Raw genomic sequence first — 42,135 nt, forward strand, 5'->3', positions numbered from 1 at the left:
CCCCCCCCCCCCCCCCCCCCCCCCCCCCCCCCCCCCCCCCCCCGACCCGCGTCATGCCGTGGCCATCGAACGCATGGGCGCGTTATGGGGCAGCCTCGATACGCTGCCGGCCAAACCTGCACGCATTGCCCTGAACCGCGCATTCGCTCCACGACGCCCACGAGGTGCGCAGGTGGTGGGCTTGCTTGGCATAGTCTTGTGCGGCTGGCTGGGCCTGCAACACCTGCCGGTCTGGATGGCCGACCAGCGCACCGGCGTTGGCGAGCGCCGGCAGATCGCCCTCGAAGACGGCAGCCAGTTGCAGCTCAACAGCAATTCCGCGGTGGACGTGAAGTTCGACGGCCATCAACGGGTCATCGAACTGCTGCAGGGCGAGCTCTGGGTGGACGTGGCCAAGGATGCGCAACGGCCTTTCGTGGTGCGTACCGACCAAGGGACGGCCACGGCATTGGGCACGCGTTATCTGGTCAAGCGTGCGGCGGATGGCACCACGGTGGTCACGGTGATCGAGTCCACCGTCGCGGTCAAAGGCGACACCCGCGACGGGGTCAAGGTCACGGCCGGCCAGCGTACGGTCCTCGACCACGGCCGTGCCCAACCGCCGCAAGCCATCGGCAACAGCGACCCGGACGCCTGGACCCGTGGCCTGCTCAAGGTCAATGACCAACCCTTGAGCGAGGTGCTGCAAACCCTCGCCAGCTACCGCGACGGCATGCTGCGCTTCGATCCCCAGGCCTTGCAGAACCTGCGGGTGTCCGGCGTGTTCAAGCTGGACGACACGGCGGCGGCGCTCTCGTCACTGGCTGACAACTTGCCGATCCAGGTGGAGTACTTCACCGACCTGCTGGTGGTGGTCAAGCCGCGCTAGCGTTCGTGCTGGCGTAGACGTTTGTACAGGGTATTGCGGCTCACCCCCAGCTCCCGCGCCAGGTGGGAGATGTTGCCGCCGGCTGCCTTCAAGCGCTGGTTCAGGTCAATGCTGTCATCCAGGTATTCACTGGCGGGCAGCGGCGGCTCCACCTTCAAGTCCACAAAGAAATCATCCGGCAGATGCTCTGCGCGGATCGGTTGTTCTTCGGCCATGGCCAGCGCCACCTGCAACACGCTGCTCACCTGACGCAGATTCCCCGGCCACGGATGCTGCTCGAATAGCGCCAGCACTTCGGCGCTGAGGCCCGCCCATTGAGTCGGCTCGCGGTGCTGCTGCCACAGTTGCTGGAACAGCGCCTGCTTGTCGGTCCGTTCGCGCAACGGCGGCAGTTCCAGGGTCAGGCCGCCGATGCGGTAGTACAAGTCTTCACGGAAACGTCCGGCCTGTACCAGCTCACGCAACGCGCGGTTAGTGGCCGAGATGATGCGCAAGTCCACCGGGAACAATTCGCTGCTGCCCACCGGCTGCACACAGCGTTCCTGCAACACCCGCAGCAAACGGGCCTGGGTCGGCAGGGGCATATCACCGATCTCATCGAGAAACAGCGTGCCTTTGTCGGCCTTGCGGATCAGGCCGATGCTGCCTTTCTGATTGGCGCCGGTAAAGGCGCCTTTTTCGTAGCCGAACAGTTCCGATTCCACCAGTTCGGCGGGAATCGCCGCACAGTTCACCGCGATAAACGCCTTCTGGCTGCGCGAACTGGCCTGGTGCAGAGCTTTGACAAACACTTCCTTGCCCACGCCGGTCTCGCCGTGGATCAGCAGCGGAATGTCCTTCTCCAGTAAACGTTCGGCCTGGCGCACGGCTTTTTCCACGCGCACATCGCCGAAGTGCAGGGTCTTGAGACCGATCGACGCAGGCTTCGGCGGCGTCGGCTCGGTGAACACGCGTGCCTGCACGGGCACCTGCTTGGGGCGTCTCAACAAACATTGGAAACGGTTGCGTCCCGCGGCTTGCAGGGAGAAGGGCAGCCCTTCCGGCTGGTTCAACAACTCCAGCAATGACACCTTGAACAAACTGTCGATCATCACCCGCGACAAGCTGATACCCAGCAGGTTGTCGGCACGCCGGTTGGCCGACAACACCTGGCCGCTCTCATCAAAAATCAACAAGCCCGCCCATTGACTGTCGAGGTTGCTCAGGCCGGTGTTGAACGTCAGTTGAAAGTGCTCGCCGCGAAACAGGTTGAGGATCAGCCGGTTTTCCACGGTCTGGCTCATCATCTTGACCATGCCCAGGGTGTGGGAGGGCGGCAGGTAGCTGTCGCTGGACACATCCAGCACTGCGATGATCTCGCGCTGGGCATCGAAGATCGGCGCCGCCGAGCCGGTCATGAAGCGGTTAGCCTTGAGGAAGTGTTCATCGTGTTCGATATGCACCGCCTGGGCACACGCCAGCGCGGTGCCGATGGCATTGGTGCCGCTGGAGCGCTCCATCCAACTGGCGCCAGGGTTGAAGCCGCGCGCCAGCTTGGGCTCGATAAAACGCTGGGTGCCCCAACTGGTCAGCACCTGGCCCTGGTTGTCGGCCAACATGATCAGGCAATTGGAATTGCTGAGGATGTTTTCGTAGTAGGGCAGCACTTCCTGATGGGTGGTCTGCACCAGCGAATGCTGGCTTTCCAGCAATTGGCTGATGCCCTCGGCGGGGAGTTGGTCGAAGCTGGGCGTGCTCTGGTGATCCAGGCCGAAGGCGCGGCAACGGCGCCAGGATTCCTGGATAAGGGTGTCGTGAGCCAGTGGTTCGGCCATGGGCGACCTTCTGCTTTTTATTGTTTTTATGGGGGCCCGCAGGCGCGGGGGCCTAACTAGTGTTGTTCAGTACTGTTCATTGTCAACCCCCTGAGTGTTCAGTTGTTCAGCCAGGGTTGTTCATTTCTGTTCACTCCTGAACATCGCTCTCTCGTCATTTCCTTGTGGATCAAGCACCTGCCAGTTCTGGCACGAAACTCGCTCTAGCGGATTGCCAGATTCATTCCAATAATAAAAAGGTCGTGTCATGTCATTGACCCTGGAAAATGTCTCCCGCGTTGTCGAAGGCCAAACCTGGATCGACGACGCCACCCTGCGATTCGAAGCTGGATCCTTCAACGTCCTGCTCGGCCGCACCCTGTCCGGCAAGACCAGCCTGATGCGCCTGATGGCCGGCCTGGACAAGCCAAACAGCGGCCGCATCCTGATGAACGGCGTGGATGTCACGCAAAAACCGGTGCGCCTGCGCAACGTGTCGATGGTGTACCAGCAGTTCATCAACTACCCGACCATGACCGTGTTCGAGAACATTGCCTCGCCGTTGCGCCAGGCCGGTGTGTCCAACGAGGTGATCCAGGGCAAGGTGCTGGAAACCGCGAAAATGCTGCGCATCGAAAAATTCCTCCAGCGCCACCCGTTGGAACTCTCCGGCGGCCAGCAGCAACGCACGGCCATGGCCCGTGCGCTGGTCAAGGACGCCGAGCTGATCCTGTTCGACGAGCCGCTGGTAAACCTGGACTACAAACTGCGCGAAGAGCTGCGTCAGGAAATGCGCGAGCTGTTCGCCGCGCGCCATACCATTGCCATCTATGCCACCACCGAGCCCAATGAAGCCCTTGCCCTCGGCGGCACCACCACCATCCTGCACGAAGGCCGGGTGATCCAGAGCGGCAAGGCCGCCGAGGTGTATCACCAGCCGCAGACGGTGCTGGCCGCCGAGCTGTTTTCCGAGCCGCCGATCAACCTGATGCCAGGTCGCATCAGTGGCAACGAAGTGAGCTTCGCCAATTTCGTGCACTTCCCGCTGAACGTCGACCTGCGCCCCATTGGCGAAGGCGAGTTCCGTTTCGGCGTACGCCCCAGCCATATCAGTCTGGTGCCGAGTAACGATGACGATCTGGAGCTGGCGGTCACCGTGGAAGTCGCGGAGATCAGCGGTTCGGAAACCTTTCTGCACGTGCGCAGCGAGCATTTCCTGCTGGTGCTGCACCTGCCGGGCGTGCACGAGTACGACGTCGATGCGCCGATCCGTGTGTACATCCCCACCCATAAACTGTTTGTGTTCGATGGTCAGGGCCGTTTGGTCCAGGCCCCCGGGCGCCGTGTCGCGAGGGTTGCCTGATGGCCGAGATCCATTTGCAGAACCTGGCACACAGCTACAGCCCTACGCCGAGTGGTCCTGAGGACTACGCCATCCGGGAAATGAACCATGTGTGGGAGCAGGGTGGAGCCTACGCTTTGCTTGGGCCGTCGGGCTGCGGCAAGTCGACCTTGCTCAATATTATCTCCGGCCTGCTCAGCCCATCCGAAGGTCAGGTGTTGTTCGACACCAAAGTGGTCAACGACCTCACCCCGGAAAAACGCAACATCGCCCAGGTGTTTCAGTTCCCGGTGGTGTACGACACCATGACGGTGTTCGACAACCTGGCGTTCCCGCTGCGTAACCAGGGCATGGCCGAGGCGAAAATTCACAGCAAGGTGCAGGAAATTGCCGAAGTCCTCGACCTGCAAAACCTCCTGACTAAAAAGGCCCGCAACCTCACCGCCGACGAAAAGCAGAAGGTCTCCATGGGCCGTGGGCTGGTGCGTGACGATGTGTCGGCGATCCTCTTTGACGAACCGCTGACCGTGATCGACCCGCACCTCAAGTGGAAACTGCGGCGCAAGCTCAAGCAGATCCACGAGCAGTTCAACATCACCATGGTCTATGTCACCCACGACCAGTTGGAGGCCTCGACCTTCGCCGACAAGATCGCGGTGATGTACGGCGGGCAGATCGTGCAATTCGGCACGCCGCGTGACCTGTTCGAACGGCCTAGCCACACTTTTGTCGGCTATTTCATCGGCAGTCCTGGGATGAATCTGATCGAGGTGCAGGCGGAGGCGGGCGGGGTGCGCTTTGCCGGCACCCATCTGCCGTTGTCCGAAGCCTTGCAGCAACGCATTGCCAACACCGATTACAAGAAGTTGCAGGTCGGCATCCGCCCGGAATTCATCCACGTGTGGGACGAGCACAACCCTGACGCAATGCAGGCCGATGTCACACACCTGGAAGACCTTGGCACCTACAAAATCATCACCCTCAACCTGGATGGCGCGTTGCTCAAGGTGCGCCTGGCCGAAGACAAACCGGTGCCCGAAGGCAAGGCCTCCATCAGCTTTCCCGCGCAGTGGCTGATGGTGTACGCCGACGATTACCTGCTGGAGGTGCAGCCATGAACAAGGTGCAGAACAACAAGGCCTGGTGGCTGGTGTTGCCGGTGTTCCTACTGGTGGCATTCAGTGCGGTGATCCCGATGATGACCGTGGTCAACTACTCGGTGCAGGACATCTTCGACCAGTCCAGCCGCTACTTCGTCGGCGCCGACTGGTACAAGCAGGTGCTGCTTGACCCGCGTCTGCACGACTCGCTGCTGCGCCAGTTCATCTACTCGGCCTGCGTGCTGCTGATCGAAATTCCGCTGGGCATCGCCATCGCCCTGACCATGCCGACCAAAGGTCGCTGGTCGTCGCTGGTGCTGATCATTCTCGCGATTCCGCTGCTGATCCCTTGGAACGTGGTGGGTACGATCTGGCAGATTTTTGGCCGCGCCGATATTGGTTTGCTGGGTTACAGCCTCAACGCCCTGGGCATCAGCTACAACTACGCGGCCAACACCATGGACGCCTGGGTCACGGTGCTGGTAATGGATGTATGGCACTGGACGTCGCTGGTGGCGCTGCTCTGCTACTCCGGGCTACGCGCGATTCCGGACGTGTACTACCAGGCTGCGCGGATTGATCGGGCATCGCCCTGGGCGGTGTTCCGACATATCCAGTTGCCGAAGATGAAAAGCGTGCTGCTGATCGCGGTGATGTTGCGCTTCATGGACAGTTTCATGATCTACACCGAGCCGTTCGTCCTCACCGGCGGCGGGCCGGGTAACGCCACCACGTTCCTGAGTCAGACGCTGACCCAGATGGCTGTAGGTCAATTCGACCTGGGCCCGGCGGCGGCTTTCTCGCTGGTGTATTTCCTGATCATCCTGTTGGTGTCCTGGCTGTTCTACACCGCCATGACCCACTCCGACGCCAACCGCTGAGGCCGCCAACATGAGCAAGCGCAAGGTTATTCCGCTGCTGATCTACATCCTGTTCCTGCTGGTGCCGATCTACTGGCTGCTGAACATGTCCTTCAAGAGCAACACCGAAATCCTCGGCGGGCTGACACTGTTTCCGCAGGATTTCACCTTGGCCAACTACAAGGTGATCTTCACCGACCCGAGCTGGTACACCGGTTACCTCAACTCGCTGTACTACGTAAGCCTGAACACGGTGATCTCCCTGAGCGTGGCGCTGCCGGCGGCCTATGCGTTTTCGCGCTACCGTTTCCTGGGCGACAAGCACCTGTTCTTCTGGCTGCTGACCAACCGCATGGCGCCGCCGGCGGTGTTTCTGCTGCCGTTCTTCCAGCTGTATTCGTCGATTGGTCTGTTTGACACCCATATCGCCGTGGCCCTGGCCCACTGCCTGTTCAACGTGCCGTTGGCGGTGTGGATCCTCGAAGGCTTCATGTCCGGGGTGCCCAAGGAAATCGACGAAACCGCCTACATCGACGGCTACTCGTTTCCCAAGTTCTTCGTGAAGATCTTCATCCCGTTGATTGGCTCCGGCATCGGGGTGACCGCGTTTTTCTGCTTCATGTTTTCCTGGGTCGAACTGCTGCTGGCGCGCACCCTGACCTCGGTCAACGCCAAGCCCATCGCGGCAGTAATGACGCGCACGGTCTCGGCGTCGGGTATCGATTGGGGCGTGCTGGCGGCGGCGGGGGTGTTGACTATCCTTCCCGGCATGCTGGTGATCTGGTTTGTTCGCAACCACGTGGCCAAGGGCTTTGCCCTGGGCCGGGTCTGAGGAGTCGATGATGGAATGGATGGCCTGGACCACCCCCACCGCGCTGTTCTTTAGTGCCATAGCCCTGATCCTCGCGGGCATGACCACCTGGGAATTGCGTTCGCCGAGCATTCCTCGGCGCGGTTTGTTACCGATCAGCACCACCCGTGGTGATCGTTTGTTTATCGGTCTTCTCGGCAGCGCCTACCTGCATTTACTGGTCATTGGCGCTACCGACTGGAGCATCTGGGTGGCGTCCGCGCTCTCCCTGGTATGGCTGTTGAGTGTGATGCGTTGGGGCTAGTGCCCTTGTGAATAAACAACCTGGAGGTCTCTATGTTGAATAAGAACAATAAGCTGCGACATAGCATTTCATTGGCCGCCGTACTGGCCCTCAGCGGTTTGAGCGCTTCGGCCTGGGCCGATGCGTACGAAGATGCCGCGAAAAAATGGATCGGCAGCGAATTCAAACCGTCCACCCTCACCGCTGAACAGCAGCTTGAGGAACTCAAGTGGTTTATCAAGGCGTCGGAACCGTTCCGTGGGATGAAGATCAACGTGGTGTCGGAAACACTCACCACCCACGAGTACGAGTCCAAGGTGCTGGCCAAGGCCTTCAGCGAAATCACGGGGATCAAGCTGACCCACGACCTGCTGCAGGAAGGCGACGTGGTGGAGAAGCTGCAAACCCAGATGCAGTCCGACAAGAACATTTATGACGGCTGGGTCAATGACTCGGACCTGATCGGTACGCACTTTCGCTACGGCAAGACCGAATCCATCACCGACCTGATGGCCAACGAAGGCAAGGACTTCACCTCGCCGACCCTGGATATCAAGGACTTTATCGGTATCTCCTTTACCACCGCGCCGGACGGCAAGATCTACCAGCTACCCGACCAGCAGTTCGCCAACCTGTACTGGTTCCGCGCCGATTGGTTTGAGCGAGCGGACCTGAAAGCCAAGTTCAAGGAAAAGTACGGTTATGAACTCGGCGTGCCGGTGAACTGGTCGGCCTATGAAGACATCGCCAAGTTCTTTAGCGAAGACGTCAAGGAAATCGACGGCAAGCGCGTGTACGGGCACATGGACTACGGCAAGAAAGACCCGTCCCTGGGCTGGCGCTTCACCGATGCCTGGTTCTCCATGGCCGGTGGTGGCGACAAGGGCCTGCCGAACGGCTTGCCGGTCGACGAGTGGGGTATTCGCGTGGAGGACTGCCACCCGGTCGGCTCCAGCGTCACCCGCGGCGGCGACACCAACGGCCCAGCCGCCGTGTACGCCACCCAGAAATACGTGGACTGGATGAAAGCCTACGCGCCACCGGAGGCGGCGGGCATGACCTTCTCCGAATCAGGCCCGGTGCCGTCCCAAGGCAACATCGCCCAGCAGATCTTCTGGTACACCGCGTTTACCGCCGACATGGTCAAGCCGGGCTTGCCGGTGGTGAATGCCGACGGCACGCCGAAGTGGCGCATGGCGCCGTCGCCGGTAGGACCGTACTGGGAAAAGGGCATGAAGAAGGGCTATCAGGACGTAGGATCCTGGACCTTCCTCAAGTCGACGCCTGAGAAGCAGAAACTCGCGGCCTGGCTCTACGCGCAGTTCGTGACCTCGAAAACCGTCTCGCTGAAGAAGACCATCGTCGGCCTGACGCCGATCCGTGAGTCCGACATCAACTCCCAGGCCATGACCGACATGGCGCCGAAACTGGGTGGCCTGGTGGAGTTCTATCGCAGCCCGGCGCGTACCGAATGGTCGCCGACCGGCACCAACGTGCCCGACTATCCACGCCTGGCACAACTGTGGTGGAGCAACATCGCGGCGGCCGCCAGCGGCGAGAAAACCCCGCAGCAGGCGCTGGACAACCTGGCCAAGGAACAGGACGCGATCATGACGCGCCTGGAACGCTCCAAGGTGCAACCGGTGTGCGGCCCGAAAATGAACCCAGAGCGTGACGCGCAATACTGGTTCGACCAGCCGGGCGCGCCGAAACCGAAACTGGCCAACGAAAAGCCGAAAGGCGAGACCGTGGCTTACGGCGACTTGCTTAAACAGTGGGAGGCGGCGCGCAAGTAACGCATTGAGTCATTGACGCTGAACCTGTGGTGAGGGAGCAAGCTCCCTCGCCACATCAGCTTCGCGCCGCCGCCAAGATTCGCGCCGTGTCCCGTGCCGGCGGCAACCCGAACACCCGCGCATAATCCCGGCTGAACTGGGTCGCGCTTTCATACCCCACCTCAAATGCCGCACTGGTCACGCTGCTGGCGCTGGCCACCATCAACGTGCGCGCCTGCAACAGCCGCACGCGTTTCTGGTACTGCAACGGGCTCAGGTTGGTCACCGCCTTGAAGTGCCGGTGAAATGCCGAAACGCTCATTGCAGCCTTCTGCGCCAACGCCTCCACACGAATCGGCTCGGCATAGTCGCGCCGGATCCACTGGATCGCCCGGCTGACCCGCGCCATGGCGGTGTCCGGTGCGGCAATCTCGCGCAACATCCAGCCGTGAGGGCCTTGCAGCACGTGGTAGAGGATTTCCCGTTCGTACGCGGGCGCCAAGGCGGCAATCGCCACCGGGTCGCCCATCAGGCGCAGCATGCGCACCCAGGCATCCATCAAGGCGGGCGTGACGGCCGCCACGGAGAAACCGGCTTCCTGTTCGCACCGTCCGTTGGGTGCCGGCAGGTCGTTGAGCAGGGTGGTCAGGACGGTCGGGTCAAGCGTCAGGCTCACCGCCAGGTAGGGCTCGCCCGTGATCGCCGGGTTCACCACGCCGACTGCGGGCAACTCGATGGACATCACAAAATAGGTCGCCGGGTCGTAATGCAGCGTGCGGTCGCCCACGGTCATGCACTTACTGCCCTGCAGGATCAGGTTGATCATCGGGTCATACACCGCCGCCAGCATATGCTCGGGAATCGCCCCCTGGACCATCGCCACGCGGGGAATGCCGGTCTCGGTGCGGCGGTTTTCGGCCTTGGCGGCCAAGGCGCGCAATTCGATCAATTGAGTATTCATGGCGGCCATGCTGTGCCTTCCGTTGAGCGTCGTGCAAGCAAAAAGCAGAAACAGGCAGGATTGGAGTAGGAACGGCTGCGTCGAAGAGTAGGGCGATGGCTACTGTGGTCACTCAACTTTTCAGCAGTGGAGCAGGCCATGGGCGTTATCGTGATTACCGGAGGCAGCCGTGGGATCGGTGCCAGTACCGCCGAGCTGTGTGCACGTCAGGGGCATGGGGTGATCCTGACATACAACCGCAACCCGGCCGCGGCACTGGCGGTGGTCCAGCGCATCGAGGCCAGCGGCGGTAAAGCCGTGGCGCTGGAATTGGATGTTGCCGCTGTCAGCACGTTCGCGGCATTTCGTGATGCCGTGACGCATGCCTTGCAGGCCACCTGGGGCGCGGGCACCTTGAGCGGCCTGGTGAACAACGCCGGCTATGGTTTGTTCAACCCCCTTGAGTCGGTGACCGAGGCGCAATTCGACGGCCTGTTCAACGTGCACCTCAAGGGCCCGTTTTTCCTGACCCAAACCCTGCTGCCGCTGCTGGAAGAACACGCCAGCATCGTCAACCTCACCAGCGCCACTACCCGTGTGGCGACGGCGGGCGTCGCGCCTTACGCGGCGTTCAAGGGCGGCCTGGATGTGCTCACGCGTTACATGGCCAAGGAATTCGGTGAACGACGTATCCGCGCCAATGCCGTATCCCCCGGAGCCATTCGCACCGAACTGGGCGGCGGCTTGAACGATGAATTCGAAGCGCTGCTGGCCGGGCAAACCGCCCTCGGCCGCGTAGGCGAACCGGAAGACGTGGCGCGGGTTATCGCCTTGTTGCTGTCGGAAGAAGGCCGCTGGATCAATGCTCAGACCGTCGAGGTCGCGGGCGGCTACATCATCTGAATCAGGAGGCTCCACCATGCTCGATCATCTGTTTATTTCGGTGAGCGATATACAACGCTCGATCTGCTTCTACGAAGCCACCCTGACGCCCCTCGGCATCACCGCGCGGCATGACTACGACGGCAAGGACGGCCCGCCCGGCCACCCGGACCTGAAGGGCTTTGGCGCCAATGGCCGGATGTTCTTCTGGCTGCGCGAAGGCGTGGTGGAAGGGCGAGCGGTGCATGTGGGCTTCGTCGCCAATAACCGCGCCGAGGTGGACAACGCCTACGCCGCCGCCCTGGCCAACGGCGCCACCGACAATGGCGCACCGGGCGCACGCCTGCACTATGACCCCAACTACTACGCGGCCAACGTGCTTGACCCGGACGGCTACAGCCTCGAATTCGTCTACAAGAACTGGCAGCACACCTCATGAAAACCCTGATGATCTACGGCGCCACCGGCTACACCGGACGTATGGCGGCGCACCACGCGAAAACTCTGGGTCTCAACCTGGTATTGGCCGGCCGCAACGCCGAGCGCCTGGCATCCCTGGCGGTTGAGTTGGACGCGCCGTACCGCGTATTCACGGCAGATACCGCCCAGTTGGAAGGCATCGACGTGCTGCTCAACTTTGCCGGGCCGTTCGCCCAGACCGCCGCAGCGCTGATGCGCGCTTGTATTGCCAATGGCACCGACTACTTGGACATCACCGCCGAAATCAACGTGTACCGCCTTGCCGAACAACTGGGCGCCGAAGCGGACGTGATGTTGCTGCCCGGCGTGGGCTGGGACGTGGTGCCCACCGACTGCCTGGCCATGCACGTCGCCAGCCGTGTGCAACAGCCGCAGTCGATAAAAATCGCCTTGCAGGTGCCTGGCGCTATGTCGCGTGGTTCGGCCATGAGTGTCAGCGAGATCCTCGGTGCAGGCGTGATGGCACGCATCGATGGCGAACTGGTCGCCGCACCGGACGCCCAGCCTCAGCACCTGGACTTTGGCGACGGACCGGCACTGTGCGCGCCGTTGTCGTTTGGTGACTTGGTGACCGCCTGGCACTCCAGTGCCATCCCGACGATCGCCATGTTTGTGCACATCACCGGCGAAGCCTTTCCTGAGGGCGACCTGTCGCTGTTGCCCGATGGTCCTACCCAGGCCCAACGTGACGCCCACCGCGCGCGCGCCGTGGCCGAAGTCACCGGCATCGACGGCTCGGTGGCGCGCTCGGTCATCGAGACCATCAACGGCTACAGCTACACCCCACTGGCCGCCGTGGAAGCTGCACGCCGTGTGCTCGGTGGCGAACGCCGGGCCGGTTTCGAAACCCCGGCCAAACTGTTCGGCGTGGGCTTTGCCCAGACGATTGCCGGTACGCAGATCATTGATTACTAACGCCACAGGAATTGCACCCATGACGTCTACTGAGTTTCAAACCACCGCCGACACGTGAACACCCCGTGCTGGAAGGCTGCGACACCATCGTCGCCGCGCTGTCGGGGGCGCTCAGCCAGCTCGATACCACGCACTCCGTGAACGCGCGAGTGACACTGGAAGGGGGCAGCGCCCGCCTGGACGCCTTGGTGGAGGCGCAGCATGTGCCGCAAAGCGACCCATCGCGGCACGATGAAGAGCCGTTATGACGTTGAGCTGGTCAGGGAGGCAAGCGTCTGGCTGAGTCGACGGGTGAGGTGGATAACGTCTGGCGCTCCGGTGATCCAAGGGTGCTGGCGGGCGTATAACAGTGTCTCGGATCACAAAGTGACTATTTGCAATAACTTGCAATAACGATGCCCGCGAATGCAAAGCTTACTTGGCGAGGGCCTAGGAGCATTGAACGTGTATTGATTTATGGTCCTGGTTTCTTCCATGCACCGAGCAGTTTGGCTATTGAGTCGGCTGCGTCGTAAATGCTGGGAGGTGGTGAGCTATCGTTGAGGACTTCGGAGAATATCATGTTTTCGAATTTCATGAGTGTTTCGCGCTCCAAGTCCTTGGACTTGGCAGCATAGTCGTGAACAAATGCGCACATTGAACTTCTGAGCTCGAGTTGTGAGATTTGATTTTTCAATACGGTCCAGCGAGAATGAATAAGTCTGAAGTAGTAAATTAATATGATTTCTACTGCAATTGAAAATGTGAGGGTTGTGAGTATCGGCGAGGTTTCTTTTGTTATTCCTGTTATAAGCTGGGCCACCGGCAAGCATAACGCAATGAAACCCACTAATTTCAGCGCGTTTGAGAGCCCTGTTGCCTCTTTGGTCTTGCTCTTAACTATCCTTTCGAATGCGTGGCTAAGTCCAAGATAGTTGTTACCCGAAACCACCTCTTGGTATCGGTTTTCTGCTGCTGTCGAGCGTTTTTCCCACTGATCGAGTTTCGAACCCCAGGCATCGACTTTTTTAGCCGTTGCATCAAGTTCTTTAAAAGGCCTTTCAATTTTTTCGAGATAAATTACATGCGCTATACCGAATATGATTTCATCACTTCTAGAGAGCGGGGTTTCATTGAATTTAGGTCGGGCGTAAAACTGGACGATCGGTGATGAATTAAAGTTAGGGTCGGATCCTAATGCGCTGACATATCGTAGCGTTTTTGCTATTTCAAAGTGGGTGAGTTCTATTGTTGTATCGCTTATGGGGGAGGTTAATAAGTTTTTTATAGTCAGTAGTCGGTCGTCGTAGTAAGTGGATTGCCGTGCGGGAAAGCGAAACTCACGACGATCCATAAGAGTGCTAATGACTTGTTTTGCCATGGTCTGTATGTAGGCGGATGTGTCGTTCTCGCGCAGGTCAAGGTAGTTATTAAGTGTGTTTTTGTATTGTTCAGCTTGCTCGTAAGTTGTGAGCATATATATCCCTATAGTTGTATTCTTCCATTCGCTGGTATGTCGCAATCAATTGATCGCCTGCAGCATTAGGTTTGGCTGCCCTTCCACATCCTTAGCCAACCCACTGGCCAAAAACAGCGGTGCCAGGCGTTTGTGCAGTTGCGGCTCGACAAACTCCTTCACCGTGTCCAGCGCCAGTACACCGCTCAATGGCAACTCCGCCTTGGTGTACGACAACCAGGCTTTCTTCAACGCTTGCAACACATCGCTGCCCGCCGTGGTGGCGAAGCGGCGGTGGGTGGGTTTGCCATCGAAGGTGAAGGTGTGCTGGAACTCGTAGCCGGTTTCATCACCTTGGCTGGCCGTGCAGCGGATGCAGCTGCACGGGCCGTCGCCGAAGGCGCTGCGCAGGTAGGCGTTGAAGTCCACCACGGGTTTGAGTGACAGGCGCTTATCCACCTCGAACAGGTCCCCGGTCATTTTTTCGTCAGTGTTCAACGTCCATTTCCTCGCAGTGTGCGGCAGGTTTTCAAAGCGCGGCACAATACCAGCCGAGCGCCTGTTTGTGGGTTATTTGCATAACAATAGATCCCGATATTCTTTTCCAGTCTTAAAAATCGCCGCTAGGCTCCATCACCTTATTAAAAGCGCGGCAGACTCCTATGACTTTCAAGCGTTCTTCCCTGACCCTGCTGGCTGCTGCGACAGCCTTGATCAGTATCGGCGCCCACGCCGAAGGCAAGATCAGCATCGCCCAGCAATTCGGCATCGGCTACCTGATCCTCGATGTGGTGCGTGACCAGAACCTGATCGAAAAGCACGGCAAGGAACAGGGCCTGGACATCAAGGTGGAGTGGAACAGCATTTCCGGTGCCACCGCGATGAATGAGTCGCTGTTGGCCGGTGCCTTGGACGTGGTCTCGGCCGGGGTGCCGCCGATGCTCACCCTGTGGGACCGCACGCAGGGCAAGCAGAACGTCAAGGCCATCGCCTCCCTCGGCTCGATGCCCAATTACCTGCTGACCAACAACCCCAACGTGAAAACCCTCAAGGACTTCACCGAGAAAGACCGCATCGCCGTGCCCGCCGCTGGCGTGGGCTTCCAGTCGCGCACCCTGCAGATCGAAACCGCCAAGCAGTTCGGCGACGCCAACTACAAGAAGTTCGACGACATCTCCATCAGCCTGGCACACCCTGATGCGACTGCCGCGCTGATTGCCGGTGGTTCGGAGATCAACGCGCATTTCTCCAGCCCGCCGTTCCAGTACCAGGAACTGTTGAATCCCAACGTGCACAAGGTGCTCAGTTCCTACGACATCCTGGGTGGTCAGGCGACGTTCAACGTGCTCTACACCACGCAGAAATTCCACGACGAAAACCCCAAGACTTACAAGGCGTTCTATGACGCGCTGGCCGAGGCCGAGAAAATTATCAAGGCCGACAAACCGGCTGCGGCCAAGGCCTATATTCGCGTAGAACAGTCGAAATTGCCGTTGGACCTGGTAGAAAAAATTGTCCAGGACCCGGAAATCGATTTCACCATCGTGCCGCAGCGTACCTACATCTACGCCGAAAAATTGCAGGCACTCGGCGTACTGAAAAACAAGGCCGCCAGTTGGAAGGACTACTTCTTCGAAGAAGCCCATGGCGGCAATGGCAGCTAATTGGCAATCAAGCTGCGCTTGATCCAGTCATACAAATCATTCCCCTCGCTCGACAATTCACTGTTGGCCCGCCGGCACAGGTAGTACTGGCGGCCATCGTTGACCTCCAGTTCAAACAACTTCACCAACTCGCCACTGGCCACCAGTGGTGCCACCAGCGGCTCGCGCAGCAAGGCGCAGCCGAGGCCGGTGAGGGTGGCGGTGAGCGCCAGTTGGCCGTCTTCCAGCAACAACCCATTCAGTGCCGTGGTGTCGACATCGGCCGCTTCGAACCACTGGCCCCAGGTGCCGCGTTCTTCGTCGTGCAGCAGTGGCAGTTGGCTCAGCGCCTCGGGTGAGTCGATAGGGCCGTGCTGCGCCAGGAAATCACGGCTGCAATAAGGCGTCACCGCGCCAGAGATCAGCGGCTCACTGTAATAACCCGGCCAATGCCCGGTGCCGAAGCGGATCGACAGGTCGGCTGCATCGCTGGGGTAGCTGCGGTGGTTGGCGTAGGTCACGTTGATGTCCAGCGCCGGGTGGTCCTTCAGAAAATCCGCCAGGCGCGGGATGAACAGGTTGATGCCAAACAGCGGGATCAGGCTGATGGTCACCTGGCGCGTGGCGCTTTTTTCGCGCACGTGCTCGGTGGCGCTGCGCAGTACGGCGAAGGCCGATCGAATTGCACGGTAATACTCACGGCCTTCATCGGTAAGTACCAGGTTACGGCCCTGGCGCAAGGTCAGTGACTGTTGCAGGAAATCTTCCAGCAAGTGCAGTTGATGGCTGATGGCCGAGGCGGACACGTCCAGCTCGCGCGCGGCGGCATTCACTCCGCCATGGCGCGCGAAAGCTTCGAACGTGCGCACGGCACGCAGGGGAGGATCGTTGGCAAACTGTTCTGATTTATTCATGTGTTGAATTAAATACTAACTTTTAACCTGAATAAAGAGCCATAAGTGCCGTATTTCTGGCATAAACAGCCTTTTATTCGTTTGGTATATGCATATGACTTTCTGATATTTGATAAAAACAGAATAGATGCTTAGTGTGCCGCCCTTGCACGCACTGAGGTTTCTGGTCCTGATGGATGGGTTTATCCAACAACTGCTCAACGGTCTGATGACGGGCAGTCTCTACGCGCTGGTGGCCCTGGGTTACACCATGGTCTATGGCATTTTGCGCATCATCAACTTTGCCCACGGCGATGTGCTGATGATCGGCGCGTTGGTGGGGTTGTCGGTGATCCGCTTGGTGCAGGCCACTTGGCCTGCGCTGCCGCCGGTGCTGGTGCTGCTCTGTGCAACCTTGGTTGCCATGGCGTTTTGCGCGGTACTCGCGGTGGTGATCGAACGCGTCGCCTATCGTCGCCTGCGCCATGCCCCGCGCCTGGCGCCCCTGATCAGCGGGATTGGCGTATCGCTGCTGCTGCAAACCATCGCCATGCTGGTGTGGACTCGCAACCCGCAGATGTTCCCGCAACTGCTGCCGCTGGCGCCGATTGAAGTGTTGGCCGGTGCCTCGGCGCACCCAGCGATTACCAACGTCACGGCGCTGACTACTATCGCTATCGCGCTCTCGGTGATGGTCGCGCTGCTGGTGCTGGTGGAGCGCACGCGCTTCGGCCGGGCCATGCGTGCGGTGGCGGAGAATCCCCAGGTCGCCAGTTTGATGGGCATCAGCCCCAATCGGATTATCGTCATCACCTTTGCCATCGGCGGCGCCCTGGCAGCACTCGCCGGGATCATGATGGCCAGCAACTACGGCAGCGCGCATTTCTACATGGGCTTCCTGCCCGGCATCAAAGCCTTCACCGCAGCGGTGCTGGGCGGCATCGGCAACCTCAAGGGCGCCATGCTGGGTGGCCTGCTGCTGGGGCTGATCGAAGCCCTGGGCACGGGTTACCTGGGCGCGGCCACGAATGGCGTGTTCGGCAGTAATTACCAGGATGTGTTCGCCTTTATCGTGTTGATCGCGGTGCTGGTGTTCCGTCCTTCGGGGTTGTTGGGCGAACGTTTGGCGACCCGCGCATGAACAAGTCTCTGTCTCCCAACAAGCGTGCGAGTCTCGGCTTGCTGCTGTTCGCCGTGGCCCTGGTATTGGCGCCTTGGATCGTCGGGCATGCCGGCGGCAACACCTGGGTGCGCACCCTGGACTTTGCCCTGCTGTACATCATGCTCGCCCTTGGCCTGAATATCGTGGTCGGTTACGCCGGTCTGCTGGACATGGGCTTCATCGCGTTTTACGCGGTGGGTGCCTATCTGGCAGCGTTGCTCTCGTCACCCCATCTGCTGCAACAGTTCCCGGCATTGGCCGCGCTGTTGCCGGCAGGGATGCACACCTCGATCTGGCTGATCCTGCCGTTGGGCGCGCTGCTTGCTGCCGGTTGCGGCGTAGTGCTGGGTGCACCGACCCTGCGCCTGCGCGGCGATTACCTGGCCATCGTCACCCTGGGCTTTGGCGAAATCATCCGGATCCTGCTGCGCAACCTCGATCGCCCGGTAAATATCACCAACGGGCCCAAAGGCATTGCCCAGGTCGATCCGGTCAGCCTGCTGGGCGTGAACCTCGCTCGCACCCAGGAACTATTCGGTCTGCGCCTGCCGTCGGTCTATCTCTACTACTACCTGTTCACCGCGTTGGTGGTGCTGATCCTGTTTGCCTGCATCCGCCTGGAGCGCTCGCGCATCGGTCGCGCCTGGGTGGCGATCCGTGAAGACGAAGAAGCGGCGCAGGCCATGGGCGTGAACACCGTACGCCTCAAGCTGTTGGCGTTTGCCATTGGCGCCGCGTTCGGCGGGGTGAGCGGGGCGCTGTTTGCATCGTTCCAGGGCTTTGTTTCGCCGGAGTCCTTCACCCTCAACGAGTCCATCGCCGTGTTGGCCATGGTGGTGCTGGGTGGCATGGGCCATATCCCTGGCGTAATCCTCGGCTGCGTGCTTTTGGCGGCCTTGCCCGAAGCCTTGCGCGCCAGCATGGGCCCGCTGCAGCAGGCGCTGTTCGGCCAGGTGCTGGTGGACCCGGAAATCATCCGCCAGTTGTTTTACGGCCTGGCGCTGATTCTGGCGATGCTCTATCGACCGGCCGGGCTGTGGCCCAAAGGAGTGGCACGATGAACGCACCGCTGTTGCAGATAGACCAGGTCAACAAGCACTTCGGCGGCGTCGCGGCGCTGACCGATGTGAGCCTGAGCATCCAGCCCGGTGAGATTTACGGGTTGATCGGCCCGAACGGAGCGGGCAAGACCACGTTCTTTAATGTGATGACCGGCTTGTATACCCCGGATTCCGGGCGTTTCCAGTTGGATGGCCGCGATTACCAGCCCACCAGCGTGCATCAGGTGGCCGAGGCGGGCATTGCCCGCACATTCCAGAACATCCGCCTGTTCAATGCGATGAGCGCCCTGGAAAACGTTATGGTCGGGCGCCATGTGCGCACCCGCAACGGCCTGTGGGCGGCCTTGAGTCGTCACCGCCGCGCACAGGAAGAAGAGGCACAGACCCGCGCCCATGCCCACCGTTTGTTGGCGTATGTAGGCCTGGCCGGCTTTGCCAATTACCGCGCCGACAGCCTCAGCTACGGCCATCAACGCCGCCTGGAAATCGCCCGCGCCTTGGCCACCGAGCCACGCTTGCTGGCCCTGGATGAACCGGCGGCCGGCATGAACGCCAGCGAGAAAGTACAACTGCGCGGCCTGCTGGAAAAGATCCGCGACGACGGCCACACGCTGTTGCTGATCGAACACGACGTCAAGCTGGTGATGGGCGTATGCGACCGCATCAGCGTGCTCGACTACGGCCAGGTCATCGCCGTCGGCCCACCAGCCGAAGTGCGTCAGCATCCGGCGGTGATCCAGGCCTATCTGGGAGCCAGCGCGCATGTCTGAAGCCTTGTTGAACGTCGAGGGCTTGCAGGTGCGCTACGGCGCCATCGAAGCCGTCAAATCCCTGGACCTGCATATTGCTGAAGGCGAGCGTGTCACGCTGATCGGCGCCAATGGCGCGGGCAAGTCCTCCAGCCTCAAGGCCTTGACCGGCTTGCTGCCGGCGGCCAGGGGCGAGATCCGTTTTGCTGGGCGATCGATTCTCGGCCAGGCGCCGGAAAAACTGCTGCGCCAGGGCATCGCCATGGTCCCGGAAGGCCGCGGGATTTTCGCGCGCATGAGCGTGCTGGAAAACCTGCAGGCTGGCGCCTTTCTGCGTCGCGATAACGAACAAGTGCAGCGTGAAATGCGCCAGTTGTTCGAACACTTCCCGCGCCTGGAAGAACGCCTGCATCAGTCCGCCGGCCTGTTGTCCGGTGGCGAGCAACAGATGCTCGCCCTGGCCCGTGCGCTGTTGTCACGCCCGCGCTTGTTGATCCTGGATGAGCCGTCCATGGGCCTGGCGCCGATCATGGTCGAGAAGATCTTCCAGGTGATCGACGATGTCTGTCGCCAGGGCATGACCCTGTTGCTGGTGGAACAGAATGCACGGCTGGCGCTGCAAGTCACCGACCGTGCCTACGTGATGGACACCGGGCGCATCACCTTGACCGGTCCCTCCCAGGCTTTGCTTGAACACCCCGAGGTGCGCAGTGCTTACCTCGGTGAATAAAACCATGACGCTACCGGACGCCCGGCGTGTTCCGACCCGCCCGACACTTAGCAGGAATAACCCATGAACACGTTGAAGAAAACCGCATTGATCGGCCTGGCCCTGAGCAGCCTGGCCAGCGCCGTGGCCCAGGCCGACCAGACTGTGTTGATCGGCCTCGCCGGTCCGCTCACCGGCCCGTCGGCACGGATCGGCAAGGACCTGGAAAACGGCGCGCAACTGGCCATCGACCAGGCCAACGCCAAGCACCCGAAAATCAACGGTGAAGCCGTGACCTTCAAGCTAGTGTCCGAAGACGACCAGTCCGACCCACGCACCGCCGTCACCGTGGCCCAGCGCCTGGTGGATGAAGGCGTGGTGGGCGTGGTCGGCCACTGGAACACCGGCACCAGCATCCCGGCGGCACGGGTTTACCACGACGCGGGCATCGCCCAGGTGGCGCCGGTGGCTACCGGTCACGCTTACACCCAGCAAGGGTTCGACACCAGTTTCCGAATCATGGGCCATGACGACGATGGCGGTCAGGTAGCAGGCGACTATGCCTTGAAGACCCTGAAAGCCCAGCGTATCGCCGTGATCGATGACCGCACCGCGTTCGGCCAGGGCCTGGCGGACCAGTTCGTCAAATCCATCGAAGCCGGAGGTGCCAAGGTGGTGTCCCGCGAATACGTGGACGACAAGACCATCGACTTCAGCGCCGTGCTGACCAATATCCGCAGCCAGAACCCGGACCTGATCTTCTTCGGCGGCGTCGATGCCCAGGCCGCGCCGCTGGCCCGTCGCATCAAGCAGTTGGGGATCAAGGCGCCATTGATGGGCGCCGGTGGTTTCGTCAGCCAGACCTTCCTGCAATTGGCGCAGAACGAAGGCGAGGGCGTAATCGCTCTGGAGCCGGGCCTGGCGATTGCGCAGATGCCGGGCGGCAAGGCATTCGAGCAGGCTTACAAGGAACGCTACAAAACCAGCATCGAGCTGCACGCGCCGTTCGCCTACGACGGTGTGGGGGTGTTGGTGGCAGCGATCGAAAAGGCCGATTCGGTGGACCCGCAGAAATACCTGTCGGTGCTGCGCGCCATTAGCTATGAGGGCGTGACCGGCACCATCACCTTTGACGGTGAAGGCAACTTGAAGAAACCGTCGTTCACCGTTTACCAGGTCAAGGCCAATCAATGGCAGCCGGTGAGCGTGGCAGGCGGTCAATAATCGCTGATCTGGGGTGAGCATACTTTAGTGTGGTGAGGAGGATTACTGTGGTGAGCGGGCTTGCCCCGCGCTGGGCTGCGAAGCGGCCCCAAACCAGGCGCTGAGGAGTTGTCTGACACACCGCGGCGTTCCCAATGGGGCTGCTACGCAGCCCAGCGCGGGGCAAGCCCGCTCACCACAACAAGCCCGTTCACCAGAGAGAGCCCCCCTTTGAGCTTGGGGGGAATTAATAGGTTTTGTGGAGCTGATGGAGGCACACAATGAGCAAACTGGAAGGTGAACTGGGCATCCTCGCCCGGCGGCGCATCGAGGCCGAAATCATCAAGCCGATCTACGAGATCCTCAAGCGCGAACAGGGCAAGGACTTTGCCGCTGCGGTGATCGGTGAAGCCGTGGGCAATGCCGCGATCCAGGCCGGCAAGCATTTTGCGTCGCTGGAAGAGCAGGGCGCTGACCTCAAGAGCTTCGTCGAGCTGCAAGTGCTGTGGGAAAAGGACGACGCGCTGAAGGTCGAGATCATCGCCAGTGACGCCGAGCACTACGACTACGACGTCAAGCGCTGCCGCTACGCCGAGATGTACCACGAGATGGGCCTGGGCGAGATCGGCCATCTGCTGTCGTGCAACCGTGACGAGCTGTTTATCGTCGGCTACAACCCGGACATCAAGTTGACCCGCACCCAGACCATCATGGGCGGCGATCACCGTTGTGACTTCCGCTATCGGGCCAAACCTCATGAGTAAGCTGGCGCGTGTGAACGGCGAACGCCTGTGGGCTTCGCTGGTGGAAATGGCGCAGATCGGCGCCACCGAAAAAGGCGGCGTCTCGCGCTTGGCGCTGACCGACGAAGACCGCCGTGGCCGCGACCTGTTCGTGCAGTGGTGCGAGGCGGCCGGTTGCAGCATTCGCGTGGACGCCATGGGTAATATCTTCGCCCGTCGTGCGGGGCGCTTCGATGATTTGGCCCCGGTCATGACCTGCTCCCACGGTGACTCCCAGCCCTTTGGCGGCAAGTACGATGGCATCTACGGCGTGCTTGCAGGGGTGGAAGTGCTGCGCACCCTGAACGACCTGGGCATTGAAACCGACCGGCCCATCGAAGTGGTCAACTGGACCAACGAAGAAGGTTCACGCTTTGCGCCGGCGATGATTTCGTCGGGCGTCTATGCGGGGGTGTTTGACCTGGAATACGGGCTGTCCCGGGAAGACAAAGCCGGCGTGACCATTGGCCAGGCGCTGCAGCAAATCGGCTACGCAGGCACCGAACCGGTGGGTGGCCAAGCGATCCACGCCGCGTTCGAACTGCATATCGAACAAGGCCCGATTCTGGAGGCACAAGGCATTACCATCGGCGTGGTCACTGGCGCCCAGGGCCAGCGCTGGTACGAAGTGGAACTGAGCGGCCGCAGCGCCCACGCCGGCACTACGCCCATGGATCATCGCCTGGATGCCTTGCTCGGTTTTGCCCGTGTGGTCGAGGCCGTCAACGGGTTGGGCCTGGAGCAGGGCGCCGAAGGGCGGGCCACGGTGGGCATGGCGAATATCTTCCCTAACTCGCGCAACGTGGTGCCGGGGCGGGTGTTCTTCAGTGTGGAATTCCGTCACCCGGACGAAGCGGTGCTGGCGCGCCAGGACCAGCAGTTGCGCGATGCCGTGGCGCAGATTGCCGACGGGATTGGCTTGCAGCACAGCGTGAAGCAGATTTTCCAGTACGCGCCGATTGCCTTTGACACGGGCTGTGTCGAGGTCGTGCGGGCGTCGGCTGAGGCATTGGGCTACAGCCATCGGCCGATGATTTCCGGTGCTGGGCACGATGCCTGCTACCTGAACCAGGTGGCGCCGACGGCGATGATTTTTGTGCCCTGCGTGGATGGGTTGAGCCATAACGAGGCGGAAGAAATTTCCCAGGAATGGTCGACGGCGGGGGCGGATGTGTTGCTCCAGGCGATGCTGGCGAAGGCCTCTGCCTAGCGAAAGAACTCACCCGGCGTCGCCTCGAACTGCTGGCGAAACGCATTGATAAACGCCGAGGTGGATTCGTATCCACACCCCAGCGCCACATCCGTCACCCGCTCGCCTTGCTCCAGGGCGGGCAGGGCAGTCAGTAACCGCAAACGCTGACGCCACGCCCGAAAGGTCAGCCCGGTGTCGCTCAGGAATAGGCGGCTGAGGGTTTTCTCACTCACCCCCAACTTCTGGCTCCACTGGCCCAAGGTCGTCTGCTGCTCCGGGTGTGAGTTCAGGCTGCGATAGATCTGGCGCAAACGCGGGTCCAGTGGCAGCGGCAGCATCAGGTCGACTTGCGGCGCCGCCGCCAGTTGGTCCAGCACCACCTGGGCCAAACGCCCATCCGGCCCATCCTCAGCATATTCCACCGGCAATTCGCTGAAGCTGCGGATCAACTCCCGCAGCAAGCTGCTCACCTCCAGCACATGACAGCGCTCATCTGCCCAGGTGGTGACGCTGCAATCCAGGTACAAACTGCGCATTTCCGTGTGGGGCGAGCTGAACACGCGGTGCGGCATGCCGGCCGGAATCCACACCGCCCGCTGAGGCGGGGCGACGAAGCGGCCGACGCTGGTCTGGATCTCCAGCACCCCGGAAATCGCGTAGGACAATTGCACCCACGGGTGGCTGTGGCGACGGGTCAGCGCACGATTGGGCAGGGATTCGGTGCGTCCGTACACCGGCCGTGGCAGGCTGGAAAGCCCGGGCACACTGCGGCGGACGGTCTTGTCATGTCCTTTAGGCGGCATTTACTGGCTCATTGGCGTTAGTCGGTAACAAGCCGTTACGTTAGAGTCGCGACGACGCTCTTGGCAACCCCCGGAAGATCCTGCTTATGACTCGCCCCCGTTTTCTGCCCGACAACTTCACCCTGACGCTGATCGCCACGGTGATCCTCGCTTCCCTGCTGCCCGCCAGCGGCCAGACTGCCGTGGCCTTCGGCTGGGTCACCAACCTGGCGATTGCGCTGCTGTTCTTCCTGCACGGCGCCAAGCTGTCGCGTCAGGCGATTGTTGCCGGTGCCGGCCACTGGCGCCTGCATCTGTTGGTGTTCAGCCTGACCTTCGTGCTGTTTCCGCTGCTGGGCCTGGCCCTCAAGCCGGTGCTGTCGCCGTTGATCGGCAAAGACCTGTACATGGGCATGCTGTACCTCTGCGCCTTGCCGGCCACGGTGCAATCGGCGATTGCCTTCACGTCCCTGGCGCGGGGCAATATCCCGGCGGCGATTTGCAGTGCGGCGGCGTCCAGCCTGTTCGGGATCTTTCTCACGCCGTTGTTGGTGACACTGTTGCTCAACGTGCACGGCGAGGGCGGCTCTACCGTCGACGCGATCCTGAAGATCAGCGTGCAATTGCTGTTGCCATTCATCGCCGGGCAGATCGCCCGGCGTTGGATCGGTGAGTGGGTCGGCCGCAATAAATCCTGGCTGAAGTTTGTCGACCAGGGCTCGATCCTGCTGGTGGTGTACGGCGCGTTCAGCGAAGCGGTCAACGAAGGCATCTGGCACCAGATCCCGCTGTGGGAACTGGGCGGTCTTGTAGTGGCGTGCTGCGTGCTGCTCGCCTTGGTGCTGGTGGCTTCGACCGTGCTGGGCAAAGCCTTCGGCTTCAACCAGGAAGACCGCATCACCATTCTGTTCTGCGGTTCGAAAAAGAGCCTGGCAACCGGCGTGCCGATGGCCCAGGTGTTATTTGCCGGAGCCTCCATGGGGGTGCTGATCCTGCCGCTGATGCTGTTCCACCAGATCCAGCTAATGGTCTGCGCGGCGCTGGCGCAGCGTTATGCCAAGCGGCCGGAAAGTATTCCGGAACTGATGGGCCAGGTGGATCCATGATCCCTGTCACAACCTTCGGCGAATAGGCTCAAGTAAACGCCGGCCCAGACGACTACCTTCTTAACTACCCAAGAAGGAGCGTCGACATGAACGTTAAGCGTTTGTCACTGGTTACCGGCGTTCTTGCGGTATGGGCGGGGGCTAGCCTGGCAGGGCCCTCAGGCGTCATTCAGTTTCACGGCAGTATCGTCGAGCCCGGTTGTCATGCAACTGCATCAGGCGGGTCGACGCTGGAACTCAAGGGCTGTCCGCAGGCCTTGCGTGGCAGCCAGTTCGCGGTGCAGCCCGTGCGCACGGTGACGGCGCTGGGCACTGCGCAGGCAGACGTCAAGTTGGTCGCCGAAAGCAGTGATGGGCGCTATTACGACCAGCGGTATGTGTTGGTGGACGCCCTCGGCAAGCCCATTCAATCGGGGGCCTACGTGGTCACCATGACCGCGCCGTGACGCCCTGAGGTTGTTTTGAGCCGGATCGGCGTCAACAGCCGCGCCAGAAACCTATAGAATGCTCGGCGGCGGCGCTTGTCCTGGGTGGCCGTCTGACCATCGTCCGAGTACCGCGCCCTTCAATGAGCATTTCAGCCGCAACGCCCCAAGCCAACTGGCAACCGGTCATCGCCCTCGCGTTGGCCGCCTTTGTGTTCAATACCACCGAATTCGTGCCCGTCGGGCTGCTCAGCGCCATCGGCGCCAGCTTCGACATGCCCGTGTCCAGCGTCGGGTTGATGCTCACTATCTACGCCTGGATCGTGTCCCTGACCTCGCTGCCGGTGATGCTGCTGACCCGCAACGTCGAACGGCGCAAGCTGCTGATCGTGCTGTTCTGCATGTTTATCGTCAGCCACATCCTTTCCAGCGTCGCTAACAGTTTCGGCCTGCTGATGCTCAGTCGCATTGGCATTGCCTTGTCCCACGCCTTGTTCTGGTCGATCACCGCGTCTCTTGCTGTACGCCTGGCGCCGGAAGGCAAGCAGGTGCAAGCCCTCGGCCTGCTGGCTACCGGTACTTCTTTGGCGATGGTCCTGGGCATTCCACTGGGCCGCCTGCTGGGCGAAGCCATGGGCTGGCGCACCACGTTCCTGGTGATCGGCGCGTTCGCCGCCGCCCTGGTGTTCTGGCTGGCGCGCACCTTGCCGCTGCTGCCGAGCCAGAACTCCGGCTCCTTGCGCAGCCTGCCGCTGCTGTTCAAGCGCCCGGCGCTGGTGGCGTTGTACGTGCTCACGGCCATGACCGTGACCGCGCAATTCACCGCCTACAGCTACATCGAGCCTTTCGTCGAAGGAGTGGCCGGCATGAGCGGCAGCGCGGTGACCCTGATCCTGCTGGTGTTCGGCGGCGCGGGCATCATCGGCTCGCTGTTGTTCAGCCTGGTGCACCGCTTCAATCCGCACCTGTTCGTAGTCGGCGCGGTATTCATCCTCGCCGCGTGCCTGGCGCTGCTGCTGCCGTTAAGTGGCGCAGAATCCTACCTGGTGGTGCTGAGCGTGTTCTGGGGTATGGCGATCATGGGCTTCGGCCTGGCGATGCAATCCAAGGTACTGGTGCTGGCGCCGGATGCGACCGACGTGGCCATGGCGATGTTTTCCGGCATCTACAACATCGGCATCGGCGGCGGCGCCCTGATGGGCAGTTGGGTGGGTAGCCAGTTTGGCTTTGCCTGGATCGGCGCGGCGGGCGGGTTGCTGGCGGCGCTGGCGTTGATTGGCTACTGCCTGGCGATCCGCCGGTTTGGGCAGGGTGTGGCGCGAGCCTGAGTCAAACGCCCGCGCCAGCCACCGTTGGGCTAAGGCGCCAATGCATTCAACACATGCACGGGGTCATTGTGAATGGCCCTCAACAGCGCTTTGGCCGGCCCTGTCGGTTCCCGTCGCCCCTGTTCCCAATTACGCAGTGTGCCGATTTGAACATCGATCATCGCGGCGAATGCAGCTTGAGTCAGGCCGGTTGCCTTACGGATTTGTTTGACTTGAAGCGCGTCAACAATGAATTCGCGAGAGGGCTGGCGCTCGCCTCGGACGATTTCGTCCATTTGTTGCACGCTTTCCATCAGCTCATCAAAGAATTTGCTCATGGTTATCTCCAGTGTTCGATGACGGCTTTCAATGCCTTGCGTTCGTCGTTTGTCAGGTCTTGCTGTTCGTTTTTCGGATAAATCATCAGTAACGCGATTTTTGACGCAGTGACAAAGTGGTAGTAAATCACTCGCGCACCACCACGTTTGCCGTGGCCCTTTGAGGCGACACGTAATTTTCGAATGCCACCCGTACCTTCAATCACATCTCCAGCGCTTGGGTTCACCATCAACGCTACCTGCAAGCTCAAATAGGTATCGTGATTCATGAGTTCCGTTACACGCCGGGTAAAAATTGGGGTTTCAATAAAAATCATAGCAAATGTACGCCATTGACTTAGTCGTCGGCAATGCTAGTGCAGTCAGACAGCTGGATCATCTGTTCAGTTGTAAGCGGGTTTTAGGTCAAAGGCCCCTATTCACTCTCCAGACGTTAAACGTTCAAAAGCATTAATCCAGACAAGTCTTACACAGCAATTTGATACCCATTGCTACCGTCGCCCAAGACCGCCCACGGCCTGTGGTGACGGCACTTGAACAGCAATGGAGTCGATTGTGCAAAAGCGTTTGACCGCCGAGTTTATCGGTACTTTCTGGCTGACGTTCGGCGGCTGTGGCAGCGCCATCCTGGCGGCGGCTTTCCCGGAACTGGGCATTGGGTTTGTCGGCGTTTCGCTGGCGTTCGGGCTCACGGTGCTGACCATGGCCTATGCGGTAGGCGGCATTTCGGGTGGGCATTTCAACCCGGCGGTGACCCTGGGTTTATGGGCGGGGCGTCGTGTGGCGGGGAGTGATGTGCTGCCGTATATCGCGGCGCAGGTGGCTGGAGCGCTTGGCGCTTCTGCAGCGTTGTACCTGATTGCCAGCGGGCAGCCGGATTTCGCAGTGGGTGGTTTTGCCGCCAATGGTTATGGACCACTAAGCCCTGGCCTCTTTGATATGAAGGCCGCGTTGCTCGCGGAATTCATCGCCACGTTCTTTTTCTTGTTCATCATCATGCGCGTGACCGCACCAGGCGCGGTGCCTGGCTTTGCACCGATTGCGATTGGGCTGGCCCTGACCTTGATTCACCTTGTGTTGATTCCGGTGACCAATACCTCGGTGAACCCTGCACGCAGCACCGGGCCTGCGTTGTTTGCCGGGGGCGAGTACCTTGCGCAGCTTTGGCTGTTCTGGCTGGCGCCGATAGTGGGCGGGGTGATGGGGGCGTTGGCGGCGCGTTCGTTAGGTGAACGCGACAAAAAAACGCCCGCCTGAACATCATCGGCCGGCGCTCGGGCGTGACCGGGTCAGCAAGGAGTGAGCTGGCCGTTGTACCCCTTGCTCACCTCCTTATGGCTTCCAGGTCTGCACATCCTTGGCATCCACGGCCTTGGGCAGTAGTCCTGCCTTGAAGAACGCATCGGCGATTTTCTGCTGCTCGCCCAGTTGGTCGAGCGTCACCGGCTGCACCTGGTAACTGCGGTGTGCATTGGCGGCTTCAACGGTGGCCGTATCCAGGTTGCCCCACAGCGGGCCGAGGATCTTGGCCGCGTCCTGCGGGTTGGTTTTCACCCACTGGCCGGCCTTTTCCAGCTGTTCATACACCACCTTCAACACCTCAGGATGCGCCTTGGCGTAAGGCGTGCCCGTCAGGTAGTAGCGCTTGTAACTGGCCAGCCCCGCGCCGTCGGCCAGGGTGCGCGTGGGCAGTTGACGTTGCACGCTTGTGAGGAAGGGTTCCCAGGTGACCCAGGCGTCGACCTTGTTGTTCTCGAACGCCGCGCGACCATCGGCGGGTGTCAGATAAGCCGGTGTGATATCCGAAAATTCCAGGCCCGCCTTGGCCAGCGCTGCGATCAGCAAATAGTGGGTGCCCGCCGCCTTGGTCACGGCGATTTTCTTGCCCTTGAGCTCCGCCAGTTGCTGGATTGGCGAGTCCTTGCGCACCACGATGGCTTGGGCTGAAGGCGAGGGCGCTTCCTGGGCGAAGTAGGTGAGCTTGGCCTGGGCGGCCTGGGCGAAGATCGGCACGGTATCGGCCACGTCGGCGCTGATGTCGACGTTGCCCACGTTGAGCGCTTCGAGCAGCGGCAGGCCGCTGGGGAACTCATGCCAGCTCACGTCGATGTGGTCGGCCTTGAGGGCTTTTTCCAGGGTGCCTTGGGTTTTCAGCAGGGTGATCAGGGTCGAGGACTTCTGGTAACCGATGCGCACGGTTTCCTGGGCCTCGGCGCTCGCGGCGACGGAAAAGGCCAGCAACCCGAGTACTGCGGCGAGGGGACGACGTATGGACATAGCGAGCTCGATCTTCAACGAAATAGCGTCGAGCTTAAAGTTCTAAAAACTATTCGTTAAATACTCTTTCGGTCTGAGCTTAGGGCGCTTTTTTTGAGATCAAACCCATCGGTAATAACCATAGAACTATATGGTTCTTTCATAGTTGTTCGTAATTAATATAATTAAATGGAATTTTTAAGCGAAAATATCCCATGACCAAAAACCGCCAGATCCATTTATCCGCGTTCCTGTTGAGTGGGCCGGTGGTGCACAGCCACGCCGTGTGGCGTCATCCGGAGACCGTCGGCAATTACCTTGACCCCGAGTACTACGCGCGGGTGGCCAAGGTGGTGGAAGAGGGGTTGTTCGACTTCCTGTTCTTCGCCGATCGCCTGGCCGTGGGCGATCAAATGGGCGGCTCCCGCGAGTTCGCCTTGCGCTACGGTGCCCAGGACGCTACGCGGTTGGACCCGCTGCCGATCCTCTCTTACCTGGTCGGCAAGACCACCAAGCTGGGGCTCGGAGCGACCCGTTCCACCACCTATTACGAACCGGCGCACATCGCCCGTGAATTCGCCACCCTCGACCACCTGTCCAAGGGCCGTGCAGCCTGGAATATCGTCACCTCGATGAACGACAGCGAAGGGCGTCTGTTCGGCAAGGACAAGCACCTGGAACACGATCTGCGCTATGACCGCGCCGATGAGTTTGTCGAAGTCGCGCTGAAGCTCTGGAACAGCTGGGGCAAGGACGCGCTGAAGCTGGATCGAGAAAGCGGCGTGCTGGCGGACCCCGAGTTGATCCGTTCGGTGCAACATCAGGGTGAGTGGTTCAGGGTCGAAGGCCCGTTGAATATTCCGCGCACGCCCCAGGGGCGACCGGTGCTGATCCAGGCCGGTTCGTCCGGGCGTGGCCGGCGCTTTGGCGCGCGGTGGGCCGAGGCGATTTTCACCATCCACCCGCATTTGGTGGCCATGCGTGCGTTTCGCGATGACGTGCGTGCGCAGGTGGTGCAGCAAGGCCGTGAGGCTGACAGCTGCAAGGTGCTGACGGCGGTGATGCCGTTCATGGGTGGCAGTGAAGCTGAAGCCCGTGCCAAGCGCGATCAGCACAACGCGTTGGCGCGGCCTGAGCTGGGGCTGGTGACATTGGCGTCGCAGTTGAATGTCGACCTGTCGCCCTTTCCGTTGTCGGCAACATTGGCCGAAATCGCCCAGTCGCCGCTGATCCACCCGGCCGCCGCTGAAAAGCTGTTGATGCAAGGCCCGCAAACCACCCTGGAACAACTCGGGCGCCTCTTCGCCAGCAGTGTGCGCGTGCCGCAGTTGGTGGGGACGGGCGCGCAGGTGGCCGATCAGTTGGCCGAGCTGTTCGAGCAGGGCGGTTGCGATGGGTTTGTGATTTCACCGGGGTATCTGCCTGGCTCGTTCACCGAGTTTGTCGAGAGCGTGATTCCGCATTTGCAGCGCAAGGGGTTGTTCCGCACGGCGTATGAAGGGTCGACGTTGCGTGAGCATTTGGGATTGGCTGATCTCAACAACTGACTGCGTGGCGAGGGCGGCTTCTGTGGCAAGCCCGCCCACCACAGCAAGCCCGACCGCCACACCACCGACCACATTCAATTAAAGGGATATTTCGCATGGCTGACTTCGATCACTTAACCCGCCGCCGCCTGCTGGGGCTGGCCGGTATTACCCTGGCCAGCCTGTCGCTGCCACGCCTGGGCTTCGCCGCCGATGAACACGCCGGCCATAACACTTCACAGGAACCTGCCGGCACCGGTGAATTCATCCGCCTCGACGCACCGCGCAAGCTGAAGCTGGCAGTCAACCTCAACGCCGTATGCCTGGCGCCAGTGGTGATCGCCCACGGCCAAGGCTTTTTCACCAAGCACAATCTGGACGTGGAACTGGTCAACTTCGGCAACTCAACCGAAGTACTGCTGGAGGCCATCGCCACCGGTAAAGCCGACGCCGGTGTGGGCATGGCGCTGCGTTGGCTCAAGGCGCTGGAGCAAGGGTTCGATGTGAAACTCACTGCGGGCACTCACGGCGGCTGCCTGCGCTTGCTCAGTGCGGTGAATGGCGGCGTGACCAAACTCGAAGACCTCAAGGGCAAGGCTATCGGCGTGACCGACATGGCCAGTCCGGACCGCAATTTCTTCTCGATCCTGCTGAAGAAACACGGCGTGGACCCGGTGCGCGACGTGGAATGGCGGCTGTACCCGGCCGACCTGCTCGGCACGGCCCTCGAGCGTGGCGAAGTGCAGGCGGTGAGTGGCAGTGACCCGTTCATGTACCGCCTGATCAAATCCGGCGTGGCCCGCGAGCTGTCCACCAACCTGGTGGAAGAGTACGCCAACCTCAGCTGCTGCGTGGTCGGCGTCACCGGCAAACTGGTGCGCGAAGACAAACGCGTGGTCGCGGCCTTGACCCAAGCGATTCTGGAAGCCCACGACTATTCCGTGCAGCACCCCGAAGAAGTTGCCAAAGGCTTCCAGGCCCATGCGCTGAATACGTCGGTAGAGGAAGTGCAGGCGATCCTCCACGACCACACCCACGGCCATCACGCGGTGGGCGCGGCGCTGACCCAGGAAATCCTCACCTACGTCACCGACTTGAAAACCGTCGAAGTGATCAGCAAGAGCACCGACCCGGTGGAGTTTGCCAAGGAGATCACCGCCGATGTCTTCAGTTGATGCGGCAACCCTGAACCCATCCCTGGCGTTCAAAGTCTGGTGGCAGGGCGTGGCGGTGGTGGGGGCCTGGCTGGCCGTCGCGCTGCTGATCAGCTACTGGCCCAACGCGACGCGCAACTGGCCGATGACCCAAGGCCTGGCCAATCTGTGCGTGGGCATCGCGGCGCTGTTCATCGTATTGAGCCTGCTGGGGCGCAAGATAGCGATGTTGGGCCTGCGCCTGCGCAACGCGGGTCCCTGGCTGATCGCCTTGCCGGTGCTGCTGGGTATCTGGGAACTACTCACCGCCAAACTGGCGCTGTTGCCGGTGCCGTTTTTTGCGCCGCCCCAGGCCTTGCTGGCCGTGTATATCGAAGACTACCCACGGCTGGCCGACAGTCTGTTGCACTCGGCGCTACTGCTGGGTTCGGGCGTGGCGCTGGGCGCGATCACCGGGTTTATCGCGGGGGTGGCGATCGGATGGTCCACGCGCATCGGCTACTGGTTGCACCCGGTGTTGCGCATTCTCGGTCCGGTGCCGTCGACGGCGTTGTTGCCGCTGTGCTTTTTCCTGTTTCCGAGCAGTTGGAGCGCCAGTGTATTTCTGATCGCCCTGGCTACCTGGTTCCCGGTCACGGTGCTCACTTGGTCCGGCGTGGCGAGTGTGGACAAAGCCTATTACGACGTGGCCCGCACCCTCGGCGCCAAGCAAGCTTTTCTGATTTTCAAGGTGGCGATTCCCGCTGCATTGCCTCACGTATTTGTCGGCCTCTTCATGGGCCTGGGCGCCTCGTTTTCGACGCTGGTGGTGGCGGAGATGATGGGCGTCAAATCCGGTATCGGGTGGTACCTGCAATGGGCCCAGGGCTGGGCCGCCTACGCGAATATGTACGCCGCCTTGCTGATCATGGCGCTCGCGTGTTCAGGGTTGATCACCGGGTTGTTCCTGGTGCGTGACCGGTTGTTGGCCTGGCAGAAAGGATCGATGAAATGGTAGCCCTGGCACACGCAGTATCGGCGTCGGAAGGTTTGGCGCTGCGCATAGAAAACCTGAGCCATGGCTTTGCCCTGGACGGCCTGCATCTGCCGGTATTGGAACGGGTTTCGTTGGCTGTGGCGCCAGGCGAATTCGTGGCCTTGCTCGGGCCTTCGGGATGCGGCAAGTCGACCTTGCTGCGCTTGGTGGCCGGCCTGGAACCGGCGGACTCCGGCCGTTTGTTGGCGGACGGTGAAGCCATCACCGGCCCGGACCCGAGCCGCGTGGTGGTGTTCCAGGACCCGACGCTCTACCCATGGCGCCGCGTGTGGGACAACGTCGCCGTCGGCCTGGAAGCGCAGGGGCTGCTCAAGACTCATTCGGCCAAGGTCGACGAAGCCCTGGAAAAAGTCGGTCTCAGTCAGTTCGCTCGCGCTTATCCACGGCAGTTGTCCGGTGGCATGGCGCAACGGGTGGCGCTGGCCCGCGCACTGGTCAATCAACCACGCCTGCTGATCCTCGATGAGCCGCTGGGCAAGCTCGACTCCCTGACCCGTATCACCATGCAAAAGGAACTGATCGACTTGTGGCAGCGCCAGGGTTATACGGCCTTGCTGGTGACCCACGATGTGGAAGAAGCCTTGCTGTTGGCCAACCGGGTGGTGGTGTTCAGCGACCGTCCGGCGAACATCCTGGCGCAATTGACGATTGACCGGCCGTACCCCCGACACCGGGACGATCCTTATCTGGTGGACTTGCGACGCCAGATTCTGGGCCTGCTGGGGCTGGGGGAAAGTTGGTAGCCAGATACGCTCATGTGCCGGCGTTTGCCTACCCGGCTTGGTTCAACGGCGTAGCTGCACTTCATCGAAGGCGAAAAAAAACCGGCTGATCAGGCCGGTTTGGGGTTCCCGCCAGCAGCGCGGGGTTAAACGTTGTTGCCTTGCAGGCGATCAGCACCACCTTCGGCCAGACCACGTTCTTGCAGGCGATCAGCACCGCCTTCGGCCAGACCACGTTCTTGCAGACGATCAGCACCGCCTTCGGCCAGACCACGTTCTTGCAGGCGATCAGCACCGCCTTCGGCCAGACCACGTTCTTGCAAGCGATCAGCACCACCTTCGGCCAGACCACGTTCTTGCAGACGATCAGCGCCACCTTCGGCGACACGACGTTCCAGCAGGCGGTCCGAACCGTTTTCGGCAAGGCGGTTACCTTGCAGGCGGTCTGAGCCACCTTCTGCAACACGGCTTTCGATCAGGCGATCCGAGCCGCCTTCAGCGACAACAGGGTGAGCAAATGCGTTGGCAGCGAGTACCGAGAAAGCGAGGCTAAGCAAGATTTGGCGTTTCATGAGGGTGTGCTCCGAGTGTTTTAGTTGGGTTGTTGCCGGTATGGGGTTGATGTTACGCGTTGCATTTTTTAAGAGAACTTCATTGGGCTGATGGTGACTATCGACGCCAGCGATGGCTCGTTGCGACGAGCCATCGCACGCCTGGTCATGGCATCTGCGGCAATTCTTGCGGGCGCAGATCGAACACCAGCACTTCGGCGTCCTCACCATGGCCCAGGCGGATCTGCCGTTCATCCCGCACGCGGGCGCCGTCGCCTTCCTGCAAGCGCTGGCCGTTGACTTCAACGCTGCCTCGGGCCACATGGATGTACACATGACGATCCGGCGCCAGGTCCAGGGTGGCGGCTTCGTCGCCGCTGAACAGCCCGGCATACACCCGTGCGTCCTGGCGCACGCTGAGGGAACCATCGTTGCCGTCCGGCGAGATGATCAACTGCAAGCGCCCACGTTTCTGCGCCTCGCTGAAGTGCTCCTGTTGATAACGCGGTTCGGCCCCGGCTTCATTCGGCACGATCCAGATCTGCAGGAAGTGCACGCCACGGGTCTGGCTGTGGTTGAACTCGCTGTGGGCCACGCCGCTGCCGGCGCTCATCAGTTGCACATCGCCGGGGCGGATCACCGAGCCGGTGCCCAGGGTGTCTTTGTGTTCCAGCGCGCCTTCCAGCACATAGGAGAAAATCTCCATGTCGCGGTGCGGGTGTTGGCCAAAGCCTTTACCGGCTGCAACACGGTCATCGTTGATCACCAGCAGGTCGGAAAAGCCCTGTTCTTTCGGGTTCCAGTAGTTGGCGAACGAGAAGGTGTGGAACGACTTCAACCAACCGTGATTGGCGGCGCCGCGTTCGGAAGCTTTGCGAAGGGTCAGCATGGTCTTGTCCTCAAGTGGGAGCGGGCTGCGGCATGCAGGGCTCCGGCGTTGAGAAGAAGGTTAATGGTTAATGGATGATTCATTAAGAAGCTGAAATCTGAATAACTGTCGCCTTCAAGTTGACAGTTCTGAACGTGTAATAATGGCGGCCGCATTCCTTCTCGATGGACTTTTCTCGCTATGAAAACCGTGGCCATGGCGCTATTTCCGGACTTCCTCCTGCTCGACATGGCCGGGCCGCTCGAAGTGTTTTCCATTGCCAACCGCTACCTGCCAGCGGCGGATCACTATCAGATCCTTACCCTCGGCACCGAGCCTGGCCCATTGCGCGCCTCCAATGGTGTCGCGGTACACACCGACTTGCTGCTGGACCAGGCCCAGGATGCCTACGACCTGCTGCTGGTGCCCGGCGGTCCTGGTGCCTACAACGAATGCCATCCCGCCTTACTGCCATGGCTCAGGGCGGCAGCGCCACGGGCGCGTCGCTTCGGCTCCATTTGCACCGGCGCCTTTGTGCTGGGGCATGCCGGTCTGTTGGACGGTCACCGCGTGACCACTCACTGGCACTACACCGAGCGGCTGATCAAGGCGTTCCCCAAGGCTGTTGTGGAAACCGACCGTATCTATTTGCAGGACGGGCGCCTGATCACCTCGGGTGGCGTCACCGCCGGTATCGACCTGGCGCTGTCGGTGGTGGCCCAGGACCACGGCAAGCATGTCGCCGTGGAAGTGGCCAAGGTGTTGCTGGTGGTGATGAAACGCCAGGGCGGCCAGGCCCAATTCAGTCCGATGACGGCGGCGGTGGCGCCTCAGGAAACGGCGATCACCCGCGTGCAGAAGCATGTGCTGGAGCATCTTGATCAACCGTTCACTATCGAGTCCATGTCCGAACTGGCCGGCATGAGCGCGCGCCACTTTGCGCGGTTGTTTGCCAAGGATGTGCAGATGACCCCCATGGCATTCCTGCAGGGCGCGCGCATCGACCGCGCCCGGCAATTGCTGGAAACCACCGACTTGCCGCTCAAGACCGTGGCTTTCCACGCGGGCTTTGGCAGCGTGCGGCACATGCGCTTTCTGTTCAGCGAAAAACTGGGCCTCAACCCGACCCAATACCGACAGCAGTTCAGTTAACGACAGAATGTCCGTCTGGCGCACCCGAATGTCCGTATCACTCCCTGTGCCAGCATTGTCCTGTCATCGCCAACTGGCAAGATAGCGGCAAGCCCACGGAAAAGGATGCGCGAACGCCCAAGGCCGGGTGTTTCAGCGCTTTTACACAGATGAACAACCCTCAGGCGATTGACGCTGATGGCACGGTGCGCTTCGGCGCCTATGTCTTTCACCGGCAACAGCGTCTGGTCAGCAAGGCAGGCTGGCCGGTGCCTCTGGGCGGGCGGGCGCTGGATATCCTCACGGTGCTGCTTGAAGCGCCTGGGCAGTACATCAGCAAGGCCACCTTGATCGAGCGCGTGTGGCCGAACAGCGTGGTGGAAGAAAACAACCTGCGGGTGCACATCGCTGCATTGCGTCGCGCCCTTGATGGGCAGCGTTTCATTCTCAACGACCCACAGCGTGGCTACTGTTTCGCCGCCCCCGTGCACGGGGTTGTGCCGGCCACTTTACCCCTGCATAACCTCGCCGCACGCCTGAGTCCGGTGATGGGCTGTGATGAGCTGTTGGGCGTGCTGGTGCGACGCCTGTCCGGCCAGCGCCTGATGACGCTCACCGGGTGTGCCGGCGTGGGCAAGAGCAGCCTGGCCCTGGCGTTGGCTGAGCGGGTGTTGCCGCGTTACCGGGACGGCGTGTGGTGGGTCGATCTGGTCACGGTGGAAGCGCCGATGAGCATGCTGCGTCACCTGGCTTCGGTGCTGCACCTTGAACCCTGCGCCAATGCCGCTGAACTGGGGCGGCAATTGGCGGCCCGCCAGTTGTTGCTGGTGCTCGACGGTGCCGACCTGCTACTCGGTGCCTGCCGTCACCTGGTGCACGTGCTACGCGAAGCGGCGCCTCAGGTCAGTGTGCTGGTCAGCAGTCGTGAAGCCCTGCAAGTCCACGGCGAATGGGTGCAACGCGTGCCTCGGCTGTCGGTGCCTGCGCCATCGGCGTTGAGCCGTGTCGAAGAAGCGATGGCTTACCCGGCGGTGCAAGTGTTCGTCGCCCGAGTACGTGCTGCTCAGCAAGGCTTTGTGCTGCGCCCCCAAGACTTGGCCCCGCTGCGTGACATCTGTCGACGCCTGGATGGCATTCCCCTGGCCCTGGAGCTGGCGGCCGCTCAAGTGGACGCCCTTGGCGTACGTGGATTGCAGCAGCAACTGTGCAAAGGCGTGCAAGTGCTGAGCCGGGGCCGGCGCACGGCGGTGGAACGTCATCAATCCCTGAACGCGGCCCTGGACTGGAGCTACCAGCGCCTGAGCCTGCCGGAGCGCTGGCTGTTCCTGCAATTGGGACTGTTCAAGATGGCGGTCACCTTGCCCACCTTGAGTGAACTGGTCGCGGGTACCGAGCTGGAACATGCCGACTTGGCCTACCTGCTGGGGCGTCTGGTGAGCACTTCGTTGCTGACCCTCGAACCCGGCCCCGGCAACGCCCGTTACCGCCTGCTCAACTGCGTGCGCAGCTATGCGCTCGCGCAGTTACGCGACCCGATGCAGGTCGCGCGCTTGCAGCAGGGCTATGGGCATTACCTGGGGCCGTTTTCAGGCCGGCCGTTTGTCCTGCAACTCGTCGAGCAGGCCGCGTACGCGGACTAGGTCCTGGGTGGCAAAGCCCTCCGTGAACCGCGTGTAGACCGAACTCAGCAGATCGCGGGCCGGCTGCACGCGGCCTTGCGCCTGCCACAGCCGTGCCAACGACGTCGCACAGCGCAACTCCCAGGCCAGCGCGCCTTGCTGGTGAGCCAGGCCCAAAGCTTCCAGCAGCAGCGCTTCGGCCGCACGGGCATCGGTCGTGCTTTCGGCGCGTATCCGCAGGATCTCCGGGGTGCACCAACCCGCGTCGCCCGCGCGGGCGCGTTCGAACCCAGGCTCGTCCAGTGCATGGGAACCCAGCGTGACCAGGATATCCTCAATCAACCCCAGGCCTTGCAGGTCCTTGTGCCCAAGGATTCCCGCGTAGTGACCTGCCCACGTCTTGAACAACTGCACCGAATGCTTGTGGGCATGTTCCAACAGCAGTGCCTGCAGGGTCTGGGCGGTGTCTTCGTCACCGTTGTAACGGGCGATGACCACGCCTGCCAACGCCAGGGTGTAGCAGATGGAGGTGCCATGATTGATCTGCTGCGCCAGTTCCAACGCCTGGTTGGCGGTGCGCCAGGCTTGCTCGGGAAAGCCCTGCAACCACAGGATTCGCGCCAGCACCGTGAGTGAGGCAACGCTTTGGTCGTATTGCACACCGATGCCGTGGGCAAATCGGTTGACGTGGCCGCTGTGCGCCATGCGTTGGATCACTTGTTCGGCATTGTGCCGGGCGAGTGCCTGGTTGCCGTTGTAATGCTGGGCCAGCACCCGCAGACGCTGGGCGCTGATATCCAGTTGCGGGTCGGTGCGTGGGTCGAGGCGATCAAACTGCACGCTTTGCGCCAGCGCCTGACGATACTGGCCAGCACACAGATTCACCGCCATATGCCCGGAGATCGCGCGCAGTTGCCCTGCGACGTCCTCGTGCGCTTCGGCCAGGTGCCGTGCACGGACGAACGCGGCAATGGTCTGCGGGGCCCCGCCCATGGCGTGATAGGACAGGCTGCCCAGCGCCAATTGCAGTTGCATCGACAAGCGGGGGCAGGGCGATGCGGCCTGGTCCATCAACGCCAGCGCCTTGTCCACGTACAAACGGTGTTCCCTGAGCAACGACAATTCTTGCCACAGCGGCATTGCGCTGACGGTCAAGCGGATCGCCAGCAGGTGTTCGCCCGCCTGCGCGAGCCCCCAGTCGAGGGCAGCGCGGATATCTTCACGCAGCGGCGCGTAACGGTCGATCCAGGGTTGGGTGGCGACCGAATCCCAATCGTCGCGCGCCTGTTCCATCAGCGCCAGGCAACGCTCTGCATGGCGTTCGCGGGTGGCGTCAAGCTCTTGGGCGACGCTGAGCTTTTCCAGGGCGTAGGTGCGGGTGATGTCCAGCAGGCGATACACCATCTCATCATCACCGGCCTCGACGTTAAGCAAGGATTTGGCGACTAGTTGAGTGATTGAGCCCAGCACTTCGGCGGGTGCTACCTGTTCCCCGGCAATCACCGCCGCCGCACTGGCCAGGCTGAAACCGCCGCGAAACACCGCCAGGCGACGCAGGCAGATCTGTTCGCAGGCGGTCAGCAGCTCAAAGCTCCAGTCCAGCGTCGCGCGCAAGGTTTGATGACGAGGCAGGGCGTTGCGCCGGCCACGGGTCAGCAGGCGGAAATTGTCCTCCATCTGCACCAATAGCCCTGGCAAGCCAAAGCGCTCGATCTGCGCCGCCACCAACTCGATCGCCAACGGAATGCCGTCCAGGCGCTGGCAGATATCAATCGCCAGCGGCAGCTCGGCTTCGCTCAGCTCGAAGCTGTCCTGATGGGACATGGCTCGCTCGATCAACAATTGCAGGGCCGGGTAGCCCAACGCTTGGGCGCGATTGCCGGTGACGGGCGGGCAGGCCAAGGGTTCCAGGCGCTGCACGGATTCGCCTTCGGCGCGCAATGCCTCGCGACTGGTGGCCAGGATGTGCAGCCTGGGCGCATGGCGCAGCAGGGTTTCGCTGATCAGGGCGATGTCGTCGAGCAGGTGCTCACAGTTGTCGATCACCAGCAGCAACTGGCGGTCCTGCAGGCTGCGCGCAAAGGTCGCCAAGGGTTCGTGCTCGGCATGAGTGACGTCGAGCAGGGCAGCCAGGTTGGGCAGGATCATCGATGGCGCGCTCAACGGCGCCAGGTCGAACAGCCGGATGCCGTCGCGGTAATGCCCGATCAACAATTCCGCCACCCGCAGCGCGACAGTGGTCTTGCCGATGCCGCCGGCGCCGGTCAGGGTGATAAAGCGTTGTTCCGGCAGTTGCTGCACCAGGCTGTCGATCAAGGCCTGGCGGCCGATCATCCGAGTACGCCGCAACGGCAGGTTGTGGCAGGGACGTTGTGGGGCACCTTCGGAAGGCGGTGTCATCGGTTCGATGCTCAGTGGCGCAACAAAACTGTAGCCGCGCTGGGCCACGGTCACGATATAGCGCTGCCCGGCCTGGCCATCGCCCAGAGCCTTGCGCAACGCCGCCATATGCACCCGCAGGTTGCCGTCTTCCACCACGCTTTTGGGCCAGACGCGCGCGATCAACTCCTGTTTGCTCACCACATTGCCGGCCTGCTCCAGTAAGATCAGCAGGATCTCCACCGCACGCCGTCCCAGGCGCAAAGGGCGACCCGCCTCGAGCACCAAGCGTTGGCGCGGGTGGATGCGATAGGGGCCGAAATGTACGGCCTGGTCGCCGGGGTCGCTCATGGCTGGCCGTGCTCGGAAAGGGGGGAGCGGCCAGCATATTCCAGGTACGCACCGACCACTAGGCTGCGATGACTTGAAGCTTGTGACGTAAGTGGTGATTTCGCCAGGTCATCGGGTTGACGCCTTCGCTGCGGGTGAACATATGGCAGAAGTGCGCCTGGTCGCAAAAACCGCATTCCAGGCTGATTTGCGTCAGGCTCAGGGACGAACTGGTGATCAGCTCCTTGGCGCGCTGGATGCGCTGTTGGCGGATCCACTCTTGCGGTGACAACCCGGTGGTGCACTTGAACGCCCGGGAAAAATGGCTGCGCGACAGCGCGCAGGCCTGGGCCAGGTCGGCAATCGCCAGGCTCTCGCCCAGATTGGCCAGGATCAGTTGCTTGGCGATGCGCTCGCGCCGAGGGCACAGGCCTCCGGTGGCGGACAAACGAGGGGCATATTGCTCGAGTCGGGCCATGACAAATATCCGCAGTCGATGGGAGCGTTCCCGGTGGATGGATGCAGTGTAGACGCGGTCAATCTTGTTGCCGGACCGTCCGGCTGACGAGTTAATCGTTGTTAATTTCGCCAGGTGCCGAGGTGAAAAAGACAGCACAGACATGCAATGCCGGTCGGGTTTTGCATGCTTATCTGTGCGCTTGCCAACCGTTTGGATGCTTCCTATGAACCGCAACGACCTGCGTCGCGTCGACATGAACCTGCTGGTGATTTTCGAAGCACTGATGTTCGAGAAGAACCTGACCCGGGTCGCCGAAAAACTCTTCATGGGCCAACCGGCGGTGAGCGCGGCGTTGGGGCGTCTGCGCGACCTGTTCGACGACCCGTTGCTGCTGCGCAATGGGCGGGGCATGGAGCCCACGCCACGTGCCGTGGCGATACTCAAGGAGTTGCAACCGGCCATGGACACCATCTCCGGCGCGGTCAGCCGTGCCAAGGATTTCGACCCTTCCACCAGTTGTGCGGTGTTTCGCATTGGCCTCTCTGATGACGCTGAGTTTGGCCTGTTTCCGCCGTTGCTCAGTCAACTGCGCGAGGAGGCGCCGGGAATCATCGTGGTGGTGCGTCGGGCCAATTACCTGTTGATGTCGTCGTTGCTGGCCAGTGGCGAGATTTCGGTGGGGGTGAGTTACACCACTGAATTGCCGGCGAATGCCAAGCGCAAGAAGCTGCGGGATATTCCGTGCAAGGTCTTGCGTGGGGATGGTGGTGTCGAGCCGCTCACGCTGGATGATTACTGTGAACGCCCTCATGCAATGGTGTCGTTCTCGGGGGACTTGAGTGGCAATATCGATCTGGATTTGGCGCGGATCGGCCGGGCGCGGCGGGTGGTGTTGGCGGTGCCGCAGTTCAGTGGGTTGCGGGCATTGTTGGCGGGGACGCAGATAATTGCGACGGTGCCGGATTATGCGGCGTGTGCGTTGACCGAGGGGACGTCGTTACGCGCGGAGGATCCGCCGTTTGCGATTGAGGAGGCGCAGTTGTCGATGGTGTGGAGTGGGGTGCATGACAATGATCCGGCGGAGCGGTGGTTACGGGCACGGATTGGGGAGCATATGGTTCGGGTGGTTTGATTATTTTAAATGAGTACATATCCGTTATTTGGGTAACGGCAGCTTATGGTTCCGCCCTTACGGCGGCTCACTTTTGAAAAGCGCAAAAGTAAGCAAAACGCTCTTGCCCCAACACTCGGCACCTCGCCTAGGCTC

General features: G+C 61.3%; 43 protein-coding genes. 30 read left to right on the forward strand and 13 right to left on the reverse strand.

All coding sequences use genetic code 11. The features are described from left to right. On the forward strand, nt 1-868 hold an 868-nt coding region (locus tag WH299_RS26525), incomplete at its 5' end, for a FecR family protein (protein ID WP_339551760.1). On the opposite strand, the gene WH299_RS26530 is transcribed toward WH299_RS26525, so the two are convergent. Further along, the gene (locus tag WH299_RS26530; protein ID WP_028616682.1) at nt 865-2,682 is read right to left on the reverse strand and encodes a sigma-54-dependent Fis family transcriptional regulator; all 1,818 of its coding nucleotides are present in this window, start codon (nt 2,680-2,682) and stop codon (nt 865-867) included. The genes WH299_RS26525 and WH299_RS26530 overlap by 4 nt on opposite strands. 247 nt (nt 2,683-2,929) lie before the next feature. On the opposite strand from WH299_RS26530, the gene WH299_RS26535 reads away from it, so the two are divergent. The 6 genes from WH299_RS26535 to WH299_RS26560 are packed head-to-tail and all read left to right on the forward strand — an operon-like array spanning nt 2,930 to nt 8,853. Next, the gene (locus WH299_RS26535) at nt 2,930-4,024 is read left to right on the forward strand and encodes an ABC transporter ATP-binding protein (RefSeq protein ID WP_028616681.1); all 1,095 of its coding nucleotides are present in this window, start codon (nt 2,930-2,932) and stop codon (nt 4,022-4,024) included. Continuing rightward, complete coding sequence (locus tag WH299_RS26540; protein ID WP_339551761.1) at nt 4,024-5,121, forward strand: ABC transporter ATP-binding protein; 1,098 nt, start codon at nt 4,024-4,026, stop codon at nt 5,119-5,121. The genes WH299_RS26535 and WH299_RS26540 overlap by 1 nt, the downstream gene beginning before the upstream one ends. Continuing rightward, nucleotides 5,118-5,984, forward strand: coding sequence for a carbohydrate ABC transporter permease (locus WH299_RS26545; RefSeq protein ID WP_010209674.1), 867 nt, complete (start codon nt 5,118-5,120; stop codon nt 5,982-5,984). Before WH299_RS26540 ends, WH299_RS26545 begins: the two co-directional genes overlap by 4 nt. Nucleotides 5,985-5,994: 10 nt before the next feature. Further along, nucleotides 5,995-6,795 (forward strand): carbohydrate ABC transporter permease, encoded by an 801-nt coding sequence (locus WH299_RS26550; protein ID WP_003174634.1) that lies wholly within the window; start codon nt 5,995-5,997, stop codon nt 6,793-6,795. A gap of 10 nt (nt 6,796-6,805) precedes the next feature. Then, nucleotides 6,806-7,078, forward strand: a complete 273-nt coding sequence (locus WH299_RS26555; protein WP_123475956.1) for a DUF2160 domain-containing protein — start codon at nt 6,806-6,808, stop codon at nt 7,076-7,078. A 32-nt stretch (nt 7,079-7,110) separates the two neighbouring features. Next, nucleotides 7,111-8,853, forward strand: a complete 1,743-nt coding sequence (locus tag WH299_RS26560; protein WP_028616679.1) for an ABC transporter substrate-binding protein — start codon at nt 7,111-7,113, stop codon at nt 8,851-8,853. Nucleotides 8,854-8,908: 55 nt separating this feature from the next. On the opposite strand, the gene WH299_RS26565 is transcribed toward WH299_RS26560, so the two are convergent. Continuing rightward, nucleotides 8,909-9,793: an AraC family transcriptional regulator gene (locus WH299_RS26565; RefSeq protein WP_178083558.1), complete on the reverse strand. Its 885-nt coding sequence runs from the start codon at nt 9,791-9,793 to the stop codon at nt 8,909-8,911. 138 nt (nt 9,794-9,931) lie between these two features. On the opposite strand from WH299_RS26565, the gene WH299_RS26570 reads away from it, so the two are divergent. The 4 genes from WH299_RS26570 (at nt 9,932) to WH299_RS26585 (ending at nt 12,297) form a co-directional block, all read left to right on the forward strand. Continuing rightward, nucleotides 9,932-10,675 (forward strand): SDR family NAD(P)-dependent oxidoreductase, encoded by a 744-nt coding sequence (locus WH299_RS26570; RefSeq protein WP_122728923.1) that lies wholly within the window; start codon nt 9,932-9,934, stop codon nt 10,673-10,675. Between the two features lie 16 nt (nt 10,676-10,691). After that, a complete protein-coding gene (locus tag WH299_RS26575; RefSeq protein WP_339551762.1) occupies nt 10,692-11,093 on the forward strand; it encodes a VOC family protein in 402 nt (133 codons plus the stop codon). Next, entirely contained in the window at nt 11,090-12,049 is a 960-nt protein-coding gene (locus tag WH299_RS26580; RefSeq protein WP_339551763.1) for a saccharopine dehydrogenase family protein, read from the forward strand. The genes WH299_RS26575 and WH299_RS26580 overlap by 4 nt, the downstream gene beginning before the upstream one ends. A 65-nt stretch (nt 12,050-12,114) precedes the next feature. Then, complete coding sequence (locus WH299_RS26585; protein WP_339551765.1) at nt 12,115-12,297, forward strand: hypothetical protein; 183 nt, start codon at nt 12,115-12,117, stop codon at nt 12,295-12,297. A gap of 206 nt (nt 12,298-12,503) precedes the next feature. Here WH299_RS26585 and WH299_RS26590 read toward each other — a convergent pair whose 3' ends face one another. Further along, nucleotides 12,504-13,505: a hypothetical protein gene (locus WH299_RS26590; protein ID WP_126570902.1), complete on the reverse strand. Its 1,002-nt coding sequence runs from the start codon at nt 13,503-13,505 to the stop codon at nt 12,504-12,506. 45 nt (nt 13,506-13,550) lie between these two features. After that, complete coding sequence (locus WH299_RS26595; protein ID WP_126570903.1) at nt 13,551-13,982, reverse strand: hypothetical protein; 432 nt, start codon at nt 13,980-13,982, stop codon at nt 13,551-13,553. A 164-nt stretch (nt 13,983-14,146) separates the two neighbouring features. On the opposite strand from WH299_RS26595, the gene WH299_RS26600 reads away from it, so the two are divergent. Continuing rightward, nucleotides 14,147-15,148, forward strand: a complete 1,002-nt coding sequence (locus WH299_RS26600) for an ABC transporter substrate-binding protein (protein ID WP_126570904.1) — start codon at nt 14,147-14,149, stop codon at nt 15,146-15,148. Here WH299_RS26600 and WH299_RS26605 read toward each other — a convergent pair. Then, entirely contained in the window at nt 15,145-16,041 is an 897-nt protein-coding gene (locus tag WH299_RS26605; protein WP_123475964.1) for a LysR substrate-binding domain-containing protein, read from the reverse strand. The genes WH299_RS26600 and WH299_RS26605 overlap by 4 nt on opposite strands. A gap of 172 nt (nt 16,042-16,213) precedes the next feature. Between WH299_RS26605 and WH299_RS26610 the strand changes: the two genes are divergently transcribed. The 7 genes from WH299_RS26610 (at nt 16,214) to WH299_RS26640 (ending at nt 22,896) form a co-directional block, all read left to right on the forward strand. Continuing rightward, on the forward strand, nt 16,214-17,161 hold the full coding sequence (locus WH299_RS26610) for a branched-chain amino acid ABC transporter permease (RefSeq protein WP_323624439.1): 948 nt from the start codon (nt 16,214-16,216) through the stop codon (nt 17,159-17,161). Beyond that, nucleotides 17,158-18,243 (forward strand): ABC transporter permease subunit, encoded by a 1,086-nt coding sequence (locus tag WH299_RS26615; RefSeq protein ID WP_339551768.1) that lies wholly within the window; start codon nt 17,158-17,160, stop codon nt 18,241-18,243. The genes WH299_RS26610 and WH299_RS26615 overlap by 4 nt, the downstream gene beginning before the upstream one ends. Further along, nucleotides 18,240-19,013: an ABC transporter ATP-binding protein gene (locus WH299_RS26620; protein WP_122728910.1), complete on the forward strand. Its 774-nt coding sequence runs from the start codon at nt 18,240-18,242 to the stop codon at nt 19,011-19,013. Before WH299_RS26615 ends, WH299_RS26620 begins: the two co-directional genes overlap by 4 nt. Continuing rightward, nucleotides 19,006-19,722, forward strand: coding sequence for an ABC transporter ATP-binding protein (locus WH299_RS26625; RefSeq protein WP_122728908.1), 717 nt, complete (start codon nt 19,006-19,008; stop codon nt 19,720-19,722). Before WH299_RS26620 ends, WH299_RS26625 begins: the two co-directional genes overlap by 8 nt. 63 nt (nt 19,723-19,785) lie before the next feature. After that, nucleotides 19,786-20,925 carry a branched-chain amino acid ABC transporter substrate-binding protein gene (locus tag WH299_RS26630; RefSeq protein ID WP_339551770.1) on the forward strand — a complete coding sequence of 380 codons (1,140 nt, stop codon included), beginning with the start codon at nt 19,786-19,788 and terminating at the stop codon, nt 20,923-20,925. Nucleotides 20,926-21,185: 260 nt separating this feature from the next. Beyond that, nucleotides 21,186-21,668, forward strand: a complete 483-nt coding sequence (locus WH299_RS26635; RefSeq protein WP_068934334.1) for an L-2-amino-thiazoline-4-carboxylic acid hydrolase — start codon at nt 21,186-21,188, stop codon at nt 21,666-21,668. Then, nucleotides 21,661-22,896: a Zn-dependent hydrolase gene (locus WH299_RS26640; protein ID WP_339551772.1), complete on the forward strand. Its 1,236-nt coding sequence runs from the start codon at nt 21,661-21,663 to the stop codon at nt 22,894-22,896. Before WH299_RS26635 ends, WH299_RS26640 begins: the two co-directional genes overlap by 8 nt. On the opposite strand, the gene WH299_RS26645 is transcribed toward WH299_RS26640, so the two are convergent. Continuing rightward, a complete protein-coding gene (locus WH299_RS26645; RefSeq protein WP_068934330.1) occupies nt 22,893-23,681 on the reverse strand; it encodes an AraC family transcriptional regulator in 789 nt (262 codons plus the stop codon). The two genes, WH299_RS26640 and WH299_RS26645, sit on opposite strands and share 4 nt — an antisense overlap. 86 nt (nt 23,682-23,767) lie before the next feature. Between WH299_RS26645 and WH299_RS26650 the strand changes: the two genes are divergently transcribed. The 3 genes from WH299_RS26650 (at nt 23,768) to WH299_RS26660 (ending at nt 26,519) form a co-directional block, all read left to right on the forward strand. Beyond that, nucleotides 23,768-24,766, forward strand: a complete 999-nt coding sequence (locus WH299_RS26650; protein WP_122728901.1) for a bile acid:sodium symporter — start codon at nt 23,768-23,770, stop codon at nt 24,764-24,766. Nucleotides 24,767-24,852: 86 nt separating this feature from the next. Then, nucleotides 24,853-25,212 (forward strand): type 1 fimbrial protein, encoded by a 360-nt coding sequence (locus tag WH299_RS26655; protein ID WP_339551774.1) that lies wholly within the window; start codon nt 24,853-24,855, stop codon nt 25,210-25,212. Nucleotides 25,213-25,334: 122 nt separating this feature from the next. Continuing rightward, complete coding sequence (locus WH299_RS26660) at nt 25,335-26,519, forward strand: sugar transporter (RefSeq protein WP_339551776.1); 1,185 nt, start codon at nt 25,335-25,337, stop codon at nt 26,517-26,519. A 29-nt stretch (nt 26,520-26,548) separates the two neighbouring features. On the opposite strand, the gene WH299_RS26665 is transcribed toward WH299_RS26660, so the two are convergent. Further along, nucleotides 26,549-26,836 (reverse strand): helix-turn-helix domain-containing protein, encoded by a 288-nt coding sequence (locus WH299_RS26665; protein ID WP_126570912.1) that lies wholly within the window; start codon nt 26,834-26,836, stop codon nt 26,549-26,551. Nucleotides 26,837-26,838: 2 nt separating this feature from the next. Then, nucleotides 26,839-27,153, reverse strand: a complete 315-nt coding sequence (locus WH299_RS26670) for a type II toxin-antitoxin system RelE/ParE family toxin (RefSeq protein ID WP_126570913.1) — start codon at nt 27,151-27,153, stop codon at nt 26,839-26,841. A 226-nt stretch (nt 27,154-27,379) separates the two neighbouring features. Between WH299_RS26670 and aqpZ the strand changes: the two genes are divergently transcribed. Next, the gene (gene aqpZ / locus WH299_RS26675) at nt 27,380-28,093 is read left to right on the forward strand and encodes an aquaporin Z (protein WP_339551780.1); all 714 of its coding nucleotides are present in this window, start codon (nt 27,380-27,382) and stop codon (nt 28,091-28,093) included. Nucleotides 28,094-28,168: 75 nt separating this feature from the next. Here the strand turns inward: aqpZ and WH299_RS26680 are convergent, their stop codons facing one another. Next, nucleotides 28,169-29,113: an aliphatic sulfonate ABC transporter substrate-binding protein gene (locus WH299_RS26680; RefSeq protein ID WP_122728891.1), complete on the reverse strand. Its 945-nt coding sequence runs from the start codon at nt 29,111-29,113 to the stop codon at nt 28,169-28,171. 194 nt (nt 29,114-29,307) lie between these two features. On the opposite strand from WH299_RS26680, the gene WH299_RS26685 reads away from it, so the two are divergent. From WH299_RS26685 to WH299_RS26700, 4 genes are all read left to right on the forward strand, one after another. Continuing rightward, on the forward strand, nt 29,308-30,639 hold the full coding sequence (locus tag WH299_RS26685; protein WP_339551783.1) for an LLM class flavin-dependent oxidoreductase: 1,332 nt from the start codon (nt 29,308-29,310) through the stop codon (nt 30,637-30,639). Nucleotides 30,640-30,734: 95 nt separating this feature from the next. Then, a complete protein-coding gene (locus WH299_RS26690; RefSeq protein ID WP_177002202.1) occupies nt 30,735-31,793 on the forward strand; it encodes an ABC transporter substrate-binding protein in 1,059 nt (352 codons plus the stop codon). Further along, nucleotides 31,780-32,769: an ABC transporter permease gene (locus tag WH299_RS26695; protein WP_123475990.1), complete on the forward strand. Its 990-nt coding sequence runs from the start codon at nt 31,780-31,782 to the stop codon at nt 32,767-32,769. The genes WH299_RS26690 and WH299_RS26695 overlap by 14 nt, the downstream gene beginning before the upstream one ends. Beyond that, nucleotides 32,763-33,551 carry an ABC transporter ATP-binding protein gene (locus tag WH299_RS26700; RefSeq protein WP_122728882.1) on the forward strand — a complete coding sequence of 263 codons (789 nt, stop codon included), beginning with the start codon at nt 32,763-32,765 and terminating at the stop codon, nt 33,549-33,551. Before WH299_RS26695 ends, WH299_RS26700 begins: the two co-directional genes overlap by 7 nt. A 125-nt stretch (nt 33,552-33,676) precedes the next feature. Here WH299_RS26700 and WH299_RS26705 read toward each other — a convergent pair whose 3' ends face one another. Together WH299_RS26705 and WH299_RS26710 are read right to left on the reverse strand one after the other, a co-directional pair. After that, a complete protein-coding gene (locus WH299_RS26705) occupies nt 33,677-34,102 on the reverse strand; it encodes a hypothetical protein (protein WP_122728880.1) in 426 nt (141 codons plus the stop codon). 145 nt (nt 34,103-34,247) lie between these two features. After that, nucleotides 34,248-34,970, reverse strand: coding sequence for a pirin family protein (locus WH299_RS26710; RefSeq protein WP_028616657.1), 723 nt, complete (start codon nt 34,968-34,970; stop codon nt 34,248-34,250). Nucleotides 34,971-35,150: 180 nt separating this feature from the next. Here WH299_RS26710 and WH299_RS26715 point away from each other — a divergent pair, with 180 nt between their 5' ends. Both WH299_RS26715 and WH299_RS26720 read left to right on the forward strand, forming a co-directional pair. Further along, on the forward strand, nt 35,151-36,101 hold the full coding sequence (locus WH299_RS26715; RefSeq protein ID WP_122728878.1) for a GlxA family transcriptional regulator: 951 nt from the start codon (nt 35,151-35,153) through the stop codon (nt 36,099-36,101). Nucleotides 36,102-36,250: 149 nt separating this feature from the next. After that, nucleotides 36,251-37,720 carry a winged helix-turn-helix domain-containing protein gene (locus tag WH299_RS26720; RefSeq protein WP_122728876.1) on the forward strand — a complete coding sequence of 490 codons (1,470 nt, stop codon included), beginning with the start codon at nt 36,251-36,253 and terminating at the stop codon, nt 37,718-37,720. Here WH299_RS26720 and WH299_RS26725 read toward each other — a convergent pair. Together WH299_RS26725 and WH299_RS26730 are read right to left on the reverse strand one after the other, a co-directional pair. Beyond that, nucleotides 37,667-40,429, reverse strand: coding sequence for an ATP-binding protein (locus WH299_RS26725; RefSeq protein WP_323624454.1), 2,763 nt, complete (start codon nt 40,427-40,429; stop codon nt 37,667-37,669). The genes WH299_RS26720 and WH299_RS26725 overlap by 54 nt on opposite strands. A 58-nt stretch (nt 40,430-40,487) precedes the next feature. Then, complete coding sequence (locus WH299_RS26730; RefSeq protein ID WP_122728872.1) at nt 40,488-40,886, reverse strand: helix-turn-helix domain-containing protein; 399 nt, start codon at nt 40,884-40,886, stop codon at nt 40,488-40,490. A gap of 205 nt (nt 40,887-41,091) precedes the next feature. Between WH299_RS26730 and WH299_RS26735 the strand changes: the two genes are divergently transcribed. Then, nucleotides 41,092-42,000, forward strand: coding sequence for a LysR family transcriptional regulator (locus WH299_RS26735; RefSeq protein WP_123476000.1), 909 nt, complete (start codon nt 41,092-41,094; stop codon nt 41,998-42,000). The last annotated feature ends 135 nt before the right edge of the window (nt 42,001-42,135 follow it).

Origin of the sequence: Pseudomonas sp. MYb541 (genome assembly GCF_037479595.1) — a bacterium.
In the GTDB taxonomy this organism is placed as follows: domain Bacteria; phylum Pseudomonadota; class Gammaproteobacteria; order Pseudomonadales; family Pseudomonadaceae; genus Aquipseudomonas; species Aquipseudomonas canadensis.

Excerpts from the sequence above, each read along its gene's own strand:
- WH299_RS26530 (WP_028616682.1), bottom strand. The coding sequence starts at position 2,682 with ATGGCCGAACCACTGGCTCACGACACCCTTATCCAGGAATCCTGGCGC.
- WH299_RS26535 (WP_028616681.1), top strand. The coding sequence starts at position 2,930 with ATGTCATTGACCCTGGAAAATGTCTCCCGCGTTGTCGAAGGCCAAACC.
- WH299_RS26540 (WP_339551761.1), top strand. The coding sequence starts at position 4,024 with ATGGCCGAGATCCATTTGCAGAACCTGGCACACAGCTACAGCCCTACG.
- WH299_RS26545 (WP_010209674.1), top strand. The coding sequence starts at position 5,118 with ATGAACAAGGTGCAGAACAACAAGGCCTGGTGGCTGGTGTTGCCGGTG.
- WH299_RS26550 (WP_003174634.1), top strand. The coding sequence starts at position 5,995 with ATGAGCAAGCGCAAGGTTATTCCGCTGCTGATCTACATCCTGTTCCTG.
- WH299_RS26555 (WP_123475956.1), top strand. The coding sequence starts at position 6,806 with ATGGAATGGATGGCCTGGACCACCCCCACCGCGCTGTTCTTTAGTGCC.
- WH299_RS26560 (WP_028616679.1), top strand. The coding sequence starts at position 7,111 with ATGTTGAATAAGAACAATAAGCTGCGACATAGCATTTCATTGGCCGCC.
- WH299_RS26565 (WP_178083558.1), bottom strand. The coding sequence starts at position 9,793 with ATGAATACTCAATTGATCGAATTGCGCGCCTTGGCCGCCAAGGCCGAA.
- WH299_RS26570 (WP_122728923.1), top strand. The coding sequence starts at position 9,932 with ATGGGCGTTATCGTGATTACCGGAGGCAGCCGTGGGATCGGTGCCAGT.
- WH299_RS26575 (WP_339551762.1), top strand. The coding sequence starts at position 10,692 with ATGCTCGATCATCTGTTTATTTCGGTGAGCGATATACAACGCTCGATC.
- WH299_RS26580 (WP_339551763.1), top strand. The coding sequence starts at position 11,090 with ATGAAAACCCTGATGATCTACGGCGCCACCGGCTACACCGGACGTATG.
- WH299_RS26590 (WP_126570902.1), bottom strand. The coding sequence starts at position 13,505 with ATGCTCACAACTTACGAGCAAGCTGAACAATACAAAAACACACTTAAT.
- WH299_RS26600 (WP_126570904.1), top strand. The coding sequence starts at position 14,147 with ATGACTTTCAAGCGTTCTTCCCTGACCCTGCTGGCTGCTGCGACAGCC.
- WH299_RS26605 (WP_123475964.1), bottom strand. The coding sequence starts at position 16,041 with ATGAATAAATCAGAACAGTTTGCCAACGATCCTCCCCTGCGTGCCGTG.
- WH299_RS26610 (WP_323624439.1), top strand. The coding sequence starts at position 16,214 with ATGGATGGGTTTATCCAACAACTGCTCAACGGTCTGATGACGGGCAGT.
- WH299_RS26615 (WP_339551768.1), top strand. The coding sequence starts at position 17,158 with ATGAACAAGTCTCTGTCTCCCAACAAGCGTGCGAGTCTCGGCTTGCTG.
- WH299_RS26620 (WP_122728910.1), top strand. The coding sequence starts at position 18,240 with ATGAACGCACCGCTGTTGCAGATAGACCAGGTCAACAAGCACTTCGGC.
- WH299_RS26625 (WP_122728908.1), top strand. The coding sequence starts at position 19,006 with ATGTCTGAAGCCTTGTTGAACGTCGAGGGCTTGCAGGTGCGCTACGGC.
- WH299_RS26630 (WP_339551770.1), top strand. The coding sequence starts at position 19,786 with ATGAACACGTTGAAGAAAACCGCATTGATCGGCCTGGCCCTGAGCAGC.
- WH299_RS26635 (WP_068934334.1), top strand. The coding sequence starts at position 21,186 with ATGAGCAAACTGGAAGGTGAACTGGGCATCCTCGCCCGGCGGCGCATC.
- WH299_RS26640 (WP_339551772.1), top strand. The coding sequence starts at position 21,661 with ATGAGTAAGCTGGCGCGTGTGAACGGCGAACGCCTGTGGGCTTCGCTG.
- WH299_RS26645 (WP_068934330.1), bottom strand. The coding sequence starts at position 23,681 with ATGCCGCCTAAAGGACATGACAAGACCGTCCGCCGCAGTGTGCCCGGG.
- WH299_RS26650 (WP_122728901.1), top strand. The coding sequence starts at position 23,768 with ATGACTCGCCCCCGTTTTCTGCCCGACAACTTCACCCTGACGCTGATC.
- WH299_RS26655 (WP_339551774.1), top strand. The coding sequence starts at position 24,853 with ATGAACGTTAAGCGTTTGTCACTGGTTACCGGCGTTCTTGCGGTATGG.
- WH299_RS26660 (WP_339551776.1), top strand. The coding sequence starts at position 25,335 with ATGAGCATTTCAGCCGCAACGCCCCAAGCCAACTGGCAACCGGTCATC.
- WH299_RS26665 (WP_126570912.1), bottom strand. The coding sequence starts at position 26,836 with ATGAGCAAATTCTTTGATGAGCTGATGGAAAGCGTGCAACAAATGGAC.
- WH299_RS26670 (WP_126570913.1), bottom strand. The coding sequence starts at position 27,153 with ATGATTTTTATTGAAACCCCAATTTTTACCCGGCGTGTAACGGAACTC.
- aqpZ (WP_339551780.1), top strand. The coding sequence starts at position 27,380 with ATGGAGTCGATTGTGCAAAAGCGTTTGACCGCCGAGTTTATCGGTACT.
- WH299_RS26680 (WP_122728891.1), bottom strand. The coding sequence starts at position 29,113 with ATGTCCATACGTCGTCCCCTCGCCGCAGTACTCGGGTTGCTGGCCTTT.
- WH299_RS26685 (WP_339551783.1), top strand. The coding sequence starts at position 29,308 with ATGACCAAAAACCGCCAGATCCATTTATCCGCGTTCCTGTTGAGTGGG.
- WH299_RS26690 (WP_177002202.1), top strand. The coding sequence starts at position 30,735 with ATGGCTGACTTCGATCACTTAACCCGCCGCCGCCTGCTGGGGCTGGCC.
- WH299_RS26695 (WP_123475990.1), top strand. The coding sequence starts at position 31,780 with ATGTCTTCAGTTGATGCGGCAACCCTGAACCCATCCCTGGCGTTCAAA.
- WH299_RS26700 (WP_122728882.1), top strand. The coding sequence starts at position 32,763 with ATGGTAGCCCTGGCACACGCAGTATCGGCGTCGGAAGGTTTGGCGCTG.
- WH299_RS26705 (WP_122728880.1), bottom strand. The coding sequence starts at position 34,102 with ATGAAACGCCAAATCTTGCTTAGCCTCGCTTTCTCGGTACTCGCTGCC.
- WH299_RS26710 (WP_028616657.1), bottom strand. The coding sequence starts at position 34,970 with ATGCTGACCCTTCGCAAAGCTTCCGAACGCGGCGCCGCCAATCACGGT.
- WH299_RS26715 (WP_122728878.1), top strand. The coding sequence starts at position 35,151 with ATGAAAACCGTGGCCATGGCGCTATTTCCGGACTTCCTCCTGCTCGAC.
- WH299_RS26720 (WP_122728876.1), top strand. The coding sequence starts at position 36,251 with ATGAACAACCCTCAGGCGATTGACGCTGATGGCACGGTGCGCTTCGGC.
- WH299_RS26725 (WP_323624454.1), bottom strand. The coding sequence starts at position 40,429 with ATGAGCGACCCCGGCGACCAGGCCGTACATTTCGGCCCCTATCGCATC.
- WH299_RS26730 (WP_122728872.1), bottom strand. The coding sequence starts at position 40,886 with ATGGCCCGACTCGAGCAATATGCCCCTCGTTTGTCCGCCACCGGAGGC.
- WH299_RS26735 (WP_123476000.1), top strand. The coding sequence starts at position 41,092 with ATGAACCGCAACGACCTGCGTCGCGTCGACATGAACCTGCTGGTGATT.